51 protein-coding genes and 5 pseudogenes are annotated in these 55,083 nt (G+C 60.2%); 21 read left to right on the top strand and 35 right to left on the bottom strand.

What is annotated here, in order from left to right; all coding sequences use genetic code 11:
• Window positions 1–494 (top strand): transposase (locus tag NKH28_RS28925; protein WP_352980980.1); only part of this gene is annotated, 494 nt, incomplete at its 5' end.
• Between the two features lie 14 nt (window positions 495–508).
• Here NKH28_RS28925 and NKH28_RS28920 read toward each other — a convergent pair.
• From NKH28_RS28920 to NKH28_RS28880, 9 genes are all read right to left on the bottom strand, one after another.
• Entirely contained in the window at window positions 509–3,163 is a 2,655-nt protein-coding gene (locus NKH28_RS28920) for an ABC transporter permease (protein WP_352980979.1), read from the bottom strand.
• Window positions 3,160–3,837 (bottom strand): ABC transporter ATP-binding protein, encoded by a 678-nt coding sequence (locus NKH28_RS28915; RefSeq protein WP_352542759.1) that lies wholly within the window; start codon window positions 3,835–3,837, stop codon window positions 3,160–3,162. The genes NKH28_RS28920 and NKH28_RS28915 overlap by 4 nt, the downstream gene beginning before the upstream one ends.
• On the bottom strand, window positions 3,830–4,492 hold the full coding sequence (locus NKH28_RS28910) for an ABC transporter ATP-binding protein (protein ID WP_352923615.1): 663 nt from the start codon (window positions 4,490–4,492) through the stop codon (window positions 3,830–3,832). The genes NKH28_RS28915 and NKH28_RS28910 overlap by 8 nt, the downstream gene beginning before the upstream one ends.
• A 1-nt stretch (window position 4,493) precedes the next feature.
• Window positions 4,494–5,099: a hypothetical protein gene (locus NKH28_RS28905; protein ID WP_352980978.1), complete on the bottom strand. Its 606-nt coding sequence runs from the start codon at window positions 5,097–5,099 to the stop codon at window positions 4,494–4,496.
• Between the two features lie 106 nt (window positions 5,100–5,205).
• Entirely contained in the window at window positions 5,206–6,624 is a 1,419-nt protein-coding gene (locus NKH28_RS28900) for a sensor histidine kinase (RefSeq protein ID WP_352816320.1), read from the bottom strand.
• Window positions 6,625–6,665: 41 nt separating this feature from the next.
• On the bottom strand, window positions 6,666–7,343 hold the full coding sequence (locus NKH28_RS28895) for a winged helix-turn-helix domain-containing protein (protein ID WP_352542763.1): 678 nt from the start codon (window positions 7,341–7,343) through the stop codon (window positions 6,666–6,668).
• A gap of 119 nt (window positions 7,344–7,462) precedes the next feature.
• Complete coding sequence (locus NKH28_RS28890; RefSeq protein ID WP_352542764.1) at window positions 7,463–7,972, bottom strand: cytochrome b; 510 nt, start codon at window positions 7,970–7,972, stop codon at window positions 7,463–7,465.
• Window positions 7,973–8,083: 111 nt separating this feature from the next.
• Complete coding sequence (locus NKH28_RS28885) at window positions 8,084–8,878, bottom strand: COG4705 family protein (protein ID WP_352542765.1); 795 nt, start codon at window positions 8,876–8,878, stop codon at window positions 8,084–8,086.
• Between the two features lie 39 nt (window positions 8,879–8,917).
• Complete coding sequence (locus tag NKH28_RS28880) at window positions 8,918–9,175, bottom strand: hypothetical protein (protein WP_352542766.1); 258 nt, start codon at window positions 9,173–9,175, stop codon at window positions 8,918–8,920.
• 256 nt (window positions 9,176–9,431) lie between these two features.
• On the opposite strand from NKH28_RS28880, the gene NKH28_RS28875 reads away from it, so the two are divergent.
• From NKH28_RS28875 to NKH28_RS28865, 3 genes are all read left to right on the top strand, one after another.
• Window positions 9,432–10,064, top strand: a complete 633-nt coding sequence (locus NKH28_RS28875; protein WP_352980977.1) for a methyltransferase family protein — start codon at window positions 9,432–9,434, stop codon at window positions 10,062–10,064.
• Window positions 10,065–10,350: 286 nt separating this feature from the next.
• Entirely contained in the window at window positions 10,351–11,025 is a 675-nt protein-coding gene (locus NKH28_RS28870; RefSeq protein WP_352542768.1) for a response regulator, read from the top strand.
• Window positions 11,015–12,406: a sensor histidine kinase gene (locus tag NKH28_RS28865; protein WP_352542769.1), complete on the top strand. Its 1,392-nt coding sequence runs from the start codon at window positions 11,015–11,017 to the stop codon at window positions 12,404–12,406. Before NKH28_RS28870 ends, NKH28_RS28865 begins: the two co-directional genes overlap by 11 nt.
• Before the next feature lie 24 nt (window positions 12,407–12,430).
• Here the strand turns inward: NKH28_RS28865 and NKH28_RS28860 are convergent, their stop codons facing one another.
• From NKH28_RS28860 to NKH28_RS28835, 6 genes are all read right to left on the bottom strand, one after another.
• On the bottom strand, window positions 12,431–13,309 hold the full coding sequence (locus NKH28_RS28860; RefSeq protein ID WP_352980976.1) for an ABC transporter permease: 879 nt from the start codon (window positions 13,307–13,309) through the stop codon (window positions 12,431–12,433).
• Between the two features lie 11 nt (window positions 13,310–13,320).
• Window positions 13,321–14,130: an ABC transporter ATP-binding protein gene (locus tag NKH28_RS28855; protein WP_352542771.1), complete on the bottom strand. Its 810-nt coding sequence runs from the start codon at window positions 14,128–14,130 to the stop codon at window positions 13,321–13,323.
• A 97-nt stretch (window positions 14,131–14,227) separates the two neighbouring features.
• A complete protein-coding gene (locus tag NKH28_RS28850; RefSeq protein ID WP_352980975.1) occupies window positions 14,228–15,241 on the bottom strand; it encodes an ABC transporter substrate-binding protein in 1,014 nt (337 codons plus the stop codon).
• Window positions 15,242–15,368: 127 nt separating this feature from the next.
• Window positions 15,369–15,593: a hypothetical protein gene (locus NKH28_RS28845; RefSeq protein WP_352980974.1), complete on the bottom strand. Its 225-nt coding sequence runs from the start codon at window positions 15,591–15,593 to the stop codon at window positions 15,369–15,371.
• The gene (locus NKH28_RS28840) at window positions 15,590–16,345 is read right to left on the bottom strand and encodes a COG4280 domain-containing protein (protein WP_352542774.1); all 756 of its coding nucleotides are present in this window, start codon (window positions 16,343–16,345) and stop codon (window positions 15,590–15,592) included. Before NKH28_RS28840 ends, NKH28_RS28845 begins: the two co-directional genes overlap by 4 nt.
• Window positions 16,346–16,554: 209 nt before the next feature.
• The gene (locus NKH28_RS28835) at window positions 16,555–17,097 is read right to left on the bottom strand and encodes a phosphatase PAP2 family protein (RefSeq protein ID WP_352980973.1); all 543 of its coding nucleotides are present in this window, start codon (window positions 17,095–17,097) and stop codon (window positions 16,555–16,557) included.
• 41 nt (window positions 17,098–17,138) lie between these two features.
• Here NKH28_RS28835 and NKH28_RS28830 point away from each other — a divergent pair, with 41 nt between their 5' ends.
• Window positions 17,139–17,621, top strand: a complete 483-nt coding sequence (locus tag NKH28_RS28830; RefSeq protein WP_352980981.1) for a DUF2127 domain-containing protein — start codon at window positions 17,139–17,141, stop codon at window positions 17,619–17,621.
• Between the two features lie 343 nt (window positions 17,622–17,964).
• Here NKH28_RS28830 and NKH28_RS28825 read toward each other — a convergent pair whose 3' ends face one another.
• The 4 genes from NKH28_RS28825 to NKH28_RS28810 all read right to left on the bottom strand — a co-directional run bounded on the left by NKH28_RS28825 (window position 17,965) and on the right by NKH28_RS28810 (window position 19,615).
• Complete coding sequence (locus NKH28_RS28825; RefSeq protein WP_352980972.1) at window positions 17,965–18,207, bottom strand: DUF982 domain-containing protein; 243 nt, start codon at window positions 18,205–18,207, stop codon at window positions 17,965–17,967.
• An 88-nt stretch (window positions 18,208–18,295) separates the two neighbouring features.
• Window positions 18,296–18,538 carry a DUF982 domain-containing protein gene (locus tag NKH28_RS28820; RefSeq protein ID WP_352980971.1) on the bottom strand — a complete coding sequence of 81 codons (243 nt, stop codon included), beginning with the start codon at window positions 18,536–18,538 and terminating at the stop codon, window positions 18,296–18,298.
• Between the two features lie 93 nt (window positions 18,539–18,631).
• On the bottom strand, window positions 18,632–19,024 hold the full coding sequence (locus NKH28_RS28815) for a DUF982 domain-containing protein (RefSeq protein WP_352980970.1): 393 nt from the start codon (window positions 19,022–19,024) through the stop codon (window positions 18,632–18,634).
• A gap of 354 nt (window positions 19,025–19,378) precedes the next feature.
• The gene (locus tag NKH28_RS28810; RefSeq protein WP_352980969.1) at window positions 19,379–19,615 is read right to left on the bottom strand and encodes a hypothetical protein; all 237 of its coding nucleotides are present in this window, start codon (window positions 19,613–19,615) and stop codon (window positions 19,379–19,381) included.
• A 252-nt stretch (window positions 19,616–19,867) separates the two neighbouring features.
• Here NKH28_RS28810 and NKH28_RS28805 point away from each other — a divergent pair, with 252 nt between their 5' ends.
• The 5 genes from NKH28_RS28805 to NKH28_RS28785 are packed head-to-tail and all read left to right on the top strand — an operon-like array spanning window position 19,868 to window position 27,857.
• Window positions 19,868–20,863, top strand: a complete 996-nt coding sequence (locus NKH28_RS28805) for a glycosyltransferase family 2 protein (RefSeq protein WP_352980968.1) — start codon at window positions 19,868–19,870, stop codon at window positions 20,861–20,863.
• 2 nt (window positions 20,864–20,865) lie between these two features.
• Window positions 20,866–22,032: a glycosyltransferase family 2 protein gene (locus NKH28_RS28800; RefSeq protein WP_352542858.1), complete on the top strand. Its 1,167-nt coding sequence runs from the start codon at window positions 20,866–20,868 to the stop codon at window positions 22,030–22,032.
• 7 nt (window positions 22,033–22,039) lie between these two features.
• Window positions 22,040–25,057: a trifunctional glycosyltransferase/class I SAM-dependent methyltransferase/polysaccharide deacetylase gene (locus tag NKH28_RS28795; protein WP_352980967.1), complete on the top strand. Its 3,018-nt coding sequence runs from the start codon at window positions 22,040–22,042 to the stop codon at window positions 25,055–25,057.
• Window positions 25,054–26,043 carry a glycosyltransferase family 2 protein gene (locus NKH28_RS28790; RefSeq protein WP_352980966.1) on the top strand — a complete coding sequence of 330 codons (990 nt, stop codon included), beginning with the start codon at window positions 25,054–25,056 and terminating at the stop codon, window positions 26,041–26,043. Before NKH28_RS28795 ends, NKH28_RS28790 begins: the two co-directional genes overlap by 4 nt.
• Window positions 26,040–27,857, top strand: coding sequence for an ABC transporter ATP-binding protein (locus NKH28_RS28785; protein ID WP_352980965.1), 1,818 nt, complete (start codon window positions 26,040–26,042; stop codon window positions 27,855–27,857). The genes NKH28_RS28790 and NKH28_RS28785 overlap by 4 nt, the downstream gene beginning before the upstream one ends.
• A gap of 153 nt (window positions 27,858–28,010) precedes the next feature.
• Here the strand turns inward: NKH28_RS28785 and galE are convergent, their stop codons facing one another.
• The 10 genes and pseudogenes from galE to NKH28_RS28735 form a co-directional block, all read right to left on the bottom strand.
• Complete coding sequence (galE, locus tag NKH28_RS28780) at window positions 28,011–28,985, bottom strand: UDP-glucose 4-epimerase GalE (protein ID WP_352542848.1); 975 nt, start codon at window positions 28,983–28,985, stop codon at window positions 28,011–28,013.
• The gene (locus tag NKH28_RS28775; protein WP_352816292.1) at window positions 28,982–29,956 is read right to left on the bottom strand and encodes a UDP-glucuronic acid decarboxylase family protein; all 975 of its coding nucleotides are present in this window, start codon (window positions 29,954–29,956) and stop codon (window positions 28,982–28,984) included. Before NKH28_RS28775 ends, galE begins: the two co-directional genes overlap by 4 nt.
• A 438-nt stretch (window positions 29,957–30,394) precedes the next feature.
• A pseudogene (locus tag NKH28_RS28770) lies at window positions 30,395–30,898 on the bottom strand (ATP-dependent DNA ligase).
• A 316-nt stretch (window positions 30,899–31,214) separates the two neighbouring features.
• Window positions 31,215–31,553 (bottom strand): slr1659 superfamily regulator, encoded by a 339-nt coding sequence (locus tag NKH28_RS28765; RefSeq protein ID WP_352542257.1) that lies wholly within the window; start codon window positions 31,551–31,553, stop codon window positions 31,215–31,217.
• Window positions 31,554–31,571: 18 nt separating this feature from the next.
• Window positions 31,572–32,132 carry a slr1658 superfamily regulator gene (locus NKH28_RS28760; RefSeq protein ID WP_352542258.1) on the bottom strand — a complete coding sequence of 187 codons (561 nt, stop codon included), beginning with the start codon at window positions 32,130–32,132 and terminating at the stop codon, window positions 31,572–31,574.
• 2 nt (window positions 32,133–32,134) lie between these two features.
• Window positions 32,135–34,501 (bottom strand): SpoIIE family protein phosphatase, encoded by a 2,367-nt coding sequence (locus tag NKH28_RS28755; protein WP_352542259.1) that lies wholly within the window; start codon window positions 34,499–34,501, stop codon window positions 32,135–32,137.
• Entirely contained in the window at window positions 34,498–35,676 is a 1,179-nt protein-coding gene (locus NKH28_RS28750; RefSeq protein ID WP_352980964.1) for a methyltransferase domain-containing protein, read from the bottom strand. Before NKH28_RS28750 ends, NKH28_RS28755 begins: the two co-directional genes overlap by 4 nt.
• Complete coding sequence (locus NKH28_RS28745; protein ID WP_502906676.1) at window positions 35,673–36,194, bottom strand: ubiquinone biosynthesis methyltransferase UbiE; 522 nt, start codon at window positions 36,192–36,194, stop codon at window positions 35,673–35,675. Before NKH28_RS28745 ends, NKH28_RS28750 begins: the two co-directional genes overlap by 4 nt.
• Window positions 36,195–36,360: 166 nt before the next feature.
• On the bottom strand, window positions 36,361–38,007 hold the full coding sequence (locus tag NKH28_RS28740; protein ID WP_352816285.1) for a putative bifunctional diguanylate cyclase/phosphodiesterase: 1,647 nt from the start codon (window positions 38,005–38,007) through the stop codon (window positions 36,361–36,363).
• Between the two features lie 410 nt (window positions 38,008–38,417).
• A complete protein-coding gene (locus tag NKH28_RS28735) occupies window positions 38,418–39,560 on the bottom strand; it encodes a helix-turn-helix domain-containing protein (RefSeq protein ID WP_502904338.1) in 1,143 nt (380 codons plus the stop codon).
• A 33-nt stretch (window positions 39,561–39,593) separates the two neighbouring features.
• Here NKH28_RS28735 and NKH28_RS28730 point away from each other — a divergent pair, with 33 nt between their 5' ends.
• From NKH28_RS28730 to NKH28_RS28710, 6 genes and pseudogenes are all read left to right on the top strand, one after another.
• A complete protein-coding gene (locus NKH28_RS28730; RefSeq protein WP_352980962.1) occupies window positions 39,594–40,304 on the top strand; it encodes a hypothetical protein in 711 nt (236 codons plus the stop codon).
• A gap of 356 nt (window positions 40,305–40,660) precedes the next feature.
• Window positions 40,661–41,145, top strand: a pseudogene (locus NKH28_RS28725) (recombinase family protein).
• Entirely contained in the window at window positions 41,111–41,224 is a 114-nt protein-coding gene (locus NKH28_RS34550; RefSeq protein ID WP_502906675.1) for a helix-turn-helix domain-containing protein, read from the top strand. The pseudogene NKH28_RS28725 and the gene NKH28_RS34550 overlap by 35 nt, the downstream one beginning before the upstream one ends.
• Window positions 41,225–41,548: 324 nt before the next feature.
• Window positions 41,549–41,851, top strand: coding sequence for a LytS/YhcK type 5TM receptor domain-containing protein (locus tag NKH28_RS28720; RefSeq protein ID WP_352542265.1), 303 nt, complete (start codon window positions 41,549–41,551; stop codon window positions 41,849–41,851).
• 166 nt (window positions 41,852–42,017) lie between these two features.
• Window positions 42,018–42,365 (top strand): PIN domain-containing protein, encoded by a 348-nt coding sequence (locus NKH28_RS28715; RefSeq protein ID WP_352980961.1) that lies wholly within the window; start codon window positions 42,018–42,020, stop codon window positions 42,363–42,365.
• A gap of 195 nt (window positions 42,366–42,560) precedes the next feature.
• Window positions 42,561–43,466, top strand: a complete 906-nt coding sequence (locus tag NKH28_RS28710; protein ID WP_352542333.1) for a CBASS cGAMP-activated phospholipase — start codon at window positions 42,561–42,563, stop codon at window positions 43,464–43,466.
• Window positions 43,467–43,707: 241 nt separating this feature from the next.
• Here the strand turns inward: NKH28_RS28710 and NKH28_RS28705 are convergent, their stop codons facing one another.
• The 5 genes from NKH28_RS28705 to NKH28_RS28685 all read right to left on the bottom strand — a co-directional run bounded on the left by NKH28_RS28705 (window position 43,708) and on the right by NKH28_RS28685 (window position 48,339).
• Window positions 43,708–46,227 (bottom strand): caspase family protein, encoded by a 2,520-nt coding sequence (locus tag NKH28_RS28705; protein WP_352980960.1) that lies wholly within the window; start codon window positions 46,225–46,227, stop codon window positions 43,708–43,710.
• Window positions 46,224–46,361 carry a hypothetical protein gene (locus tag NKH28_RS28700; RefSeq protein ID WP_352980959.1) on the bottom strand — a complete coding sequence of 46 codons (138 nt, stop codon included), beginning with the start codon at window positions 46,359–46,361 and terminating at the stop codon, window positions 46,224–46,226. Before NKH28_RS28700 ends, NKH28_RS28705 begins: the two co-directional genes overlap by 4 nt.
• Before the next feature lie 488 nt (window positions 46,362–46,849).
• Window positions 46,850–47,263 carry a curlin gene (locus tag NKH28_RS28695; protein ID WP_352542268.1) on the bottom strand — a complete coding sequence of 138 codons (414 nt, stop codon included), beginning with the start codon at window positions 47,261–47,263 and terminating at the stop codon, window positions 46,850–46,852.
• A gap of 173 nt (window positions 47,264–47,436) precedes the next feature.
• Entirely contained in the window at window positions 47,437–47,838 is a 402-nt protein-coding gene (gene csgH / locus NKH28_RS28690; protein WP_352542269.1) for a curli-like amyloid fiber formation chaperone CsgH, read from the bottom strand.
• Between the two features lie 63 nt (window positions 47,839–47,901).
• Window positions 47,902–48,339 carry a curlin gene (locus NKH28_RS28685; RefSeq protein ID WP_352542270.1) on the bottom strand — a complete coding sequence of 146 codons (438 nt, stop codon included), beginning with the start codon at window positions 48,337–48,339 and terminating at the stop codon, window positions 47,902–47,904.
• A gap of 176 nt (window positions 48,340–48,515) precedes the next feature.
• On the opposite strand from NKH28_RS28685, the gene NKH28_RS28680 reads away from it, so the two are divergent.
• Together NKH28_RS28680 and NKH28_RS28675 are read left to right on the top strand one after the other, a co-directional pair.
• Window positions 48,516–48,713 carry a helix-turn-helix domain-containing protein gene (locus NKH28_RS28680; protein WP_352980958.1) on the top strand — a complete coding sequence of 66 codons (198 nt, stop codon included), beginning with the start codon at window positions 48,516–48,518 and terminating at the stop codon, window positions 48,711–48,713.
• A 165-nt stretch (window positions 48,714–48,878) separates the two neighbouring features.
• Window positions 48,879–49,256 (top strand): annotated as a pseudogene (locus tag NKH28_RS28675) (Tn3 family transposase); the annotation flags it as partial.
• A 336-nt stretch (window positions 49,257–49,592) separates the two neighbouring features.
• On the opposite strand, the pseudogene NKH28_RS28670 reads toward NKH28_RS28675, so the two are convergent.
• Window positions 49,593–51,586, bottom strand: a pseudogene (locus NKH28_RS28670) (AI-2E family transporter).
• Between the two features lie 212 nt (window positions 51,587–51,798).
• On the opposite strand from NKH28_RS28670, the gene NKH28_RS28665 reads away from it, so the two are divergent.
• The 3 genes and pseudogenes from NKH28_RS28665 (at window position 51,799) to NKH28_RS28655 (ending at window position 54,415) form a co-directional block, all read left to right on the top strand.
• The gene (locus NKH28_RS28665) at window positions 51,799–52,869 is read left to right on the top strand and encodes a sensor histidine kinase (RefSeq protein WP_352542273.1); all 1,071 of its coding nucleotides are present in this window, start codon (window positions 51,799–51,801) and stop codon (window positions 52,867–52,869) included.
• Window positions 52,870–53,404: 535 nt separating this feature from the next.
• Window positions 53,405–53,580, top strand: a pseudogene (locus tag NKH28_RS28660) (integrase core domain-containing protein); the annotation flags it as partial.
• 634 nt (window positions 53,581–54,214) lie between these two features.
• Entirely contained in the window at window positions 54,215–54,415 is a 201-nt protein-coding gene (locus tag NKH28_RS28655; RefSeq protein WP_023719429.1) for a CsbD family protein, read from the top strand.
• The last annotated feature ends 668 nt before the right edge of the window (window positions 54,416–55,083 follow it).

Below are 55,083 nucleotides of genomic sequence, written 5' to 3'. Positions count from 1 at the left end.
CCCTTCCCATCCTCAAGCGCCACAATGCCCAGCAGCTCAGGCAGATCGAACGTCAAATGGCTGCTGTCGAAAAGGAGATCACGGCGCTCATCCAGTCCGATCCCGATCTCTCCCGTCGCTTCGCTATCCTCGTCTCGATCCCGGGCGTCTCGGCAATCACCGCCTTCGCGCTTCTCATCGAAATGCCCGAACTCGGCACGCTCGGTCAGGGTCAGGCTGCTTCCCTCGCAGGCCTCGCTCCCGTCGCACGACAGTCCGGCAACTGGATCGGCCGCGCCTTCATCCGCGGCGGGCGAGCCAATGTCCGACAGGCACTCTACATGCCCGCCCTCGTCGCCATGCGCTTCAATCCCGATCTAAAGGCAAAATACCACCAGCTCACGGCCGACGGCAAAGCCTCAAAACTCGCCATCACAGCCATCATGCGAAAGCTCATCATCCTCGCAAACGCACTACTCAGGGACAATCGGACCTGGACACCATCTGTCCCTTGACCAACACGGATACTCTAGAAATCGCGCAGGTGCTCGGCGTCTCGTCCGGACGAAGGCCTGGCCGACAGGACGGCGGCGACGACCGAAGCGGCGACAAGGCCGAGCACGACCCCAAGATAACCCCAGGGGATCGACAGCGCCTCGGGCGGAGGGTCGAACACGCCAGTCAACAGCTTCACCAACATCCACGCCGTCAGGAACCCCGACAGCAGACCGAATGCGAAACCACCGACGAGGATGAGGAGGCCTTCGCCCCACAGGAAGGCCGCCAATTGCCGGGGCTTGGCGCCGATGGCGCTCAGTATGGCGAAGTTCCTGCGGCGCTCGATGAACCCCAATGCCAGCATCAGGCCGGCGGCGGCAGCCGCCATGACCACAGAAAACCCCAGTTCGATCGTGGTCAGCCCGCCGAGGTCGACCGCCGTCAGGCTCGAGCCGATGAGATGAGCGGCTTGTGCGATGTCGGCAACCTTCAGCGACGGATCGAAGGAAAGCACCGAAACGGCCTGTCGTGCCAGCGCTGACGGATCGGCCTTTGCCCGCATCAGGACGTATTCGGATGCATCCGACCCGGTCATGCGGCCCACGTAGGCGGCGTTGGCGACGAGGAAGGAGTCCTTCGGCGCGGTCGGAAACTCACGCACAACACCAATGAACCTGAAGGCGATGGGATGGTACTGGTGATCCTTTGCATCCATGAGCCGAAGATTGATCGTATCGCCTTGCTGGAGCTGGAAGTCTTGCACGGTCTCTTCCGACACCAGAACACCGTTGGGAGTCAGGGTGAGCTGGTCGAGCATGCTGGCCGCGCTGGCGCCGCTGAAATAGGCATCGGAAAGGCTCGTTGCGCGTTCGATGCGCATGGGGTCGATGCCATAGAGATCCTGCAGGTCGGCGCCGACATAGGCGAAACGGTGCTGCATGGGCTCTGCCGCTGCCGCCTCGGGCAGTGCGGCCAGCGCTGCCAGATGTGTCCCGGCCGGCCTGCCCGATGTGCCGAAGACGGTGACGTCGGAACCATTGGTCAATTCCGCGTCGATGCGCGCCTGTGCGTTGTAGGTGGTGTTGAAGATCGCGGTCGACGTGGCGAAGGAGATCGCCAGCGCGGTCATGGCGATGCCGACGGTCAGGCGTCCCGATTGCCGAGACAGCGCCGCCGATACGACGTTCGCGAGAGGCCCGGCGACTGGCGCGATGATCGCCCGAAGGCCCGCGCCGTTGCGCGCGATGATAGTGCCCGACAGCCGCACGGTCAGCAGCGCCATGCCCAGCCAGAACAGCGCCGGTGCGATGAACGCCTTGTAGTCCACCGAGGTTGCGGCGACGCCTTCGGGTGCCAGCACGATCTGGTATCCGGTGCTCGCCGACTGCCAGAAGAAGAGCCCGGCTGCCGCGAGCAAAAGCATGTCCAGCCATAGGCGCTGCCAGACCGGCGTCCCCGAGCGGCTGACGGCACGCCGCGCGGCACTGACAGTCGCCCAGCGCGCGTCACGCCAGGCAGGAAACAGAAAGGCGACGAAACCGACGAGCAGCCCGAACAAGGCGACAAGAAGCAGTGTCGGACCGCTCGTGCTCGCCGTTACATGCTGGCCCGAAGCGATGCGGCCGAAGAGCAACGCCGCGGCTATGCCAAGCGCGGTTCCGCCGACAGCGGCGATCGCGGCCTCGGCTGCCGACAGGGACAGGATTGTCCTTGTCGTGGCGCCGCGGACGCGCAGCAGCGCCTGCTCCATCCGCCGGCGCGCCGCACCGGACGATGTGACCGCAAAGGTGAGCGCAATGGCCAGCGCAATGCCGGGCAGCCCGAGAAACAGGAACAGCACGGAGGCGTAAAGTGCGTCCTCGCGGACTGCTCCGAGGCGGGAGCCGAGATTGTCGGCGACCAGAGCCTGACCCACGGTCCGCGCCTCGAGGTTGCGCTTTGCACTGGTGACGAATGTATAGGCCGTGACAGGATCGGTGGGCAGCGCCTCATGGGCGAGCCGAACATGCCATTGCAGCCTGGTGGTGTCGGGGCGCATTTTCTGCTGCGGGTCGAACAATTGCTGCCAGTCCTGCCGTGACAGCACAAGCACATTGTCAGGCGGCGCCTGCGGAGCAGCCTGGGGCGGCAGGCCTACCGCCTGGAACAGCGAATCGGCGTCGGGAAGGTCGATCACGCCGGCAACTTTCACTTCTGCCGGGGGCAGCCCGATTCGCTTGATCGACACCGTGTCGCCGGGGCCGACATGTAGGTTGGCCGCCGTCTGCTGGGCAATGAGAACACCGTCGGTCTTGCCGGAAAGCGGCCGGACTTCGGCCGGAAAGGCCCGGGAATAGCCGCTATCGAAGGCGATGACCTGTCCCGGTCCGGTGGTCTGCGTGGTGCCGCCGGTCTGGGCCTCGAAACCGGCGACATCCGCATAGCGGACCTGGTAAACGGCCTTGACCGGCGTGGCTTCGCTCACCGCCTTACCGATCAAGTCCGGATCGGCACCGGAAATCACCTGGACCTGCCAGTCGATCGGCACGGCCGATATGGCGCGAGCCGTCATAGAGGAGCTGGCGCTGGCGAGAAAAAGCGCCATCGCCGCGAGAAGCGCTACGCTGAGCGCGACGCCCGCCATCGAGCCGGCGATACGAACGAAACGACGGGCGAGTATGCCCCGAAACCAAAGCAAAAGCATCATGCTGTGACGTTCCACGGCCGACCGGTGACCAGCCGGCCGTGATCCATTGTCCAGCGCGTTGCCATGCGAGCCGCGACCGCTTCGTCATGCGTCGCCACGACCAGCGCCACGCCGGTGTCCTCCAGCCGGTCCAGCACGGCGTCGAAGAAGAATTGCGCCGTCCGGCTGTCGAGCTGCCCGGTTGGCTCGTCGGCAAGAACGAGTTTCGGTCCTGTGGCCAGCGCCCGGGCCATGGCAATGCGCTGCGACTGTCCGCCGGACAATTCCTCCGGCAGTTTGTCGCCAAGCTCGCCGAGGCCAAACGACTCCAGCAGTGCTGCCGCGGTTTCATCCGCGGCGCTTTCGCCGGCCAGCACCATTGGCAGGCCGACATTCTGAGCCGCCGTAAGGGCGGGAAACAGGCTGGGCGACTGGAACACGAATCCGACCTGACGCGGCCGCAGTTCCTCGAACGGGCCGAGCCCGGGCCATTCAATGGTGCCGGTCGTCGGTCTGTCCAGCCCGCCAAGAATATGCAGCAGCGTTGTCTTGCCGCTGCCGGAAGGCCCGACCAAGGCAATGCGCGCGCCCGCCGCGATCTCGCAGTCGACATCGCGCAAAACGGTGATCCGGCCGGCGTTCCCATCATGAAAGTCGCGGCCAAGACCTTTGCCGACAACTAGCGTCCTACTCACCCTCGATCCTCCCGTCTCTCAGACGGATGATCCGGTCGGCTCTTTGCGCCAGCGCTTTGCTGTGGGTTGCGAGCAGCGTCACCAGTCCGGCTTCGCGTCTGGCCTCGAACTGCTCGATCAGCCCTGATTCAGTGTCGCGGTCGACCTCCGCGGTCGGCTCATCGGCAACCAGAATGGGGGGATCCGCGGCCAGCGCCACGGCAAGGCCGGCGCGCGCCGTCTCGCCGCCCGAAAGCTCGGTTGGAAATGCATTTCCGCGATGCGACAGGCCGACGCTTTCCAGCAGGGCGCCAATTCGTTTCTCGTCCTGCTTTCCCGCCAGCAGCATCTGCAAACGGATGTTCTGCTCGACGCTCAGGTGGCCAAACAGGTTGCCGGACTGTAGGAGGATGCCGAAATTGGCGATGCGAATGCGCGTGCGCTCGGCCTCCGATCGTCGGGTCAGGCGCAGGCCGGCCACCTCGACATGACCACCATCCGGCTCGTCCAGCCCGGTTACGCAGGCCAGCAAGGTGGACTTGCCGCTGCCGGACGGCCCGGTCAGGGCGACGATCTCACCGGGCGACATCTGAAAACTTACACCGCGCAGTGCAGCCGTCTCGTCGTCGCCGATGTGATAGAACCGATAGAGTTCGTGCGCGTCCAGCGCGTGCATCTCACTTCCACCGCAACGAGTTGGACATCAACTGCCACTGGTCGACATTGTCGGCGCCCTTTGGCGCATAGAGTTCGAGCGTGACGAGCTTGCCGTCCTTGAAATAGAGGTAGCGCTCATTTTCCAGGCGGACCTGCCTGTTGGTCACCGCGTTCGGTTCGGAGTTGGACGTGTAGACGATGCGGATTGCCGGCCCCGCCGGCAGCTTGACCTGCTTGACCGCCGTAACCCGGACTGCTCGACCGGTGGATTGCAGCTTCGGAACATAGTCCGCCTTGACGCTGTCGACGGTTGGCGCGGCGTCCGCCTTCGCCACGGAGACAACGACGCCGTCGAGCTTGTCGACGAAGCTGGCGCCGTCGGCATGATCCGAGCGCGCCCAGCCCTCCGGCACCTTCATGGTGAAACCTTGCGGCGAGGCATAGTCGATGAAGACCTGCGTATCGGGAATGTCCCCAGGAGGGTTCTTTTCCGCGGGGACGACCTTCTCGGCCGCTAACGCCGGCAGATTTGCGAAACCTGGAATGAGCGCGCCGGCAGCGCCCAGACATGCCGCGACAGTAAGCATCGGCAGGATCCGGCTGATTTTTCGATGAGCGGACATCATTTGAGCGGCCTTTCGAGTTGGCACGGCGGATGCGCTCACTATCGCGCATCAAGCTTACAGGCATGTCGCCTGGTTCATACGGATTGGTAAGCTTGGAGGGCAGTGGCTAGCCAGCCGATGATTTAGCAGCGGGGAAACTGACCACCACCGCGAGGCCTGGATGACGGTCCTCCAGGGCAATGGATGCGCCGTGCAGATCGGCTATGGCGCGCACCAGGCTAAGCCCAAGGCCGCTGCCGGGCGTCGAGCGGCTGTTGTCGAGCCGGTAGAGCCGTTGGAACACTTTTTCACGCTCCTCAATAGGAATCCCCGGGCCGTCGTCGCCGACTTTCGCAACAATGCGGTCGTCCTGCCGGGTCACCGACAATTCGATGACGGTGCCTGCCGGGCAATGCCGCAAGGCGTTCTCCACCAGATTGGCGAACATCTGCGTCAACAATTCCCAATCGCCTTGGATCTGACATTGTGCGCCTTGAAAGATCTTTGCCGTCAGCGACTTTCCGTCATCCTCGGCAACGTCCGCATAGATTTCGGCAATGCTCTCAACGACGCCATTGACGTCCAGATCGATGAAGCGCGCCTTGCGTGCTCCAGCCTCGATCTGGGCGATGCGCAGCAAGGCATCGAACGTCTCATTGATCTGGAGCCCTTCCGCCCGGGCGTCCGCCAAATCATCGGAAACCGCTTCGCCCAAAGCGGTCTTGTCGGCGGCGGCTTCCAAAATCATCTGCAGGCGGTTCAGCGGCGTCTTCAAATCATGCGCGATGTTGGCGCTGACCTGCTTCATGCCTTCGACCAGCGCCGACAGCCGGTCGAGCGCAGCGTTGACCTGTGCGGAAACCCCGTCAATATCGTCGCCGTTGCCAACCAGGGGAATGCGGGCGTCAAGCCGCCCATGCGACACGTCGACCATAGTGGCGGCGATACCGTCGAGGCGGCGCTGGACACGCGAGGCCAGCAAGGCGCCGCCGGCCACCGCCAGACCGGTGATGATGAGGGTTCCCCAGCCGAAGCTCATCAGCACAATGCTTTCCAGCTCTTCGGTCTCGGAAAGGCTGAAAGCGACCGTCAGACTGTTTCCGCCAACCGAACCGGACCAGGCCCTATAGACGGTGTCGGCTGGCACGCCGGGCATGGTGGCCTCAAACATCGAGAAGCCGTCGGGAAGGTCCGCCGCGGTAAAGTTGCCGGCAAGATGATTGCCGGCCGGACCGGTCAGCGAGAACAGCTGCTCTTTCTTGGTTGAGAGCGCCGCGTGGCTGTCGACCGTGGCAACCAGATCCTCCAGGTCGCTTTCGGCATAAGTTACCGCCACCACGGAATAGGTCTCTTTGATGGATTCGTCGAGCCGCTGGGCAAGGTCGGCGCTCATCAGCTGATAGACGATGGCGCCCGACAGGATAAAGGCAAGCACGAACAGGAAGCCGAAGGTCAATGCAAGCCGGAAAGGCGTGCTGCGCAGCAGGCTGGGGCCCGATCCATCCCGGTAGAAACGGGATGGGACTCTATCTTCTTGTTTGGCCATGATCTTTTCCAACAACCGGGCCCACTTTTTGGGATCATGGTCTAGATAGGCGCATGCAGACTGTAGCCGGTGTTGCGGACCGTATGGATAAGCTGGGTTTCGAACGGCTTGTCGATCTTGGTCCTCAGCCGGCTGATATGGGTTTCGACGACGCTCGTCTTGGGATCGAAATGGAAATCCCAGACGCGTTCCAGCAGCATGGTCCGGGTGATGACGCGGCCTTCGCCACGCATCAGCACTTCGAGCAGGCTGAATTCCCGCGGCTGCAGGTCGATCACATGCCCCTGCCTGGTGACGCGGCGCATGATCAGATCCATTTCGAGATCGGCGACCCGCAATGCGGTCTTCTGCTCCTGCGCCGGCGGCCGGCGGCCAAGGGCGTTGATGCGGGCGAGCAGCTCGGAAAAGGCGAAAGGCTTGACGAGATAGTCGTCGCCGCCGGCCTCCAGTCCTTCGACCCGGTCATCGACGCCACCGACCGAGGTCAAAAAGATCGCCGGCGTTCGCACCCCGGCGGCACGCACCGCCTTGATCATCGACAGGCCGTCCAGGCCGGGGATCATCCGATCCGCTATGATCACGTCATAGGCGTCGCGTGTCGCGGCAAACAGCGCGTCATGCCCGTTGCGCAGCAGATCGCAGACATGCCCGGCTTCGCTCAGTCCCTTGACGACGTAGTCGGCCGTCCGTGGGTCATCCTCAACAAGGAGAAGTCGCATCTCTGTTCCGGTCTGTTGCCGAGGCTTTGTCAGTGCGGCATGCTAGCACCGGCGGCGGTCCGTTCCTAGAATATCCGCCAGCGCCTGGTGGCTCGTCGTCGTTGCACATGCCCACAGTGTCATCCGACCGGATCGCGCGCAGGAACAAGCATCCTGCGCAGCACGGCGTCTTTCAGAATAAAATGATGGAAGAGTGCCGCACTGGCATGAATGCAGATCAGGACGATGAACACCGGCTTTGCCCAGGCATGGATATCGCCCATCCAGCCCCAGAGATGAAAGGCCAGAAGCCCGGAAACAGGAACAGCGACGAGAAAGCCGTAGAACAGTGCATGCGTTGCGCGTGAGGCGAAAGCCATCCATTTCGGCATTGTCGATTGCGGCTTGGGCGCACCGACAAAGAGGCGGACGGCCAGTCGCACGAACACCAGCAACAGGATCGCCAGGCCGACCCAGTAATGGGCGGACCCCATGGTCTGCTCGTAGGTTGACAGTCGGCGTCCTGCCGCTGCCGCATCGACGTAGGTTGTCATGTTTTCCCCGAACAGGAGCTGGAACAGGACAAGCGCCGCTATCGTCCAATGCAGGCTAATTTGGAGGCCGCTATAACCGGATTTCTTGGAGTTCATTCTTCTGTCCATGAGGTGAGCGCGATAGCTGCCCATAGCAACCCACGGCAGGGATCCGTGACGTTTTGGCGCGTTCTCGTCGCGTCAGGCGGGTGTGCAGATGCTTGATTCCTACTCCGATTCAAGCAGGATTTTGTCGGCCTCGTCGGTGTCCTTCTTCAGGCTCATGTAGAGAACCAGGGCGATGATGCAGCCAAGGAAGAGGATGCTGGTCAAGGTGGTGCCAAAGCCTAGGCCGCCATATTCGACCGGCTGCGAGAGCAGGTCGCCGAATGAAGCGCCCAGCGGCCGCGTCAGGATGTAGGCGAGCCAGAAGGCAAGGATGCCGTCCAGTTTGAGAACATAATGGGCAAAGGCGATCAGCGCGATGACGCCGCCAAACAACAGGCCGGTGGTGAGGTAGCCCATGTCGAACTTTTCGGCGACCAGATCGCCTGCCGCGGTGCCCAGCGAGAAGGTGAACAGTATCGCCAACCAGTAGAAGATCTCACGCCTGGTGGTGAAGATCGTGTGGATGGACAGGGTCCTCTCGCTGGCGTACCAGACCGCGAATGTTGCGGCGAGCGCGATGCTGAATGCAATCGTCGTCGTTTCAAGCCGCACCCCGAAATTGTCGACGAGATTGTCGGTGATCAGCGTGCCGACAACGCTGATCAGCACGACCGCCAGCCAGTAGGCCCATGGCACATAACGTTTCTGCGCGAATTGAAGGATGAGCGCGACAATCAGGATGCCGGTCATGATCAGCGACGTAACGGTGAGCCCGAGGCCGAGATTGACGGCGAGATAGTCGGCCGCCGTCTCGCCCATGGTCACCGCCAAGAGCTTGATCAGCCAGAAATCGACGGTGACATCGGGAACCCGGTTAAGAGCAGGCGCGACCCATCGGGCGGCTGGCGAGAGCATGGCTGTATCCCTGTCGTTGATGGAGAAGGTAGGGTCGACTTACTTGCCCAGGATTTTCATGGCCTGAGCGAAGAAGTCGTCGGCGCGCTTGTCGTCGTCGGCGTTGCAGCGCTCGATTCCCTTGGTCTCCAGCTCGGAAACCTTGGTCTTGTCCGTATCGCTGAGTTTCGCCGTTGCTTCTGCTGCCCTCAGATCCTTGAGCGAGGTTTCGCAAGGGGTCGTGGCTGCGGATGCTGATAAAATCGGGTTGGCGATGGCAACTGTACCGAGCGCGAGGGCGAGAACCAGTCTGTTCATGTGATATCTTCCCTATTTGGGGCCGGGGTTCCGGCAGTGTCGATCAAGCTCTGGCCAGTCGACCGGCAGCAGCGACTACCGGGCAGCAGCGACCATAGGGAGGCGAGTTCGCCGGCATCTGTCCGGTGGTTTACTTTTTTGTAAGAATTCGAGAAAACCCGTCGATTGCCTCGCCATCAGGCGGCGGAAAGAGTAGCTGGTTACGCGCAACGACACTTCGGCCCACCCATAGACTTGCCAGAGCCGCGGGAAACCAATGACCTACGCCTCCCTCAAACCTTCACCAAAGGCATTCGACCAGCACAAGCGCTTCATCGTTCTCCAGGTAGCGGCCGTCCTGGCCATAGCGCTGCTGCTGTTTGTCAAGCCGTTCCTGAGCGAAGGGTCGAGCGGACACGAGTTCGTCGAACTGCTGGGCGGCCTCCTCATCCTCATTTGTGTCGGTGGCCGTCTGTGGAGCATTCTCTATGTCGGCGGCAAAAAGAACGAAGAGTTGATTTCCGCCGGGCCATTTTCGATGACCCAGAACCCGCTCTACTTCTTCTCAACGATCGGCGCGGTGGGCATTGGGCTGATATATGGATCCGTCGTGGTGGCCGTGGCACTTGGCCTAGCCAGTTTCGTCGTTTTTCGGGTGACGGCGCGCAAGGAAGCTGAATTCCTGCTGGGAAAGTTTGGCCCCGCTTATCTGGCGTATGCGGAGCGAACGCCGCGCTTCTGGCCGAACCCGCTGTTGTTTGCCGACCAGGCCGAACGACAGTTCTCAACGCATGCCTTGAAGCGAACATTCTATGACGGGCTTTATTTCCTCGCCCTTTTTCCGGTGATCGAAACGGTCGAGCATTTTAGGAATGGCGGCTTCCTGCCGACACTGTTCACCCTCTATTGATCAATGCATAAATCTGCTGCCATTCGCCCACGCTCGTCGCTATCAACTGGGACAGTAGCGACCGTTTTCGCTAAAGACATAAGAGCATCGACTGATTTTCGGCACTTGGCGCAATACAGACCGGGAATTTGCGATATCGGATGGTCATTTACCGGAAGGGCACTAGCGGGACGGCGGCCAACGGAAAACCCATCTCCCAACATTGGCCAAAACATTTTCGCCGGACCCCTTTGTAGACGCACTCTTTCGCGATGTGGCTGTCGGCCGTTGAGACGGATTGCATTGAATGCGTATTTTACTTGCTGAAGACAATCGCGAATTGTCGACATGGCTTGCCCGCCTGCTGCGGCGCGATCATTACGTGATCGACTGCGTCTATCGCGGCGACGATGCCGACCTCGCACTCGCCAGTCAGGACTATGCGCTGGTCATCCTCGATCTGGCCTTGCCGCATCTTGATGGCATCGAGATCTTGCGGCGGCTGCGAAGTCGCGGCAGCACAACGCCCGTCATCATTCTCACCGCCAACGATGCCGTATCGAGCCGGGTGCGTGGCCTCGACAGTGGCGCCGACGACTATCTGGTCAAACCGTTCAACGTCGATGAATTCGAGGCGCGCGTCCGCGCGCAGCTGCGGCGTGGTCGGGCAAACTTCGACCCGATGGTGCGGTTCGGCACGCTCGCCTTCGACACGCAGGCACGTGCCTTCACCCTCGGCGAAAGCCCGCTTCACTTGACCGCTCGCGAACATGCCGTGCTTGAAACGCTGATCATGCGCGCCGGTCGGCCGGTCCAGAAGACTATGCTCGCCGAGAGTATCTTCGGCTTCGACGACGAGACAAATCCGAACGCCCTGGAAATCTGCGTTCACCGCGTCAGGAAGAAGCTGGAGGGCAGCGGCATGGCGATCACCACTCTTCGCGGTCTCGGCTACGCCTTGCGAATCGACGATGGCCACTAGAAGCCTCCAGCGTGAACTGCTCGCCTGGCTCGTCGTGCCACTGACGGCCGTCGTCTCGTTCAACGTGTGGACGACCTACAAGAATGCGGAGGAAACCGCCAATCTGATCACCGATCGAACCCTTCTGGCATCGGCTCGGGTAATCGCGGAAAACATTCGCGAAAACGACGGCGTGCTGGAAGCGCCGATCCCGCCGGCTGCGCTGGAAATGTTCGCATCCGATCAGCCCGACCGCGTCGTCTACCGCGTGACGACACCACGTGGCCAAGTCATTGCCGGCTATCCCGATGTCATCGCACCGCCTGGCCAACCCGCCGATCTCAATCCGGTCTATTTCGAAACGACGTTTCGCGACCAGCCTGTCCATGCGGTTGCCATTGCCCAGCCCATGGTCAGCAAGCAGAACCCGGGCAATGCAATGGTGGCGGTCGGTCAGACGTTGAGGGGGCACGACAAGCTGATGACCGGCCTATGGCTCAAGGCGCTGCGCGACCAGGTGCTGCTCGTCGCGGCTGCCGGCCTGCTCGGCGTTTTCGGGCTGCGCCGTGGCTTGGCGCCGATCCTGCGCCTTCGCAACGATGTGATGGAGCGCGATCCGGCGGAACTGAAGCCTTTCGCCGCCGACACTGTCCAGAGCGAATTGCGCCCGCTTGTCGAAGCGCTGAACGAGGCCTTCAACCGCATCCAGCGCCAGATGGCCACGCAGAGGCGCTTCGTCGCCAACGCCGCGCACCAGTTGCGGACGCCGCTGGCGCTGTTGAAGACGCAGGTCAGCGTCGGCCTGCGCGAACGCGATATCGGCACCAAGGATGAAATTCTGGCCGCGGTCGACATGTCTGTCGATGGCATGGCGCGGCTGTCGAACCAGCTTCTTTCACTTGCCCGCGCCGAGCAGGGTAGCTCTTCGCTGATGAAATCCAGCGTCGATTTCAGCGCCGTGGCCAGGGATGCTCTCGAGGGGTTGGCGCAGGCAGCGCTGTCGCGCAACATCGACCTCGGATTCGAGTCCGAGGGAGATGATCTCATCGTGTGGGGACATCCGACCTTGCTTCGCGAACTTGTCGTCAACGTGGTCGACAACGCCCTGCGCTACACCCCACAAGGCGGCTCGGTCACCGCAAGGATCGGCCGCGATGCGAGCTGGATCGTGCTGCAGGTGGAAGATACGGGACCGGGCATTGCCGAAGGCGACAAGGAAAAGGTGTTCGAGCGCTTTTATAGAGGGTCCGAACCGGACAGCGAAGGCACCGGCTTGGGTCTCGCCATCGTGCGCGAGATTGTCTCGTCGCATGACGGCGAGATCGCGCTCGCCAACCGCAAGCCGCTGCCCGGATTGAGCGCCCAAGCCAAGCTGCCCGCCTACCAGGCAGCCCAAGCCTGATTCAGCTTCCCGACTTGGTTCAGGTCATTGCGTCTCGTGCAGGGGCTGCGGACGCCATTTCGCCAGCCGGTCCTCGACCATCGTCATCAGATATTCCGCACCGAGCGCCACCACCATGACGATGACGATCGCGGCATACATGCCGGCCGCGTCAAAGGAGCCCTTGGCGATGTTGATAAGCAGGCCGATGCCGTAGCGCGAGCCGACGAACTCGCCGACGATGGCGCCGATTATGGCAAAGCCGAAGCTGACATGCAGGCTGGCGAAGATCCAGCTCATCGCCGACGGCACGATCACCGAGCGTGTCAATTGCCAGTCGGAAGCGCCAAGGATACGGGCGTTGGCGATCATCGCCCGGTCGGCTTCGCGCACGCCCTGGAAGGCGTTATGAAAGACCACGAAGAAAACCATGACGAAGGCGAGCGCCACTTTCGAGGCCAGCCCCAGGCCCAGGATCATGATGAAGATCGGCGCCAATACCACGCGAGGAATGGAATTGATCACCTTGATGTAGATGGAAAAGATATCCGCGGCCATGCGGTTGCGGCCAAGAGCGACGCCGATGATGATGCCGGTAACCGAACCGGTCACGAAGCCGATTGTGGCTTCCTCAATGGTGACATAAAGATGGTACCAGAGCGGTCCTTCCGACGTTCCTTCCGTCGTCCATTCGTAGAGCCTGGCCGCGATCGTGCTCGGCATCGCGTAGAAGAACGGATCGATCCAGGCGAGGCGGCCGGCGATTTCCCACAAGGACAGGAAGATGACGAGGATGGCAATCCGCCAGAAGATTACCGTGCGGCGGCGGTGCTTCGCCGCCTTTGCGGCGGCGGCTTCGATTTCGGCGTCAGAGGTTCCTGGCCTGAAGCTTCCGGCGCTGACGTCGATGGCAGCATCAGTCATAATGTTCTCCTTCAGGCCGCGGCCCGCGCATAGCTGGTCTCGACCTCTTCCTTGAGATCGGCCCAGATTGTGCGCGAATAATTGATGAAGCTCTGCTCGTAACGGATATCGGCGACGACGCGCGGTCGCGGCAGATCGATGGTGTAGACCGACTTCACTGTCGCCGGACCAGCAGTCAGCACATAGACCTTGTCGGCCAGGGCGATCGCCTCCTCCAGATCGTGGGTGACGAAGACCACCGAGGCCTTGGCCTGCGACCACAGCCGCAGCAGCTCTTCATGCATGAGCACGCGTGTCTGCACGTCGAGTGCGGAGAACGGCTCGTCCATGAGCAGAATCTCGGGGCCGTTGATGAAGGTCTGGGCGAGCGCCACGCGCTTGCGCATGCCGCCCGAAAGCTGGTGCGGATAATGCTGCTCGAACCGTGACAGGCCGACGCGCGCCAGCCAGTCGCGCGCCGCGGCCATGGCCGTCGACCTCGGCCTGCCGCGAAACAGCGGGCCCGCCATGACGTTCTCGATCACCGTGCGCCAGGGAAACAGGGCGTCGCTCTGGAAAACGAAGCCGATGCGTGGGTCTATTCCCTTGACTGGGCCGCCCATGACGCGAACCTCGCCGGCGCTTGGGGCTGCCAGACCGGTGATCAGGTTGAGGCTGGTCGACTTTCCGCAGCCGGTCGGGCCGACGACGGCGACGAATTCGCCACGCTCGACCGTCATGGTGAAGTCGCGCAACGCGGTCAGCGATTTGCCGGTGGGGGAGAGGAAGCGGCGGCTGACATTGATCAGCTCGATCGCCGGAACGGTTTTTTCGGCAGCCATGATAAAGATACTCCAAGGCCCAGCGGTCGCCGCGCGGGAGATCGCCGGACGCAGAAACAGGATGGATCCGGCGCGAGGCTCGCGCCGGCGATGTCGGCTATTTCACGTTCTTGACGAACTCGGTGGTGTAGGTCTTCGACAGGTCGATCTGCTTGCCCTGCAGGTCCTTCTTGAAGGCCGAGAGCACGGTTAGCACCGTTTCCGGGCCGCCTTCCGGCATGACGCCGTCGGCGGTGAACATTGCTTTGCCGGCGTCCAGCGCCTTCACATAGCCTTCCTTGTCGCCGACATAGTAGTCCTTCGGCATCTTTTCGGCGATCTCGGCGCCGCTATGGGTGTTGATGAACTTCAGTGTCTTGACGAAGGCATTGGCCAGCTTCTGCACCGTCTCCTTGTGGGCGTCGACCCAGTCCGTTTGCATGTAGAGGGAAGCAGCCGGATAGGTGCCGCCGAGCGCGGCTTTGGTAGCTTCCATCGTACGCATGTCGACAAGAATGGAAGCTTCGCCGGTCTTCAGAAGCCGGGTGATCGTCGGTTCGGTCGTCATGCCGGCCTGAATCTTGTCCTGCTGCATAGCGGCGATGAAGGTGTTGCCGGCGCCGACCGGAACCGAAGTGAATTCACCGAGCTTCAAGCCGTTCTTGACGGCAAGATATTCCGTCAGGAAGTTTGTCGAGGAGCCGAGGCCAGTCACGCCAAGGCTCATTCCCTTGAAGTCGGCGGGCGATTTGATCTCAGGATGCTTTGTGGAAACGAGTTCGACTTCTCCGGGCGCCTGGCTGAACTGGACAACGGATTCGACGAATTTGCCCTTCGCCTGCAGATCGATGCTGTGGTCGTAGAAACCGACCACCGCCTGCACGGCCCCGGCCAGCATCTCGTTCTCGGCATCGACGCCGGCCGGCTCGTTCAGCAATTCGACATCGAGACCTTCGTCCTTGAAGTAGCCGAGCGCTTCCGCCAGCTTGGCGGGCAGATAGATCTGCTTCTCGTAGCCGCCCACCATGATGGAGATCTTATCGTCGGCGCGAGCCGATGGCGCGGACAGGGCTATGGTGGCGACGAGTGCAATTGTAGCGGCTGAATCAAGCAGTGTTCGCTTAAGCAACATGGCCTCTTCCCTTGTTCGTTTCCCGCGTCCCTCTCTTCTCCCATCGCTTTTGCGACATTGCGAGGACGCGGGGCATAGTTATGGCATCAACCTTTCATCAACCTGTCAAACGGGAACGCGAACGGCTTCAAGGTTTGGACTTCTGCCGCACCTGTGCAGCGCGGCGAACGCTGTGCAACAGGATGGCGAGGCAACCAATCAGCAACAGGGCAGCGCCGAGCAGCGGGGGCAGCGCCAGCAGCTTTACAGCCGCCGCGATGACTGCCACCAGAACCAGCGCCAGCAGCGCCAGACTGCCGTCATCGACGAACATGCCAAAGCATTCCTTGGCTGCGAGCCGAATGACGTTCATCGGGCGAGCTCTCCGGTGAGTGTGGGGTAGGTGCTGCGCAGCCAGCGCACCATGGCAAACGACGCCAGCGCGACGATAGCGAAAATGGCGAGCAAAGCGAGATCGGCGCCCGGCCAGTCGGCGCCAATCCCTTCGCCGGTCCAGAAGATGCCGAAGCTGGTCAGCATCAGCCCGACGACGAATTTGAGCGCATTCTCCGGCACCCGCGCCAGCGGCCGGTGGACCGCCAGGCCGATAAGCATCACCAGGAAGAACGCCGCCAGCGCGCCGAGGCCGGCGTAAAGCGTGTGCCCGTGTGCTGCTCCGACGGCAATGACGATGAACACCACCTCGACGCCCTCGAGGAGCACTGCCTTGAACGACGCCAGTCCAGCGAGGTAGTCGGCGCGGCGGTCGTTTGCCTGCTGGTGCAAGGCAGCGGTTTCCCTGGAGAACGCCGCCGCCTCGTCATGTATGGCGATGACGCCAACAGCGCGCAGAATGGCTTTTCGCAGCCAGCGCATGCCGAACAGGATCAGCAGCACCCCGACGACGAACTGCAGCGTGCTGATTGGTACGAGTGCCAACACTGGGCCGAACGCCAGCACCAGGGCCGTCAGCACCGCCAGCGCCAGTGCGGCGCCGGTGAGCGCCGGGCGCCAGCTGCGCGTCAGCCCGACAGCAAGCACGATGGTGAAGGCCTCGACGACCTCGACGAAGGACGCCAGGAATGCCGCCGTGACCGTCGAAAGGATGGGTGTCAGTGTCTGCATGGAGGTTTCTGTCTCGTTTGACCCAATGCTCATCGCAACCTCTAACATCCGGGATGTTGCGACGACCGTTTGAATCCGCCCATCGCGCCGCGATCAACTCGTGAATTCGCCGACCTCAACTAAGGCATGACAGGATCATCGTCAGCCCGCCGCCGCCTTGGACCTCGACGTTTTGATAGCTGCTCGTCTCATTGTTGGCACATAAGGAGCTAGAGAATTCTTGTCGCCAGCTTGTCCAGCCGGGAGTTCTCACGATAGGCCAATCGCACCATAACGGCACCTAAGACGCCCGTCACTGCGCCGCCGATTACGTCGGTCAGGTAGTGCGTCCCAATGTAAATTCTCGACCAACAAATCAGAAATGCCAGCAGGGACAGCACTAACGTCCGGCGCGGCAGAGCTTGCATCGCAAAGGCCGCAACGATTGCGATGGCTGCGGTCGCGTGATCGGATGGGAATGACCAGTCGGCGCTTGGCGCAATCAACAGGTGGGTCACACCGGCATCGTAGGGGCGGATGCGATGCACGAAAAGAAGAATGAACTGATTGATCGCCAGACCGAGCAGGAACGCCAAGCCGGCGGACAAGGCAGCATGGCGCACATGGTAGCGGTCGGCCTTTGCCCACCATTGCAGGGCAACAGCCAGCACCATCAGCGGAACGCCGATTTGTGAGACGGCGATCATTGCCTTATCAAGAAAAGGGCTGATCCCGGCTGCCGCGTTGATCCAGTGGGTTAGGGCTGCATCCATCGTTTCTCGTTTCCGCTGTTGTCGATCGCAAGGTGAATTTTGTGAAAGCAGTAGACGAACGCCGCATCCATCAGATTTTCGAGCTCAGCATCTGGCTTAAAGGGGCGCATGCCCTGATCGAATGCCTGGGCGGGATCCTGCTTTATGTAGTCACCACCGACACCATTGCCTCCTGGGTCAATACATTCACCCAAGAGGAATTGATCGAAGATCCGAACGATTTCATAGCTGGCTATCTGTCGCAGATGGCAAGCCACTTTTCCGTCGCCAGCAAGGAGTTTTATGCCTTCTACCTACTTAGCCACGGCCTGATAAAACTGCTGCTCGTTGTCGGGCTTTTGAGAGGCAAGCTGTGGTCGTATCCGGCATCGCTTGCGGCGCTGGGCGCATTTATGATCTACCAAGTCTACCGCTACTCCTACACCCATTCGTTCGGCCTGCTTGTCCTGACCGTCTTCGATGCTGTCGTCATGGTGCTGATCTGGCATGAATGGAAGGTCGTGCGGCAGCACAAGCCGGCATAACAGCGAAGTTTCTCGTCGCTCAGTTGGGAACACATCAACCTCACCGGCATCTACACTTGGGATTGAACACCACATGCCCGAAGGCTCCAGAACGCTTCGCCTGCCAGCACCAATCCGACGGGCGGCGTGATGTTCATATTTACGTCCCTCCTCCGGTGTCGCCCGGTCCTCGACGGCGTCGATGCATAGTTGCACAGCCTCCCGCCACTTAGGCCCCATCTTGGTCCACTTCATGAGTTCCTCGGCGGCACCCTCGACATTGTTGCACCCGTAGGTGCCCCAGGTCGGTCGGTTTTAGCGTACACCGGAGGGGAGAACCAACGGGTTGCCATGACACCTTCTCCTACGGGGAAAGATACATCTTGGCTTCCTTAGCGGCAGCCTCGAAGGCCTTTCGTACCACCTGAGGGTCAATCGGATCGCCCTCCAGATCTGACAGGCAGAGGGTCACCGCCTTTTGCCAGCGAGGTCCTCTCCGAGTCCACGTCTTGAGCTGCTCAAGGGCTGCCTTGGCATTGTTGCAGCCACGCCTGTCGCCGGTTTCAGTCTTCACGAACACCGGAGGGACGAACCAATGGGTTGCCATTGAGGGATAATTAGAGGGGGTGAGAATGTTTGGAAGGATGTCTGAGCTGGTGATCGACTTTGGCTCGCGCGAAGAGCCACACGACCTGCTAATCAGGAAAAAGCATACCCTCCTCCTCGGCAGCCTGCTCGAACGCGTGGCGGGCCTGCATTGGGGACACCTTACCGCTCAAGGCATCCACACAGACGCGCACCGCCTCTTGCCACCTAGGGCCACGCTTGGTCCACAAGACGAGTTCCTCAGCCGCAGCCTGAACGTGGTGGACCGCGTAGCGGAAGCCTTTATGTTCCGTCTTAACGTACACAGGGGGTGAGAACCAGAGGATTGCCATGGGTGGAATTTAGCGAACGACTTCTTCTGCGGCCAGCCTCCGGTCGGGGAGCATTTGGTGGAATTCCTGAGCGGATGTCGAAGTAATTCGCGGTCAGCCACCAGCCCTAATCAGCTTCCCCTCCTCCTCGGCAGCAGCCAGGAATGCCTTGCGGGCCTCCTCAGGTTCCATCTCGTCGGCAATAACAGTCACGCAAACGCGCACCGCGAGGTTCCAGTGAGGGCCACGGTTGGTCCACTTCAGGAGTTCATTAGCTGCTGCCACTGCGTTGTTGACGTGGTGTGTCAGGCCGGGACCTTCAGTCTTGACGGGAACCGGAGGGGAGAACCAATAGGTTACCATGGGGTCACTCTTTGCCGACCGATGAAGTCCCCTAAGCAAGTTTTGCTCATCCGACAGCGTTCGTTCTGATGATAAAGTGAGCAGCTTTCGAAGGAAACTGCGGGCAGCTTCTGACCTCTGCATTGTTCTCTCGACTTCAACCATGATTGTAGCGACCCAACTTCTGTATTTTGTCGGGAACTAATAAGATATCAACCGACGATTTCGTGTGGAATGGTGGGCTCAGGAACGTTGGTAGGAATTTCTGAGCGGGGGATCGGATAACTGGCTAGCGCGAGGACCCCCGTGCCCGCTTCGTTTCCTGCACGGTGCGCGCCCGGCGCGGTGCGGAGCGTGCATCAAATTGTTCCTGAAGGCGCGACGGTGAAGCGGCATTCGGAACGACGCACGATAGCCGCCGTAACCGCCTTCCCGAGCAGTCCCTCGCCTCGGCGGTTTACGTCCGATCCACGCCGTCTGCGAGGGCCGGAATGGCGAGGTCATCGAAGCGGCGCCATCCTACAGCGAGTTCAGCGCGGTCTGAAGGTCAGGCCGCAGCGCGGCGGCTCGATACCGGCCATAGCCGACGTTCACGAGCAGCCCGTCCTCGCACATCCGGGAGAGATGGCATCGTGGGATGGCGATGTCGGTGAGATCGCGTCCGCACCTCGCCGCGCCCTTGCGCCAGAGCAACGGCGCGATCCCGGAGTGACGGCGGCCGCCCGCCTGCAAGGCGTAGCGCTTCTGCGCGGTCACGATCAGGTTTTCGCATTTGATGCCGCTGTGGCGCGTCTCGGCGTAGGGCTACGGCGAATTCGTATTTGTCAAGATGCGATGGATGTCGCGTCTTTCGGCGACATGATTTTGTCGCGGTCGCAGGCTTTAGTCAGGCGAATAGGAACGCCCGAGCTGATTTTGCCGCGAATTCGCCCCGATCTTGAAGAGGAGTACTGACACGTATGGTCGCTAGCCGTTTTTGCCAACCCTAAGGAGAAAACGAAGTCGCCGATGATCCAGGACAAACCCACGGTAGGCGTCGTGGTCCCGATGTTTAATGCCGAGCGAACCATTGGTTCTACCCTGATTAGCATCTGCCGTCAGAATTACCAGGCATTGGACATTATCGTGGTAGACGACGGATCGACGGACGAGTCCGCATCAATCGTGGCCTCATATGCCAAGAAGGATCACCGTATACGCCTCATAGCAAATTCGAATGGCGGCGTTGCGAACGCTCGCAACAGCGGTGCGGCTTCCACCAGCGCGGAGTTTCTGGCGTTTGTCGACGCCGACGATCTTTGGGCCCCTTCCAAGATCGCACTACAGTTGCGCGCCTTGCAGGAAGGTGGCTCTTCGGCGGGCTTGGCCTATTGTTGGTTCGCGCATATCGACCAGGATGGTCGAGTATTCTCGCTGCGCCATCGGCCCGACGCCGAAGGTCATGTACTCCAGCGCCTGTGCAGACAAAATTTTGTCGGTAACGGCAGTTCGATGCTCGTACGTCGCTCCGCATTCGAGCGAGCGGGACAGTTCGATCCGTCCTTGCGGGCCAGGAACGCACAAGGCTGCGAGGATCTTCTAATGTGCCTCAACATTGCGGAAACTTATGAGTTCCGGCTCGTCCCTCAGCACCTTGTCGGCTACCGAATGACGAACCTCAACATGTCAAGCGATGTCATGCAGATGCTTCGCTCGTGTGAAATTGTCCTTGCCGAATTTCGTGAAAAGTATCCGTCATTCGGGCGCGATTTCGATGCCCACTTGGTCGACATGATCCATTGGCTTGCCACAAGAGCTTTCATTGAGGGACGGTTTTTCGCGGCCGGCGAGCTGCTGAGGAGGCTTTTTGTGACGGAGCCGGGCGTTGCGATCTCCCGCCTGCCCAATATGCTGGAAGAATATTGCAGGGCCCGACTGGTTCCTCGATGGCTCAAGATGCGCGTGAGACGAATGCGAAACGACAAGAGCGAATTTCGGCCTCTCTATAGCGAATTGAGCTGGTGAAGATGTCCGACATGCCGAGTCGGCGCGCAAATTTGTTGAGCGCAGAACTGTACAAGCTGTTTGGCCCGGATGGCTGCGCAGGTATCCGCCACGTGGATTTGGATACCCAAGTCAGTCCCGAGGATTGCGATTCTGGAATGATCGTGTTGTGGCGCGGCGGGCTTCCGGTCGGGCATTTGCTCAGAGGGAGCGACGGTGAGTGCCGCACTATGCCGATCACGGCCGCTGCAGGTCCAACGCTTACTCCACCGGTTCTGCCGAGCGCCAGCGTGGTCATATGCACACGCGACAGGCCGAAAGAATTGCGGCGCTGCCTCTCCTCGCTTCCCCAGCAAAGTGTCCCGCCGGCAGAGATCATCGTTGTCGATAACGCATCGACAGGTAGCGAAACGCGCGAGGTAGCACTCGCTGCCGGCGCAATCTACGTCCGCGAGGATCGACCTGGTCTGGACATCGCTCGCAACCGGGGCGCCCAGCGTGCATCCGCGGAAATCGTCGCCTACACTGACGATGACGTCCTGCTTCACCCGCAGTGGCTTGAGCAGCTGATCACGGCGTTCGACAGGCCTTCGACCGGCGCGGTGACAGGCCTTGTACTGCCAGCAGAACTTGCCACCGAAGCACAGCGCTATTTCGAGACGTTCTGGAGCTTCGGGCAAGGCTACAGGCCGCAATTGTTCCGCGCGGCCGACTTTGCCTCTAGCAGGCACGAAGTGTTCCCGGCATGGAAAATCGGTGCCGGTGCAAGCATGGCCTTCCGGCGCGACGTGTTTGACCGCGCGGGGCTGTTTGACGAGCGCCTTGACGTCGGCCAGGCTGGATGTTCGGGCGACTCTGAATATTGGTATCGGCTGCTTGCCAATGGATATGACTGCCGTTACCAGCCAACCTCCGTCGCATTCCATTTCCACAGGCGGACTATGGAAGGCCTGGCCAAGCAAATCTATTTCTACATGCGCGGTCACTCGGCCGCGTTGCTCGTCCAGCATGAGCGGACTGGCGTGAAGGCGAATTTGAAACAGGCTTTCAAATGGAAGCCACTCTGGTACCTCGGCAGGGTCCGCAGAAGGCTGCTTGGATGCAGGAGCGCTGAGGATCGATTCATTTGGCATGAAATCGCCGGCTATGCTTCAGGAATCCTGTTCTACCTCCGAACCAAGCGCGTGTAAGGACGACGTGGCGGACAATCCCTCGGTTTCAATCGTGGTGCCTGCGCGGAACGCGGAGCTGACACTGGCACAAGCACTCGATTGTCTCATCAATCAAGACATTACTGATTGGGAGGCGATCATCGTCGACGATGACTCGAATGATCGTACTGCCGCAATCATCGCCAGTTTTGTTGGGCGCGAGGCTCGATTTCGCACGGTGAACTCCTCTGCCCATAGCGCCGCCGGCGCGCGCAATCAGGGGATCTCGTCAGCGCGCGGACGCTGGCTAATGTTCCTGGATGCCGACGATTGGGTAGACGCCAGCTTCCTTGCCAAAATGCTGGCCGCATTGAAAAACGCTCCCGATGCAGTGGCCGCTTATTGCGGTTCTCGGCGCGTGATGCCCGATGGCGCACTCACCCCGTCGAGCATCGCCCCCGAGGTTGCGATCCAACCCTTCGAGACATTCGCGCGCCGGTGCGCCATCCGTACTCACGCGCTGCTGATCGACCGGGCGACGATCGTCGAGTTAGGCGGCTTCGATGTGTCGCTGGCCACCTGTGAGGACTGGGATTTGTGGCAGCGCGTCGCACGTCTCGGGAACCGTTGGGTGATGGTCGACGAGCCGCTCGCCTTCTATCGGGCCAGCCCCAATTCGCTCACCCGAAATTCGACGCAGATGATATCAGATGCGGAGATCGTGATTGCCCGCGGCTTTTCTGCCGACCCCAGAGTCAAACACCCAGCGTCTGCACACGCCAAGGGAGCGAACCCGTTGGACGGCCGCGCCGCTTGCGAAGCACTCGCGTGGTTCGCCTTGTGGAACGCTGCGTCGGATTGCGGCAGCGGCGGCGGCTCGATCCCCTCGCGGATCCTGCGCGCGCTCCCGGCCAGATACGAATGGGCGCCTGAGATCGCTAAGGTGGTCTTCGACGGCCTGATCGTAGGAAGTCTATCGACGCCGCAGCAATTGGCCGCCAGATGGGACAGGTTCGGTGGCCCCCTCACCGACTTGGTGATTGAACTCAGCAATCTCTGGAGCGACCCTGCCGCCGGCCGCCGCGTACAATATCATCTTGACCAAATGCTCCTCGACTTCGATGATCTTGCCGTACCGCGCAGGCTGGCGCGAACGCTGGGGATACGCGTCGATGTTCGGCATCCGGGCTCGACCGAACTTCCGGAGGGGATCGATCAATTTTATGTCTACCTAATGATGGAAGGGCAGATCGAAGCTCTCGTGCAGTTCGGTGTACTCGGGAGAGTGACAAGGCGTCATTGGATTGAATTGATCCTGGCTTTCGTGCCCCCTGAGCGGCTTCTAGGCAATCTCTCCGGCCATAGCCGCATGGCGTCCCGCTTCTGGAAGCGTGTCGCGCGGCTTGCGAGGCGATCGCCTGTAGATGCACCGCAAAAGGGCGCCGGTGCCGACAAGTCAAACATGTCTGCAGCCGAGGCATTGTTGTCCATGGCGCGACGCCGGTCTGATCAGGACAGCCATTTCGGCAAACTTGCGGGATTGGCCGCGGAAGCGCAGGCGCTGGTTCGGTCGAGCGCCGAAACTAAAGAGCCTTTTGCAGCGCCGCGCCGTGCACGGGCCGCGGATGGGCGCGACAATGACCGCACATCTTTCTGGAATCGCCATTTTGCGATCGAGGATCCCTGGAACTACGGTTCGCCCTATGAGCAGGAAAAATATGAGCGGCAGCTCGAAATTCTGCCTGCCGGTCCCATCGGACGGGCGCTTGAGCTGGCCTGCGCGGAGGGCCATTTCACGCGGCAGCTGGCGCCGCGCGTGGGCCATTTGATCGCGACCGATATCTCCGCTATTGCCATCGAGCGGGCGCGCGCGCGCTGCAGACACCAGTTGAATATCGAATTCAGGGTACTGGATTTTCTTGCGGATGCACTGCCAGACGGGATGGATTTGATCATCTGCTCGGAAGTGCTCTATTTCCTGGACAATCTCGACGAGTTGCGGCGCGTCGCCTCAAAGATCATCGAGGCGTTGGCGCCTGGCGGCAGTTTCATCAGCGCGCACGCCTTCGTGCTTCGTGACAATATGGAACGGACAGGCTTCGATTGGGACCACAAGTTCGGCGCGCAACTAATTTCGGAGACGCTGGCCGCGACCGAAGGCCTCGTCCTTGAGCGATCGATCCAGACCGAGCTCTACCGCATAGACCGCTTCCGCCGCCTGTCACCAGGCGACGTGGCGACGGAACCGACGATAGATCATGTGCCAATCCGCGCACCCGTCGAAATCGGAGTCGCACGAAACATCGTCTGGGGCGGGGCACGGGCGCTGCGCGGTGAGGTTGCGCGTAGCGAGCGGCGGCAGCGCATTCCCGTTCTCATGTACCACGGCGTCTCCGATGAAGGTCCGGCCGCACTCGCCCGTTTTCGGCTCGCGCCCGCCGCATTCGCCAGCCAAATGGCATGGCTGCGCGCCAATGGCTTTCACGCGATCATGTCAGAGCAGCTCGAATGGTTCATTGCCAACCGTCACCCTTTCGTGGGCCGTCCGGTGCTCATCACCTTCGATGACGGCTTGCAGAACTTTGCCGACCATGCCTGGCCAATCCTGCGGGCCAACGACCTGACGGCCGAAGTCTTCCTGGTAACGGACTTCGTGGGTGAACGTGCACAATGGGATGCCGACAGCGGTCCCCCGGCACCACTCATGGACGCCGAGACCGTGCGACGCCTTGCCGGCGAAGGTGCCTTCTTTGGGAGCCATCTGGCGACGCATCGCGCCATCGATGGCCTTTCGAGCTCCGAGCTGGCCGCTGAGTTGCTGCGCTCGCGTATGTTCGTCGAGCGGTGGACCGGGAGGCCAACGACGGCATTCGCGGCGCCTTTCTCCGTCACGGACCGACGGCTGGGCAGGCTGGCCAAGGAATGCGGCTATCGAATCGGCTTCGGCGGCAGACACGGGCCGGCGGACCTCGATTGCGATCCAATCGACCTTCCACGCATCGAGGTGCGTGGGGACCGTTCGCTCGATGACTTTGTCGCCATGGTAGAGGCGGTGCTCGAATGAACGGCAAACTCGTCAGCGTCATTATCCCCGCTCACAATGCGCAAGATACAATCGACGAGACGCTCCGCAGCGTTCGGTCCCAGTCTCACCGCGCGCTCGAGATTATTGTCGTCGACGACGGCTCGCGCGACCAGACTGTCACCATCGCCCGACACCACATGGAGGTCGACCCTCGCGTGCGGCTGATCCGGCAGGCTAACGCCGGCGTGGCCGCCGCCCGCAATACGGGTTGGCAAGCGGCGCAATCCGATCTGATCGCATTCGTCGATGCCGACGATCTCTGGGCGCCGACCAAGATTGAGCGGCAATTGGCCGCGTTCGATCGGGCAGGCGAGAAAGTGGGGCTCGTCTACTGCTGGTATCGAGTCATCGATGCTCAGAGTGCGGTAACGGATGATCAGCATCGGCCAAACTGGCGGGGCGATGTGCTTGAGCGCCTTTTCCACGGCAATTTCGTTGGCAATGGCAGCGCAGCCTTGGTACACCGGCAGGCCCTGATAGACGCCGACGGTTTCGAGGGTGGGCTGCGCGAGGCCGGCGCGCAGGGTTGTGAAGATATCCTCTTCTATTGTCGCGTTGCCGAAACCTACCACTTCGAAGTCGTCGAAGAGCCGCTGGTGGGATATCGCTATCTACCGGGAAATATGTCGAGCAACATGACCCGCATGCTGCGGTCCTGGATGCTGGTGGTGGACGAGATGCTTGGCCGCCACCCGGATGCGGCAACTACGCTGCGTGAAGGCCTGCATTTCTATTCGGCATGGCTCCTGGAGCGGACGTTGCGCCTGAGGCACCCCCGCTATGTGCTGCCGATCCTGTCATTGCTGCTTCGCCGTCATCCCGCGATCGCCATGCGGATAATCGCCGTGGATTTGCCCCTGATCATAGCGCATTTGGCCAAGCGCGCTGCGACGAAACTGCTGCGCGGTCGCATGCCTGTCCGCCCACGCGTTACCGTGCGCTTCCCGATCGGGGAACTGAAATGAGCAAAGGGAAAGGAGCCATACGCCGCGGTGCGGTCCGTGCTTCGTTGCGCGATCTTTCGCATTTGCTTCGCATCGTTGGCAAGCCGCGCTGGGCGACGCCCGCTCTGCTCGCTGTTGGCTTTCTGTCATCCTTGGCCGAGACGCTCGGCATCACCCTGATCTTGCTGTTCCTCTATTTGGTGTCCAGCCGAATCACGGATGCTGGAAATGGCCTTCAGGGCCGAGCGCTGGGCCTGGCAGTCGCCTGGCTCGGTAGTCCTACCCGGCTCGCCTTCGCGATCCTCCTACTCATCTTCGCTCGTGGAGCGCTGGCGCTGCTGTATTCGTTGATAAGCTCCAGCATCGGCGAACGGATCAGCGAGCGCGTGCGCAACCTCGTCCACGAACAATATCTCACGGTCGCGTTCGGATCCATCCAACAGCACGAGCAATCGCAACTCATGGAGGTGCTCGGGACCGAATCGTGGCTGGTGGCGCAAGCGTATGGCGCAGTGACCCGACTCATCATCAACAGCTGCTCTATTTTCGTGTTCGCCGTCTTTCTCTTCACGATCTCCTGGAAGATCCTGGTGATCGCAGCCCTTGGCTCAATCGCGATCTCGGCGATCTTGCGCATCTTTTCGCGACCCGCGCGGGACCTGGGACATCGGGTGAAGAAAATCCATCAATCGCTCGGCGAGCATATGCTCATGACACTCCAGGCGTTGCGCACCATCCGCGCCTACGGACAGGAGGCGCTACACCAGCGTCGCTTCGTGCAATCGTCGGCGGCCGCGCGCGACGCATCGCTGTCCCTGATTCGCCTTTCGTCCTGGATCGGCCCAGCGACCGAGATCGGCTATCTGGGAATGTTGGGCTCCATCGTCCTGGTCTCCGGGTGGTGGCATATCAGCTTCGAGGTAACGCTGGCCGCTGTGGCCCTCCTCTATCGGCTGCAGCCGCATACGCAGGAGTTCGAGAGCAACCTGCTGTTTCTGGCGCAGATGCAGCCGCAACTGCGCTCGGTGTTGGAGATGGTCCAGTCCGAGGACAAGGAATATCCATCGCAAGGCACCATCGCACTCGGGAATTTGAACGCGAGTATCGTTTTCGAGCACGTGAGCTTTTGCTATGATCAAAATGCGCCGGTGCTCACGGACCTGTCGTTCGATATACCAGCCGGAGAAACCACGGCGCTGATCGGCGCAAGTGGCGCTGGCAAGACGACGATCGTGAACCTCCTCTTACGGCTGTACGAACCGACCTCTGGCGACATCAAGATTGACGGCACCCGGCTGCAGGACATCAGGCGGGACGACTGGCTGTCCAAGATCGCCGTAACGGGTCAGGACGTCGACCTCGTCGAGGGCACGGTGGCAGACAACATCCGCATGGCCAAAGCCGACGCGTCCCAAGAAGAGATCATTGTGGCTGCCCGCAGTGCCGGCGTCGCGTCATTCGTCGAAGACCTCCCCGATCGCTACGATACCTGGATCGGGCAGGAGGGGCTGCGATTTTCCGGCGGCCAGCGACAGCGCATTGGCCTGGCACGAGCTGTATTGCGCAATCCGGACTTCCTGATCCTGGATGAGGCCATGAACGCACTCGATACCGCGCTCGAGGATCAAGTACGGCGTGCGATTGACAGGCAGCTTGGCAAAAGGACAATTTTGCTGATCACGCACCGCATAGAAACGGCGCGTGATGCAGGCAACGTCATTTGGATAGAGAACGGCAGAGTCAACAGCCAAGGACCTGCCTCCGTCGTTGTTCCTCAATACCAAGGTCGCCAGCACGAAATCGTATGTGCCTCTGACGCTGAGGACAAAGGATGATGGCCCTGCTCTATTTTTCTTCAGTTGCCCTCAACGCTGACGCGCGTCCAAACCCGGAGCCTCTCCATCGACTCCGTCCGGCGCCGACAGTGAATCGAGAGCTGGTCGGCCGGTCTTTGCTGCTCTCTCGGCCACGGCAGCGTGGCGGACCTGTCATAATCGGCTACGGTACCAGGCCAGCGCCGTCTCGACGATCCTGTCTATTCCGGATTGCTCAGGCACCCAGCCAAGTTCCCGCTGCGCCTTGTCGGCCGCGGCCACAAGCGCTGGCGGGTCACCTGCCCTGCGCGGACCGTAAACCGCAGGAAGGCGCGATCCCGATGCCCGGCTGACCGCATCCACCAGCTCCTTCACCGTCGTTCCAGCTCCAGTCCCGAGATTGTAGACGTGGACACCCTTGTCGCGCAGCAGCTTCTCCCCTGCCAGGACGTGAGCACGTGCGAGATCGGTGACATGGACATAGTCCCGCACCGCGGTTCCATCGCGGGTATCGAAGTCGATGCCATTGATGGTAAAAATCCGGTCCCGCCTGACAGCCGCCTCAATAGCGAGGGGTATGACGTGTGTTTCCGGTTCATGCCGCTCGCCGACCTCGCCGTCGGGATCGCATCCGGCCGCGTTGAAATACCGGAGCACGACCGCGTCGAGGCCATGGGCATAGGAGAGATTATCCACCATCCGTTCTATGATAAATTTCGACCATCCATAGGGATTGATGGGCGACTGCGGATGCGTTTCGTCAATCGGAGAGCGAACCGGAACTCCATACGATGCGCATGTGCTGGAAAAGATCAGCTTGCCCACGCCGACCTTCAACATCTCCTCGAGTAACACCAGCGACCCGAAACTGTTGTTTCGGTAGTAGAGTCCGGGATTTTCGACTGACTCGCCCACATAGGCGTAGGCGGCGAAATGCGCCACCACATCAGGCCGATATTGTCGTAGAGCCGCCGACACGGCCTCGGCGTCGGAAATGTCGCCTTCGACAATCGGTCCCCATTTAACCGCGTCGCGCCAACCGCGCGAGAGATTATCATACGTGATCACCGACCAACCCGATTCGGCGAATGCCTTGCAACAGTGTGATCCGATATAGCCGGCCCCGCCGGTGACCAAGACGGTCTTCATTCGGCAGCGGCCGGCCGTACATAGCCCGACGAAACCAGGCCTTCAAAATAGGCAATGGTCTTGACAAGGCCGTCCCGCAATGCGGTTCTTGGCTCCCAATTGAGTTCGCGCAAGGCGCTCCCGATATCGGGCTGTCGCTGTCTAGGGTCGTCAACGGGCAAAGTCAAAAAACTGATCGACGACCGGCTTCCAGTAAGTTCGATCACCAGATTGGCGAGTTCTAGCATCGTGAATTCGACCGGATTGCCGAGATTGATCGGACCAGTAAGATCGTCAGCCGTCTGCATCATGCGAACCAGACCGTCGATGAGGTCGTCGACATAGCAAAATGAACGTGTCTGCTGGCCAGTGCCGTACACCGTGATCGGTTCGTTCAGCAGGGCTTGGACGATGAAGTTGGAAATGACGCGGCCGTCGTCCGGACGCATCCTAGGGCCATATGTGTTGAAGATGCGCGCTATCTTGATCCGCAGACCGTGCTGTCGCCGATAGTCGAAAAAGAGGGTTTCAGCACATCGTTTGCCCTCGTCGTAACAAGAACGGGGTCCTATTGGGTTTACCCTGCCCCAATAATCCTCGGTCTGCGGGTGAACGTCAGGGTCACCGTAAACTTCGGACGTCGACGCCTGAAGGATCTTCGCGCGAACCCGTTTGGCGAGCCCTAGCATGTTGATCGCCCCGTGGACGCTGGTCTTGGTCGTCTGAACCGGATCGAACTGGTAGTGAACGGGGCTCGCAGGACAGGCAAGATTGTAGATCTCATCAACTTCAACGTAGAGTGGAAACGTCACGTCATGGCGAATGATTTCGAAGGAATGATTGTCGAGCAAATTGGAGACGTTTCTTCGGCTTCCGGTGAAGAAATTATCGACACAGGCAACTTCGTGACCTTCACCAAGCAGTCGCTCGCACAAGAACGATCCCAAAAAGCCCGCGCCTCCAGTCACCAGGATCCGCTTTGCCTGTGGCATTTTCGGGTCTCCAAGACAAATTAGCCAAGCTCACAATCTCGCTTCACCGTAGCCCGATCTACCGGGGTCTGCTTTCAATTTGCGTTACCAACAAGACATTTTTGTCGAAACGCGACCCGTTCCCGATGTCCGCGGCGGAAGAAGGCTGGGTTCGATTCAGATTAGCGGTCGTGGGTCAGTTTGAAATTCCGAGCCGCTTTCCCATCGTTGTTGCCCTTGGGATCGTGTGCGGTCTGCCCGCCGGGCGCGATCATCAGCCTGCCTGTGGCATATTAAGAGCCGCACCTACAGGTCGGACACATGGCGCACCAGCCAGCAACTGCAGAGCGCTCAAATAGAACCCTTGCCAACGGAGAGCCGTCCATACACGGCCCAATTTTGAGCCTCAGGGCGGTGGTGACTGGAACGCGCAGCATGTCGGTCGGCCGACTTGACCGCCTACGCTCTCGAGCCCACCTTCTCGATGGCCCGAAAGATCGCTAGCGCACTGCTCTCGAAATGCTCGCTGTACTGGATCTTGCCGGGGCCGTGCTCAACGAGCTGCCACAGCGCCTGCTTGCGCTGCAGCAGGGGCAAGGAGGTTAGATTGCGACCGTCGAGATGGAGGATATCGAACGCGACGAACACCAGCCGGCTCGGTTCGAGCCAGATCGCAGCTTCCTGCGCAGGTCAATGGGGAGCGCCCTGCTCGCCTGGAACAATGACCTCGCCGTCGATAATGGCAGCCCGGCATGGCAGTTCGGCCGCCAGCGCGATGGGCCAGTATTTCGTGGCCCAGTCACGGCCGTTCTTGCTGTATAGACGCACGCCGCCTTTATCGATGATGATCTGCGTTCGGTAGCCGTCAAGGTTGACCTCCTGAAGCCATCCCTCATCTTCGGGCGGCTCCGTGACCCGAGTCGGGATCTGCGGCGGAATGAACTCCAGCTGGCCGCCGTTCACCTTGGCACGCTTACTCAATGACGCCACCTTTGATCGCGCGGCGGCTGATCGGCACAGACAGCCCGACATCCCCCCAACTTGGACGCCTGCCGCCTGTGCCGAGCCCCCGCCGAGCCATTGCGAGCATCTGCGCACGAGGCCGGATTGTCGTTAGCTTGGCATCCAAATACTTATCCTGGTGTACATATTCGCTGTAGGCGCCGCGCTCCTGCACCTTCTCACTATCGGTGCGGAGCTCCCGCATCGTCCCGGCTGACCTATACTATCTCGGGTTGCCGCAAGCCCACGCAGTCCCTTGGCAAATTTCGGGACCTGGTCAGTCCATCAAAAGCACCACAGCGGGATGCAGCTTCTTCAGATTCGGCAATGATTTCGACTGCCAGGGTATGTCGGGCGTTCCACGCACGACGAGTCGAACATCGGGATGCTTGCGCACCTCGATGGTAAATTTCGCCAGCAGGTTGATGCCGGAAGAGTTGAGAAAGTGAAGGTCCTTCAGATTGAGCGTAATGGAAGCGGGTTTCGAGGCAAGAACACTGGTCGCCAAAGCCGTGATAGGCGCACCGGCCTCGGAACTGGCAAGCCGCATTGCACCGTCGAAGAAAATTTCGCTTCCTTCAGTCCACACACGATAGTCGTCTGTCTTGATTTCCATAGCCTGGCTTCGTTTCTTCTAGTTGTGAATTTGCGAGATCGGAATGGAGGCATATGTCTCCACGCAGATCCGATCGCTTTCGTCGGCGGCGCTGAATATCCAAGCCAGGCGTGCGCCGTAGTCACTCATCAACGTCAGCAATCCAAGTCCGGAGCCTCCTACGTCGGGGTTGGCGGCATTGGCTTCAATTCGCTGTATCAGCAGGTCCATGGGGTCGCCAACCGTGATGTCCGCCAGGAGACTTTGGAACTCAGACGCATCTTCACCATCGACGTCATTCGACACTTTCAGCTTGAAGCACTCCGAATCCATCGACGCCTCGATCAAGATCTCACCCGGTGCGCGAAACTTGACGGCATTTTCGATGAGTTCGTTGACCAGATATCCAATGCTGTGCCGCACTTCCATGTAGTCATTGCGGGACGACCGGAAGCGCAATGCGAAAAGATCGGCGATGAAGTCCGAGGTCGTGGCACAATGACGCCAACTCAAGTCGAGAGGTCCGTCGAACAGCCGCACGCGACTGACGCTCTCCTTCATCCCGATTGCAACGTCAGGGGTCCCGAACAGCGTTGTCATGGCTATGTGTGCCTTATGATCACGAGGGTGATGTCGTCGTGGATCTTCTGGATCCCGATATGGGCCATGAGATCCTCGATGATCCCGGTTTTGATTTCCTCGGCGCTCCCGCCTTGACGTCTTCGTGCGCTCTGGCAGAGGCGCTCGAACCCGAACAGCCTTCTGTCTTGGTCTTCCGCCTCGGTCACACCGTCAGTGTGCAGCACGATCACGTCGCCACTGCCGAACAGGATGTCGCGCGTGGCAATGAACTTCGAGATGTCATTCTCCAGGCCAACCGGCAGACCCAGATCCATCGTATCGATGCGTTCGACGTCCCCGTCCGCACGCACGACGAGAACGTCCTCATGCTGGCCGGATAGCGTTACCCGCTCATCCTCGAAGTCAAGGAAGGCCAGCGAGAGATGCTTTCCGGTGTTCGTCCGCTCGATGTTCTTGTAGATCGCTCTGTTCAGCCGATCCAGAAACTGGTGCGGATCCGCCTCGCTGGTCTCCTGCAGCGCGCGTGCAACAGATTGGACCATCAGCATCAGCACGCCGCTCTCGAGACCATGACCGGTCACGTCGCCGATGCCGATCTTGACCCGTGACCCGTTCTGCAGGACGTCATAATAGTCACCGCCGACCTCGTCGGCCGGCCGCATATAGGCCGCGATCTCCAGCCCCGGAATCGCTTCGAGTTCGAATTGTTTCGGCAGGACCATCATCTGTATCTGCCTGGCGACCGCGAGTTCGGCGCCAAGGCGGACGTTCTCGTCCTGCAGCTTTTCGTTGAGTGCGGAAATCTCCTGATTGGCGTCCCCGAGTTCCCTGGTTCGTTCGTCGACGAGTTGCTCGAGGTTTTCCGTGTGAAAGCTGATCTGCTCGGCCATCCGGTTGAAAGCGATTCCTGCCGCTCCAACCTCGTCGCGCGTCGGAATGTTCACGCGGACTGAATAATCTTTGGACTGGAGCCGCTGGGCGGCGCTGGCAAGTGCCCTGAGGCCCGCGGTGATCCGTTTCGAAATTCCGAGCACGGCCGCAAAAACAATCAGAAGCGAAACGGCGATCGCCGCGATCTGAAACAGCAGGATACGATTGGTTGCGCGAGAAATACTCTCCTGCGCGGCGAACAGGGATGCATAGATCTCCCGTTCGGGAACGACGATCCCGACCGACATCGTTTCGGACTTGATCGGTCCCGAACTCCACAAGTTGGTCGGCTTCAATCTCTTGAGGACAACAATATAGGGAACGTGTTCGCCCTTATTGTCGAGCATGATATGCTGAATGACACCGTCATTGTTCTTGTCTAGAGGTAGTGACGCGATAGCCGGCTGCGTACTTCCCCGCAGAGACCTTTCCAAGCCGGTGACGCCCTGCGTGCCCGCATCGCTCGATGAAGTCAGGCCGATGATCGCCTGGCCCGACGGATTGATCGCCACCACGTTGCCAGTCGACATCGTGAGGAAGCCGAATCCGGTTTCAGCGATCTTCACCCTTTCGACGACTTTCGCGAGCTGATCGAGAGTGATATCTGCTCCCGTCGTACCGGCGATACCGGTGCGATCGCGCGTCCAAAGCGGGTGGAAAAAGCTGACGATCAACTTTCCCGTGATTGCATCGGTGTAAGGCGCCGTCTGGGTAATATCGTCAGGGACCGGACGTGAGGCGGGATCCCTGGCCCATTGCTGCCATGAACCATAGATTCCCGGAAAGAAGAACTCCCAGAATTCCGCCTTGTTGTGACCTGGATAGAGTCGGTCGAAGGTCTGTGCCTGATCCGTATACGGTACCGTCCGGAAGATCGGCCGTTCCTTTGGACCAATATAGTACATCTGCAGTTTGGACGACCCGCTGGCCATGAGAGTCGGCGCGACGAGATCGATCAGAGTACTGTCTTCTATTTCCTGCCGAACGCTGGGCAGCGGACTGTGGTCGGCGCCCAGCAGGTAGCCCCAGACGCTTACCACGGAAGGCGCGCCCGGCAGATTCTGCGCCCAATCGCCCTGCGCGTTGTAGACAACCTTCACGGAGCCGGGCGCCTCATGCGAAAGCGTGGCGCCGACCTGTTGCTGCCTCCTCGGATCGTCGATCTGGGCCTGCAGCACGCCAGCGAGCGCCTTGACGTCCCCGTGAACCCGATCGAGCAGCAGGTCAACGCTCAACGCTGTCGACTCGGCATAGGAACGAATGTATTCCTGGTTTGCGTTCGTCAGGCCCTCACCGACTTCCGAGGTGGCGTCGCGCGACAGCTTTTGAACGTTCCAAAGCGCCAGACCACCGCTCAGCAGGAGGTCGAACAGTACGGCGCCGCCAACGACCAATACGAATTTCGCTCGAAAGGAGCGCAGGCCGAAGCGCGGTGTAGGCTCGTTATCGGCTTTCATTGTGGCCGTCGCCCCGATGCGACCCAGATCGGCCAACCCGCATAACCCTTGGGGTGTAGTGCAGCGAAAATGTGATCCTGGAAGCCCTGCCGGAACCGTGCGACGAACTCCGGTCCGTCACCGCGTCTGCTCGCCATCTCCCCGGCATAGACATCCGCCCAGGCCGCAATGACGTCGGCGAAGTCCTGCGGATCGCCGTCCAGGTTAGTGACCATGAAGGTCTCCACAAGGATGTCTTCGAATCCGGCTTCCACCAGGTATCGCCGACTCTTGGGCCCAAACTCGACGTCCATCTCGAAATGCCCGAACAGCTTCGCCACCTCGTCGTAGGTCCAGCGAATGCTTTCGGCGCGCGGCTCGCCGAGGCAATGCGAATTCTTCTCGTTGGTGATATAGACCCGACCGCCTGGCTTGCATATGCGGTAGAGCTCCTTGAGGATGAGTTCAGGTCGATTGAAGATTTGAAGCGAATGTCGGCAAGTGACCAAGTCGAACTGCGCTTCGTCGAGCAGCATCTCCGACGCATCGCCATAGGTGTACTCGATGCCCCGGATATCGAACTCCCGCATCACTTGTCGAGCATAGTTCAGGCTTGACATGGAGTGGTCGAGGGCGACGATCCGCGATGGCTCGAACTCCTTCTGCGCGAGCACGGCGAAATCACCGATCCCGCAACAGATGTCGGCCATGACGATGCCGGGCCGCATGCCGTGTCGCGGCAAGATTGCGCGCTCGTGGCGCCAAGTCATCTTTGTCTGAGTGCGCAGGATCGGTACGAACCCTCCTTCCTCAAGGAAGCCCTGCCCCGGATAGAATTCGGTGTCATACTCCTTGACCGTTATGTTCGGTTCTATTCCGCTCAGGCGACCGAATTTTCGCGAGGTCCATCCGACGACGCTTGATGTGATGACCACGAATTTGAGATCGGGTCGAGCGCGACAAGCGTCGATGATGATCCTCGATAAGGTGTGAAACGCAGCGTTGTTCATCTGCGTCAGGCGCCTGACATTGACGTAGAGAACGCCGCGCACACGGCCAATCGCATCGCGAAGCAATGCTATCGCGGGCCCAAGCTCATCGATCGCCTGAGGCCGGACCACTCCCGATATGGAGAACTCCTGGTTGTTCGCGTCGTATTGCGCCTTGAAGCGCGGGAGAAGGTCGTAAGGGTTCAATTTTGAAAGCCCTCGAGCGGAAGATCCACGACAAGCTTGATTGCATCGCCGTCGGCCTCCTCGGTCCAGAGTGTCGCGTTGTAGTCGACAGCCAGTTCCAGGAGTACGACCTCGCGGCTAGGCGCGAGATCCCCAGACAAGGAATTGAGGTATCGTTCTCTGGCCTCTATTCCAGCAACTTGCGATACGGCTTCTTCGTAGAATTGGCGCTCCTCCGGCACACAAGGAATTGTCAACTCGATCCTATCCGTCGCGCCATGGCGAGACACCCTGCATGCCAGTTCGCCTTCGGCATGGCGCGTACGAAAGGCGACTTCCAGCAATTCGTTGAAGGCAGAGGAAAAGAGATTTGCATGATGGACCGAGTCTGACCTGTTTTGACTGATCATCCGGGCCATGTATGTCGAGACATAATCGCAATGTTTCCAAGCGGAGACAAAAGCTTTGATCTCCAAGTCGATCTGGATCATCGGCTCAAAAGTCGGCTCGCCAGTCAGATCATGATGAACGGGTCCCATCGGCATCTCACTTGTTCCATCAGTATTGAGGCCTCGCGGGCCTCCGCGAAGAAAAATTTCACCGCGCCCTTGATGAGTCAGTCTCGCACCCACTCGAAGCTATGCACGGTATCTGCCTCGATCGTTCTACAAAACTCGACTTCACCGTTAACAAAGGTGCAAGGCGCTAGAGCGCTCGATTTGCCTCCCTCGCTCGTACCACCCTCAGCGGGGACCGCTTGATGAAATCGCTGATGGCCTCGGCTCCAAGCGGCTTTCCCAGGAAGTTGCCTTGCAGGCAATCGCAATTCTCCTTGATCAGCCACCGTGCCTGTGCCGACGTCTCCACCCCCTCGGCAGTGACATTTATTCCCAGGCCGTGCGCCAGATTCATGATCGATCGCACGATCGTTTGGCTTTTGAGATCGGTCTCCAAGTCCGCAATAAAGTACTGATCGATCTTCAAAGTATCGAAGGGGAAATTCTTAAGGTAGCTTAATGATGAATAGTATGTCCCAAAATCGTCGAGCGAAATTCGTATTCCCAAGACGTTCAGAGTATTTAAGGTGTCGATATTATCGATCGTCTTCTCAAGAAGAACCTGCTCGGTTATCTCGAGTTCAAGTCGGTCAGCCCGGATTCCAACTGAGTCGATGATTTGAGCAACCGTATCCGTTAGCGAACCGCTAAGGAACTGAGCCGGCGACACGTTCACTGCGACCGTCAGCGAGGAAGGCCACGTCAATGCCTGGCGACAGGCTTCCTCGAGCACCCATCGTCCAATCTCGTCCATCAGACCGTCCGCCTCGGCGATCGGTATGAACACGCTGGGTGGAATGATTCCGACCTCGGGGTGCCGCCACCGCAGTAACGCTTCGAATCCGATCACCGACGCGGGAGGTCGAATGAGCGGCTGATACTCAAGATAAAGCTCGCCGCGCTCCAGCGCGGTTCGAAGGCTGCGCCTCAGATTCTCGCGTTGCTCGAGCAAGAGCAGCATCGAACGGTTGAACGTTCGAGCGCAACCGCGTCCATCCGTCTTGGCTGCGTAAAGAGCAATGTCGGCGGCTTTCATCAACTGCTCGCCGTCGGTCCCGTGCTCCGGCCCGAAAGCAATTCCGATACTCGAGCCGACGAAGACGGGAATGCCGTTGATGACAAACGGTTCCTTGAACGCATCGACAAGCGATCCAGCGAGGCGCTCGGCTTCCGCGGGCTGATCCTTTCCCAATTGGATGACAGCGAACTCATCGCCGGCATACCGATACGCAGATTCGCCGTCCTGCAGCGCGTCGCGGATTCGACCTGCCGCGAGTTGAAGAAGCGTATCGCCTGCTCCATGACCGAGCGTGTCGTTGACCGCTTTAAAATCGTCGAGGTCGATTTGCAGCAGGGCGGCTTTCGGCTTTGGTCCGCCGATGGCCGCCAGTGCTTGCTGCAGCCGTTCACCGAATCGCCGCCGATTCTGCAGTCCGGTCAGCACGTCGTGCGTTGCCTGATGGAGCAGAACTACATGCTCCTGCTCTTCCGCCGCGCTCCGCCCGCCGCGTTCCCTTGATTCGATGATTCCCACACCATTTGCAGTGGGGAAGACGAAAACGGACCGGGGCGCTTCGCCTGATGATGACGGCAAGTCGATGCTTGCCGGAGAGCCGCCCTGGAACACACGAAGGAAATCGTCGCGATACCTCGCATTGAGAAAGCTCGGGTAGATCTCCCATACGGCGGCGCCCAGCGCCACCGCGCCTCCGTACACGCCCTTGAGCCTGGTTGCGTAGTGCGTCAGGCGGAAGTCGCGGTCATAGATTGACAAAAGTTCGGTCGTGTTCGCCAAAAGGTCAGCGAGTATCCCATCGCCGGCACGTGGAGCATCGCTCGAGGAAGGCCCCTCACTCTCCGTGCCGACGCCTGATGCCTGTGGGCGCAAGAGCCACCTCCATAGGCGGTGCAAATTCGCGCCCCCAATCTAGGAATAGCATAACTGTCAACCTTAGCAAACTTTCCACTCGCAGTCTTAACAAGTGCCGCATGCAGCGCAGTTGCAATGTATGCTCCGTCGTGACTGGCGACAAATTATCGGTAACGTCGAACAGTCACAGTTCGTTAATAAATCGCGAATTGGCGGGAATCAGCTATGTGATTGATGGCGCGGTGGACGCGACACGAAGATATTGTGCGGCGTGGTCTTCCCCGCCCCGGCAAGCCTGTTTTGGGCCCGCCCCATCAGCATCGCCGATCCTGTACTCAGCTTCCGAGCGCTTTGAGCCAACCTTCAAAGGAAGAGGCTTTCTCCTGTCCGGCAAGCGAAACAGAGTTGGCGGGGCGCGGCAACACCACAGTGCTGCGGCCTTCGCGGGGGCTGTAACCGAATTCCTTGCTGAATGCCCGGCTGAAATTAGCCGCTGAACTAAACCCGAAGGCTTCAGCAATTTCAACAATGCGCCGGCTGTCCGCCGGATCGCTTAGCGCAACATGGGCTGCCAGAAGGCGGCGACTTTGTATGTAATGGAGAACACCACCGCTTGGTTCGAACAACTGATAGAGACGAGAGCGCGAGACGCCGAGCGCCCGGCACATCGAATCCGGTGTCAAATGAGCCGCATCCAGATTGTGGTGGACGTATCGACGCGCTCGCTCCATTAGCGCGACACCCGTCAATTGTTCGACGGCCGCAGCCTGTTCCGCCGGAGGCCCGAGGCAGGCAATAATCATGCTGCGTGTTGCGTGCACGATGCGGGGCAGATCGTCAGCCGTGAGGCTGCGCAGTCTTGCTTCTATGCCATTGACGTAGTCGAGCAAGAGGTTGGCAAAGTTGCCGGACAGAATTGAATTGTTCTTGGCGTCCAGGGTTGCCGCCGCATCGGCGAACAAATCGCGCGGCAAATAGAGAAAGAGACTTTCGGAGTCCGTTGTCCTCCCGCGAAACGGGTAGCCAAGCGATCTGATCTCCAATTTGCCCGGCTGGTTCTCCGCTACGCGGCGATCGACCTCCGTCCACGACCGGCCAGTACGTGGAAAGGCGATATACCAGTGATCGATCGAGCTGGACCGAAGCTTCGCGGCAGAACGCATATAACTATGTGCCGGTGCGCGCTGTTGAACGATCAGCATGCCACCGAGATTCCAAGCCGTGTGGTCCGCGGGAAAGCCATCGTTCAGCGATTTGTCATCCGGCAACCTGACCTCTATCAGCGGCGCCATATGCGCCTGCCAAGCGGCTAATTGATCCTTTGGCGCTAGTTCGAGCGTTGAAAAGGACAGAGGTTCAGACACCGACGCGAGCGACGAAGCGTCCTCATTGTGGGACTGACCTTCGCGTGGCCAACGACGCCGATCGAGGTCCCGCGGCTGCCTCGCAGGGGCCTCGTCTCTCCTCTTAGTGTCCATCGCGTGGTGCCATATCCGAATCGGCTATGCCCCATGCCCCTCTCAATCATGGGATGTACTTCAGGATCTGGCAAGGCTGGTGAACTCGAGTCGACTGAAACGGCAATCAAGCTGGTTTACGGAAGAAATGCATTCCGAGATAAGTTTCTGGATGGGAAGCTAACGACACTCTTCAACTTGGTACGTATAGAATCGGTCGTCGTGAAATTAGTTGAGGAGTCCACCGAAATGACCGCAAAGCTCGACAGCGAAGCTCGTCGCAGGACAATTCTTGATCAATACAGTAAATTTGGTTGCATGCGAACTCCGAAAGAGGCGGCGGAATTCCGGCAAGGATTTCATGTCCCAGAACAAAGCTGGACGTCTAGAGCTCGCGAGTGTGCGCTGATTTTAGGATTATTGAAAGTACCAGTCAGCGAGTCACCTCATTTCAACAAACGCCCCAGCGGTTCATCAGCAAAAAGAGGCCCGCCGCAACCACGGGCAGCGGGCCCTGAAAGGTTCGCACAGATGCTGCGTCCGCGTTTCGCTCGCACCTGCCTCAGCCATATTGATCTGGCTATTTGTGAAAGCGTGTTTGATCAGGTTTGCGCAGATGATCTCATCGACCCTTTAAGCCGGGACGCCGAGGCCTTAGCGGTGGCAATTGTCGCAGTCTTCCGAAACATTACTACCAACGAGCGCGAACTGCTGGAGGACGTTAGGTCTTTTCGTCCCTCAAAGGGCTCAGAGACGGCCCACTAGCTTGGCGGCGTTGGGAGGCGAATTGTTAGCCCTACTTTGGCATAGCCGGATTCGCATCTGTATTGGCCATTGACGCCCGCCAAAGTGTAGCCACAGCGCTTGTGAAGGGGATGGAAATGGGTTTAGCCCAAGACTTGTCTGATGTTGCCCTCACATTCGATTGTCCGGATTGCTCGCATCCGGCGGTAAGGAAGGGCTCTGCGCTAAGAACGATCGCGCACTTCAGATGCAACGGGTGCAACGCCAAGGTGCGGATCACTTATCCGCAGAAGGTAGCGATCTTTGAAAAGCACAAATTAGCCGCCCAAGGGGCAGTGCGATAAACCCCCAACGCTGCGGGCGTGATACCTCTTGGCATGTCCTTGGGCGGTGGCCCGGCATGTTCCCGGAAGCGCTTCCACAGCCGCTCCCGCATCTCGCCCGGCCAGAGCATGCGGCTTGAGCAAGCCGGCGCCATCAAGGTCTTCTCCGACGTCAATTCCGGCAGGAGCATGGACCGGCCGGGCTTGGCCGAGCTACTAGATTATGCCCGCGCTGGCGACACCCTGGCCGTCGTGCGGCTCGACCGGCTCGGACGCTCGCTGGCGGAGCTGCTGGAAACGGTGAAGATGCTGCGGGGGCGACAGATCGACCTTCTCAGCCTTGAGGAGAAGATCGATACGTCCTCGGCGCCGGCGAGTTGATCTTCCACGTGTTCGGCGCCATCGCTCATTTCGAACGACGGCTGATCTCGGAATGCACGAAAGACGGGGTGGCTGCTGCACGGGCGAAAGGGAAACGACCTGGGCGACAACCGCTCGACCTGAATCAAGCTGATCAAGGCCGAGGTATCGCCGGCTGAAGCTGCGCGGCAATTGGGTCTCGGCCGATCGACCGTTTATCGGGAAATGAGACGACTGGGCATCAGTCGGCCAGCGTAGCGAGCATTTCCAACGCTCGCAAACTCTCGCGCTGGGGAACTTCAAGGGCAAATAGTGACCGAAGTCGACCTTCGCCGTCTCGGTCTTTATGGCTTCATAACTGCTCATTCTGGCCATTCGCATTGCCGGCCGCAACATCGAGCGGGCGCGACAGCAGTGGGTCCCTATGGCGCATGGACCATAGCTGCCGGTGGCGAAACCATCTTCCTTCCCTACCTGTCGGGTGGAGTTCCGTCAACGGGAGTGCGAGATCCTTAATAAATCGTTGACGCAATGGCACCTACGGTGCTGCCAGACCTTGCTCAGATGTCACGGACTACCGGGATGATGTCAGTCATCAACATGATCGAAAGCGCAGCGGTAGTCATTCTCGCCGTGCTTTTCCTCGCCTTTCTGGGTGACCGTCTCGAGCGTTCCTTCTGGGCAAAGAGCATCGTCTTCGGGATCGTGTTCGGCGCGACCGGACTGATCAGCATGGCATCGCCGGTCGAATTCGCCCCCGGGTATTTTGCTGATGGGCGCAACGTCGTGATGGCGTTCTCTGGTGATTGCAAGGGCTGGGCGCGTCGACAATTTGCCTCAGGCGGCGTTTGTCCTATCGTCGGATACCATACTCTCGTTGATTGACTCAGTTCGCGATGGAACAGAACGCAAAACTGCACGGCGAAGGCCCGCGAGTGCATTGCTTGCACAGCTAAAGCCGCTCGATGCAAGCGTTGTGAAGATGCGTCTTGAGCCTCGGTCTCAAGAGGAGACTGTTGGCGGACGCGGACGTGTATTTTAGTCGTCGTTCATGTCGCGCTATTTGATGAGCTCCCAGTGCATCTTTGACGTGATCAAGAGGCGTAACCTCACCGCTGAACTTTGGTTAGAATCCGCAGACTCGCGCGTCATCTATGCAGACGATATCTGCATCAGTGCAGTGACGCCCATGACCATCAGATGGCAACTTGAACAAGCGCTCACGGCGGCACGGGCAAAGCCCGAAGCCGCCGTGCATCCCGTGCCGGTGATCAGAGACTTCATCGACCAGGCAAGCAGGCTGTTCGAAGATTTCGCGCGCGATGACCGGATCATTGCGATGGACCATCGGATCGCCGCACGCTGGGGGGATTTGCTTGACATGAGGATCACATATTGACACCCCGACGGTCGGCCATTCGATGTGCCTAGCGCGACAAAGGTTGAGATCGCAACAGCGTTGGTTGGGAGGGGAGATTTCCCATTTGTCTACGTGGACTACCATCAGGATGGGCACGCAGAAATCCCGGGGCTCACGGTAGAAAATCCTGAAGACTTTGTTCGCAAGTGAAATGGCGCAGTCCGCTCCCAATAGATTTCAGATCTTGGCACTGAGCGGTGGGGGCTACGAGGGCTCTTCGGCGCCGAGTTTCTCGCCGCATGCGAGTCAAAGTTCAACGTTCGGTGCAATAACCGCTTCGACATCATTTCTGGAACCTCTATCGGCGCGCTTCTTGCTGCCGGCCTTTCAGCATCCGTTCCAGCGACGACATTGGCGGCAATAATGAAAGACTACGGACCGTCGGTCTTCGCTCGTGGTATCGCCACTGGGGTCAAACGGCTTGTGGTCGCGGCACTCTATAGTCCGGTTCCAATCCTTGAGGCTATTCGTAAGACGCTCGGCAAGCCCGTTGCCGAAACGCTACTCAGCGACTACGAACCTCCGCTCATCATCACGGCCATCAACTACTCCACAGGCGAAACGAGTATCTTCCGTTCCAAAGGCATTGCGGGGAAAGCGGCCAGCGCAGTGAGCATCGAAGATGCCATACTCGCAAGCGCGGCGGCGCCGACTTTTTTTCCGACGAAGAAGATTGGCCCTAGCGAGTACATTGACGGTGGTCTCGTAGCGAACGCACCAGATATCATCGCACTTCTCGACGCTTTGAACTTCTGTCACGCGCGGATGGAGGAGGTCTACCAGCTTTCGATCGGCACCGCGTCACGTCGGCAAGGTTCCGCAGTGCATGATAAATCTCGAGCTCCCGGATCTTTTTCATGGATAGCGCGCCGTGGTCTTATCCAAACAATAATGGCAGCCCAAGAACATTTGGTGCTGTCTCAGATGAGCAGCCTCCTTCGAAATCGATTTCTACGCATTGACGAAGAACCTGCGCAAAACCAGGTCGAAGCCATTAAATCACTGGATCTTGCATCTCCGGCAGCAACAGAAACGCTTCAGCTATTGGCGTCACATCGATCGATCGCAGTAACGGCATAGGAACTGAAGCCGAATATTCGCTCCGTAACTTATGCCAGTCGCGCCAACTTCGGCCTGAATCGCTTTTCCAGGGCGAAGGCTGTCATCAGAAGGCTTTCATCAAGAGAATACAGAAATGCACCAGGTGCCCGGCGACCCGGCGCTCATCGGGTGAGCGTGACGCGAACAGAACCTTGTCCGTATTTCCTGTCCATCTAGAGCCCCACCGATCCACTGCGGCGCCCCGATTGCTTCCGCGCTCCTATTTGCTGCAGGCCGGCTCGCCCGGATGCCCGCAGGACGGCTTCTTGCCTGGCGGCTGCTTCGGCAGTCGTCGCTCTTGCATCTGGGGCTTGGGCTGGACATGGAATTCCGGCTTCGGCTGGGCATGAAACTCCGGCTTCTGCGGCAGGCCTCGCTCTTGCATTTGGGGCTTTGGCGGCGCGTGAAACTCAGACTTCTGCGGCTTGGAGAAAACCTGCAGGTTCGACTTTTCCTGCAGCTTGAGCTGGCGCTGCGGATCCTCGTTCGGCTTGTTGACTTTGAAGTTCCGCTGGACGTTGACTTCCGCGCCGGCGGAACCTCCACCGCCGTTCTGCGGCTTGCTAAACTTCCTGTTCCCGTCGCCCGGCGCCAGATCACTCGGTCCGACAACGGCCTGGCCTGCGGACAGGTCCTTGCGCGTCAGCTTTTTCGGCTTGCCGCCACCCTGGTCGGAAAAGTCAGGTGGATTGTTCTCCTTGAATTTTTCCTGCGCGCTCTGGCCCAGCCGGGCTGGCGCACCGTTGACGGTCGGCAGCTTGCGAAACTTCTTGTTCCCGTTGCCCGGCGCCAGATCACTCGGTCCGACAACGGCCTGGCCTGCAGACAGATCCGTGCGGGTCAGCTTCTTCGGCTTGCCGCCACCCTGGTCGGAGAGGACAGCTGGGTTGTTCTTCTTGAACTTTTCCTGCGCGCTCAGGCTCTGCCCGGCCGGTGCACCGTTGACGGTCGGCAGCTTGCGGAACTTGCCGTTCTTGCCCAGCCCATTGTCGGCTCCGTTCTGCTGACCATTCCCCTGTCCGGTAACGCCAGCGCCGGCATTTCCCGTAGACTGCTGGCTGCCACCCAAGATCCCTCGCTCGCTAAGCAGCTTCTTGGACCTGTTGTTGGGTAAATTCTGCCCGTTGAGCACCGGCGGTTTGCCGTTGACGAGCGGCAGCGCCCTGCCATTCGCTCCCGGCAAAGCATGATCCATTGAGAGCGTCTTCGATAGCGGCTTTGCGCCTCCAGGCTGCTTGCCTTGCGCAGCCCCCTGGCCGAGCTTGCCCAGGGCGGCAGGGTTCCGGTTGGAGAGTGCAGCCTTCTTCTGCAGCAGCGGCGGCAGCGCCACTTTTGCCGTTAGCGCGGCCGCTCCTAGACCCTCGGCAGCGCCTAGCTTTTGGGCGGTAGTAAGGCCGCCCGGCGCGTTACCATTGGCCTGCCCAGCCTCACCGTTGGTCTCGTTGTTGATCGTCCTGTTGTTGATGATGGTGGTGTTGTGGATGTTGTTGAAGACGATGTTATCGCGCGGTGGCACAATGTTGCGCGGCGGGTTGACCCATACCGGCACCGGCACGAAGACGGGCACCGGCAACACGAAAATATCGACTGCCGGCCGTGGTGGCGCCAACACAATGAAGTCCGGCGGAGGCGGCGGCAGGAAGATCACTGCGACAGGCGGCGGCGGCTCGAAATGGAAATCGGGATCGCCGAAATAGAGTACGGGCCGATCGACATAGATGATTTCCTCCTCCGGTGGCGGCACATCGTAGGCGTAGACGGTGAAATCCTCCGGCGGCTCCAGCGCTGCATCGAAATGCTCCAGCCGCCGGCGGGCATCCCAGGCGTGCGGACCGTGCGGATAGCGATTGAGGTACGACCAGTAGGCTTCCGGCGTATCCTGGAGCCAGGTTTCGCGCCAAGTGATCGCTTCGCGCCGCGCAGCGATGATGGCACGCACGCGCTTGGCCATTGGATCGTGTGGGAAAGCGCCGACGAAATCCTCGTAACCGCGGAGCGTGTCGTGGTCGAGGGCCGCAACATAGGCGTCGTGGGCGTCGAAGTCGCGGATCTCCCTGGTCCGGTTGGCCCGAGACTCAGCCTCCGAGACCTTGGGCGCGGGCGCATCCGGAGCGCGGTCGAAGAAGACGAAGGGCGCCGTGATCTTTGAGGCGTTCCACGGAACTTCCGCGCCCTGGGTCACCCCGTTGACGCGAAGGCGCGTGCGATCGAAAACATCGTCAAGCGGCAGACCGCCTTCGCGCATCATCTCGGCCAGCGCCTGGGCGTAGGCGCCGTACGGTCCCTTGCCCTCTGGCGCGACGGTTCCCGGAGCGGCATTGAATGCGATAAGCATGTTCGGATCGGGATCGACCAGCGCGAGGCCGCCGGCCAGCGGCTGTTTCATCTGCGGGAATGCATTCGGCCGCGCCGCATCTAGCACGACGATGTTGACCTTGGTCGGCAGTCCGGCCAGCGACTTCGAGACATCTGAGAGCCGCATTCCCTGAAGCGGGACGTCGGTTGGATTGGCGATCTGGGCATCGATTGGCAAGAAATAGTTCTCGCCTTCAAACTGCACGCCACGGCCGGCGAGATAGACGAAGACGACCGCATCGGAACCGGCGGCGGAAACCTTGCCGAGGAAATCGCGCAGCGCGCCACGCAGCGATTCCTGGTCGACATCGCGGGCGCCGACCACATCGAACCCCGCCGCCTGTAAGGTCTGTGCGATCAGGCCGGCATCATTGGCCGGCGTCACGTGCCCGAAGGATAGGCGGCATTGCCGATGACGAAAGCGAGGCGTTTTTCACCCTGGGCGTGAGCCCCCGTCGCCGAAGCGGCCACGAAAACGACGAGGAGGAAGAGGCAGAGGAATTTCTGGAGCGTCAGCATGACAATCCGCCATCCGTACAAACAATAACGCTGCAGAGACAGAAATCTTCCGCAGACGTTGCAAAACAGAATCTCGCGCCGCTTTGCGGCACAATTTCGTCTAAAAAAAGCGGTTCAGATCGGCGGTATCCAGCAATTGAAAGCGAGACTTCTATCTCGCCGTGCATGAAACAGTCAAAATGGAACTATGAAGGTTCATGGGATTCGGCTCAAGCGTCATAAGACCGCGCGAGCGCGCCACGTGGCGTTGTCAGTCGGCGCTCCGGGACTGGATACCTAAAGCGCGATGAATGCCCGCCCTCGCGTTCTAGACCTCACATGGTCGTTCACGGAAAAGAGCGGGAAGCAGCTGGCAGGCCTTCGGATCGCACCTACTCCGCGCGCGCCCATTGGTGCGACCGCCAGCACATTGGAAACTGCCGCCAGGCAAGCGAGCCGCTGGGCGACGCGCAACGATTCTCTGGGCCCGAGTCTCGATCGGTCGGCCGCTACCAGCCATAGCTGAAAGTAGCGCCACCACTGCCATTGCCGTTCTGCGCGACATTGGCGTCGGTGTTTCGGCCAAACTGGAAGATACCGTAGGCGTTCTCATTGCCGTTCTGCTGCAGCGTGGCGGAATGGCCATTGCCCTCCTGCTGGATGATGCCCAGATTGCCGCGACCGTTTTGTCCGATGCCAGCTGCGTTTCGCTGTCCGGACTGACGAATGCTGGCACCATGCAGGCCGCGATACAACGAATAGAAGCGCAGTCCAGTCGCCAGAGCGCGGGCGTCGCGGGCGTTGCCGGGGGCAAATGTCGCCGAAACCCAGCCGCCCGCGTAAGCCGGTGCGGACAACGCCGCCTGGCCGATGCTGCCGGCAACGAGAACGGCGGCAAGAGTTTTGAACATATTGCGGGTCATCTTTGGTCTCCATTTTCCGGCTGCCCAGCCTATGGCCAACCTTCTCATTTGGTGGCTGAACCCTCCCGGAATCCTTCGTTCAGCTGTCGTTCAGTCATTTTTTCTCCCGGCCTGACGCACATAGAAAAAGGGCGCCGATTGCCGACGCCCTTTTCGTAAATCTGGCGATGCGATCAGGTCGCGCCGCCGAGCCGCTCGGCACAGCTGATGCTCTTGCCATCGACCGTGAGCTCGAGCCTAGCATCATAGACGGCGCCCTTCGCGTCAAGGGTGACGGCGCCGAGCGTAGCTGGCTTGCCGGGCGCTGCGCTGAAGGCGCCGTCCTGCTCGATATTGGTGCCGCCGGTGCGAGCGGCACTTTCAACATGGAACGAGTAGGTGCCGCTCACGCTTTTGTCGGCATAGGCGAGCGCCTCCAACGAGACCATGTCGACTTCCGGCGTAGCGCGGATCTCGCAGCGCACCGGCCCGAGGGACTGATCGGCGGTGGCCATGGCCGCCAGCGCGCCGGCCGGGATCAGAACCAGGGCGAGCGCGGCCATGACGCGGCGGGGATGCTTCACGATGTGTGGCATATTCGTCTCCTTGGCGTTCGTGGGCCGCGGCCGCGGACTACGGGCCGCCCGGCATTGCCGTGTTTATGGGCAGGCCTGGACGAAAGCGGCGACATTGCCACTGCCACCCTGGCTGACATCGGCGTCGCAGCCGTGGCCCACCTGCACGCCGGCAGCAATGTTGCCGTTGCCGTCCTGGGTTAAGATGGTGGTGTGGTTCGAGCCGAACTGGGCGATGCCGGCCACGTTGCGGTTGCCATTTTGATAGGTGGCGCCGTGGTTGCCGATCCCCTGCTGGCCAATGGCCGAAAGGTTGTGGCGGCCGCGCTGCTGGCCGATCACCTTGTTGAAGCGGCCGTTCTGGTAAACCCGGATACGGTTCTTGAAGCCGTTCTGGGCGCCGCCAGCCGAATTAGACCAGCCATACTGCTCGATGCTCACGTCGTTGGCCATGGCTGGGGCAGCGACGACAATGCCGACAAGAGCGGCGAGCGCGGTTGCGATGAAAGAATTGCGGATCATGAGGGCGTCTCCTTTGGCGGACGGGACCGCGAGTTGAACGGCTTCGTTTTAGGAGATGCCGTTCGAACCGATGCTGAAGGCGGCGTTCAGCCGTGGTTCAGGAGGAGAAGCGGGAGGCCGCCTACGTCCCTGCCCCTCATAATTGGGCTGATCGCCACTTCAGGCTGAAGAGGGCGGTGGCCGAAAAGCAACGCCACCTCTTCGATCGAAAAGCCAATTTTGAGCATAACGTTCGACATCCGCAGCTTCGTTACGCCATTGCGGCGGCGGACCACGGCAGCTTCTGCCGCGCCGCGCGGGCGCTCGACAATTGGCGCTACTTGCTCGTTCCGATGCACGCTACTGCAACATTTCCTTCGCCGCCGGCATTGTAGGAGCGCTGCACTTTGCTCGTAATTCGTATCTCGTAATTCGTATAAAGACCCGAGATTCGCGGGTCTCTATGCTGGACTCCTCGGCCAGTCTGCGGCTGGCGTACTCCTTCCGGTTTAATTGCTTGATTGCTAATGTCCCGCTAGCCTTCAAATCCAAGTGTGTGACCGGTGCGACGTCCGCGCTGCCAAGCCGGCCTCAAGGGCGAAGGTGCGCATTAACTGAAGTGCGCCGTCTTCTTCCACGAGCGCGGCGAAATCCCGCGACCGATCATTCGAAAGCCAAGCGTTCCGCGCCTCCGGCCTCAACCTCGTCGTTAGCGCGATCGTGCATTGGGATCCGGTCTATATCGAACGGGCCGTCACTCACTTGGGCAAAATGCATCGCGAGGTTCCGGATCACCTGCTGAAGCGCGTCTCGCCGCTGAGCTGGGAACACATCAATGTGACCGGCATCTACACATCTACAGTTGGTATGCAGATCATCAGATGCCAGAAGGCTTCCGGCCGCTCAGATTTCCGGCTCGGTTCCGCCACGCCGCATGAAGTTCATGCTCCGTTCGACCTTATCGTGTCGCTGGGAACAATTCTTGTTCCGACCCTAGAAAAGCCTGCCGCTCGTATTTGTGCGTGCTGATCGGACGGCGACATAGTGCGCCGTTGCGCACAGAGGGCCGTGCCCGTCCATCGGCGGGCTGGGCCTGCTATCGTACTGTCCTTGACGAGTTCGAACTGGATGGCCAGATGCTTGCCGTCATTGGCTGTGCGGTCGGTTCTTCGTTCGCCGTACTGGTGTTGAGCAGCTGTCTGCCTGACCGCTGGCCATCGCTGGGATCAATAACCCGCGCGCCAGGAGTGCCCCGCGGTGTCGTCGCCGCGGCCTCAGCTTGCAACCGCAAGCGGCGCTTTCTTCGTGACGGACGGCTGCCGGCGCAAGCGACGCTTGGCTGCGAGCTTGAGCGCTACCGGCGGCTCGCTTGACAGCGCGCCGCGCACTGCATCGACGATGCTATGGGCAACGAAATCGGCATTGATGTCGCCGGCCAGTGCTGCCGCCGCTGTCGTCGTTGCCGGCCTCCGACCAGAACGCGATGCCAACCCTGAGCGCCGGCCTGGCGCGCTTCAGCCGGCGCACCAGGAAGCGGGCGTGCTTGACGGAATCGGGGTTGAGGAAGCCGACAACGACGGTATCGACAGCGGCAAGATCGAGCCGGCGAATGCTCGCCGGGTCCATATCGGCGAAGCCCGCCGTCGACACCGTCGCGCCTTGAACTTCGAGCACCTGCGCCAGCATGGCAGCGGCGGCATCATCAAGCTCGCCGCGCCCGCCGCAACACAGCACTGACATGCCGACGCCGTTAGGCAGTTCGATCTCGTCCTCGGCTTCCTTGCCCTCCCCGGCTGTTTCCTTTCCCACATCCGTCTTGCCATACTCGGCGAAAGCCGGCTCATCCTCTTCGACCGCTTCTTCGTGTGCGCTGTCGTCGAGATTTGCCACCAGCGTCAGCGCGCTGGCTGCCATCTGCCGTCTCTGCTGGTCGTCCATGACGCCGCGGACACGATCCTGCTCGCCGAGCAACAAAGCGGGAATGACGATCTTGTCGTAGAACTCGACCAGATATTTCTCAAGCATCTCTTCGGCGTGGTCGGTGGCTTCGTCCGGATCGCCGGCCAGGAGCCGCTGGTAAAGCCGGGCATGCGGTTCGAGCACTGGCTGGTTGCCGAACAGCACGTCGAGGAATTCGAACTGCGGCACGTGCCTGCCGAGCACAACCAGACAGACGGAGGGGCGTCGACAGGACCAGGCCGAGCGGGCCCCACAGCCAAGTCCAGAAGATCGCCGCAACGATGATGGCCAATGGCGAGAGTCCCGTGCGCGCGCCATAAAGCCAGGGTTCGATGACATTTCCGGTGAGCAACTCCATCACCATGAAGAGGGCGGCGGTCCACAGCACTAGCGACCAACCGGGCGCCACCGCCAGCGCCAGGAACAGTGGTACGAGCGCCCCGATGACCGGGCCGATATATGGAACGAAGCGCAGCGCCAGCGCCGGCAGGCCCCACAGCAGCGCATTGGGGATGCCCAGAATCCAGAGCCCGATAGCGATCGGTATGGCATAGACGATATTGAGGACCAGCTGCATCAGCAGATACTGGCCGACGCGCTTGCCGGCATCCTGCAGCGCCTGGGTGGTGCGGTGCAGATCACCATAGCCGACTAGGCGGATGAAACGATCGCGCAGATCCTCGCGCTCCAGCAGCATGAAGATGACGACAACGACGATCAGAACCGCCGAGGCCAGCGGGCTGATCAACGGACCCATGAGGTTCTGCAGGATCTCGAGTGGCCGTTCTCTCGCGACGATCTCGACCGGCACGGGCTCGGGCCTCGGCGCGTCGGCGGCGGGCGGTGACGGTTCCTGCAGATCGATCTCCTGCCCGACGCGCTGGATCACCTGACTCAATCTGGCAATGATCCCTCCTCCTGCCCCGGTTTCCTTGAGCGAGCGGATCTTGGTCAGGATATTTGTCTGGTAGGCCGGGATGTTCTGCGCCAGTTCGCTGACCTGCGACGCGGCAATGAAGGAGAACAGAGCGAGTGCCGCGAATGCACCGAGCACACTGACGATGACGGCAGGAAGGCGGGGAATGCCGACGCGCTTCAGAGCCGACACCACGGGCGCGAGCGCGAAGGTCAAAAGCAGCGCAATAGCGATCGGCAGGAACACTTCGCGCCCGAAATACAGCGCCGCAACCGCCGTCACGATGGTAGCGACGGTGGGCAATGAAGTGCGCGGACGGGCATTGGGGGCGAACGGAATGCCCACCAGCCCGGGCTCTGATGGGTAAATTCCGTTTAGACGATTTGCCGCCACTGAATACCTCGCCCTGCCAGCCGCCATGATATCGGGCATATTTAGCTGGCGTGCAACATCAGTGGGTCTACGCGCGCTTGCCGGATTCAGCGAACAGTCCGGCTCGCACGTTGTCGTGCTGCGCCGGTTAGATTCAATCCGCGACACGAGCCGTCAAGTGTGTAACAAGGGCCGAAGAGGAGGCGAAGGCGCCTCCAGATCGGCCTTGAGCCTTGTTCCACCCAATTGCGAATATCGAGGACGCGCAGACGCTGTCGCAGGCCATCGTCAACACGATCGCCGAACCGTTCCTCGTCCTCGACGAAAAGTTTCATGTGCTGGCGGCCAGCCGCTCTTTCTATCAGACCTTCAAGGTCGACCCCGAGGAGACACACGGCGCCCTTCTCTATGCGCTAGGCGACGGCCAGTGGGACATTCCGGCACTGCGCCTGCTCCTAGAGACGATCATCCCTGAGAAGACCGCCATGGACGGCTTCGAGGTCGAGTATGATTTCCCCAACATCGGCAAACGCACGATGCTGCTCAACGCGCGAAAGGTACTTTACGACCACAATTCGGCCGTCACCATCCTTCTCGCCTTCAACGACATAACGGCGCGGCGTGTCATCGAGCGGGAGAAGGAAGAGCTTCTCGGCCGCACCGAAGACCTGTTGCGGCAAAAGGATGTGCTACTACGTGAGATGGAGCATCGGGTTGCCAACAGCCTGCAGATTATCGCCAGCATCCTGTTGCTGAAGGCCCGTTCGGTCACCTCCGAGGAAACCCGCCAGCATCTGAAAGATGCCCACCAGCGGGTCATGTCGGTGGCTGAAGTGCAGCGCCATCTCCACACCTCAGCAGGCATCGACGAAATCGACGTCGGCTCCTATCTGCCGAAGCTGTGCAGCAGTCTGGCCTCGTCGATGATCGGGGATGCACAGCCGATCGCCGTCAAAGTCACCGCGGAAGCCGGCAGGATCGACTCGCAGAAGGCGGTCAGCTTCGGGCTGATCGTCACCGAACTTATCCTCAACGCGATCAAATATGCGTTCCCCCGGGAGAAGACCGCAGCCCTGATCCAGGTGTCTTACGAGACCAATGGCAGCGACTGGAAACTGACGGTCTCCGACAATGGCACCGGCAAGCCAGCCGGCCGCGCACCAAATAGCGGCTTGGGAACAGCCATCGTGGAGGCACTGGTGAAGCAGCTCGAGGCCCGGGTGGATGTTATCAGCGACGCCAACGGCACGAGCGTATCGGTGTCCAGGGCAACGTTCACGTCGCGCATACCGCGGGCGGCGTAGCCCTTCCCACAACTCTCAGACCCAAAAAACAGCAAACCCGAACATCGTATTCTGCGTCAACGGCGTGGGCGACGTGCCTCTGGGGCTGGGACCAGGCCGATTGCGAAGTCTGGTTCGGCGAGCCACGCGGAGGTACGGCGAGCAAATACTATTCTCGAGACTACCTGCTTTGCTTGCTCGCCCCCGCCAATGGCAGCGAGTTCACCTCGAACGCCATCCTCTCCTGGGCGGATCAGAACCGCGTCGAATGCCATTACAACGCGGTGTATGTCCATGCCGATAATACGCACGGCTCCCTCCATCGTTGGTCACGAACAGGGAGCGAGCGGGCAACACGACAAATACGGATCCGCGCTCGCAGCGCATCCGGGCGAGTCGTAGGGGCGGCCAGATAATGTGCTCGAACTCGCAGTTCATCTGCATACGACGGCCTGCCCGCACTAGCGTGCTCCCGGTGCCCCGTGGCCCGGATGCGCCAAGCTTACCGAACCTGACGTACCGAACAAACGATGGCACCAAGAACATCATGCCGGATAATGGCTTCATCGAGAGCTTCAACGGCCGACCGCGCGATGAACTGCTCAACGAGACGCTGTTTACTTCGCTGGCTCAGGCACGCGTCGCCATCGCCCTGTGGCGCGCCGACTACACAACACCGCGCGGCCGCATTCCCAAATCGCCTGGCAGACACCGGCCGAGTTCGCCACTACCTTCAATCTGCGACGGTCGCTCGCGCGTGCGCGAACTCGATCCCTTGCCGCCGGGGGCGCGCGAGCCGCTGTCCGAATGGATCGACGATTGTGCCAATGCGCTGGTCGAGGCGATCATCGCCATCACCTCCGTCATCGACATCGAGGCGATCGTCCTCGACAGCATCCTGCCGCGGCCGATTCATCTCGAGCTGCTGGCAAAGGTGCAGACCCAGTTCAACAGGATCAGCGCCATCGGCATCGTGGCGCCGGAAATCGTCTCGGGACAATTCGGCCCCGAGGCTTCGCCGATCGGCGCGGCGATGCTGCCGTTCTCGGCACTGTTGGCGCCCGACAGCGGCGTGCTGATGATCGGCAAGGACAGAACAATGCTGCTGGGCAGCCTGTCGAGGCTTGCCAGCCAAGGCCAACTAGCAAGAAGCTCAGCGCCTTCAACGGCATAAGATAGTGCCGCGAAAGAGCATCAAGCTCCGGGCATCATCAACATCAGCTCACAGTCAGGCACGGGCACGGCGGGCTTTTTGCGCCGGCACCGGAACTTTTAGCGGCTGCTAATCTTCATTCGTCACCGACATTGCAATGCCGATCGGTCCGCGCTCCGCTTCAGTGCGGGCCCAGGAAGCAAGGAGGAACATATGAACTGGGATCAAATCAAGGGAAAATGGACGCAGTTCAAAGGCAAGGCGAAAGAGCAGTGGGGTGACCTCACCGACGATGATCTTGATCGGATCGAGGGCAACCGGGACCAGCTCTTGGGGCGTATCCAGGAGCGATATGGCATCGCCAAGGAAGAGGCAGAGCGCCAGGTTGATAACTGGTCCAGAAGCATCAGCTGAGCCTTTGGATGCAATGCCGTTTGCTGCCCACCACCGGGGTGAAACTCTGCGTCGCCCGTGCCGACTGGTGCGGTGGGCTCTTTCGACAGCGAGGCCCGCGAGGATGCTTTAGCCATATCTGATGTTCTACTTGCGTGGCGGGCTTCGCCTCGGCGTGCCCAGCCCGTAGGCGAAGGAGCGTAATCATGAACAACATTATCTGGCTGGTCGGCGCGATCGTGATCGTAATCGCCATTTTGAGCTTTTTGGGTCTGCGATAGCATCAGAGCCCTCTCTTCAAGCCGGCGACCGTCCCCGCTCGGCATGGCCTCAGCACGCCCAAGCTGGTCAGACTTAGGTCCCAAGCGAGACGCTCTGGGATTGGACCGAAGCCCCGGCTGAGGAACGTAGCCGGCTGGCTCACGTTGTGGTGAGCTTTTGGCGCGACGAAGATGCGTCCGGGCGGAAGAGTTCAAGCCAGGGAGGAGAGGCCCGACGCTCCTAACAGGCGTCGGGGCTGGGCGTAAATGCAAACAATCAGCAGACTGTTCAATTCCCATGCCCAGGCAGCACGTGCTGTGGCCAGGCTTCAGGCTGCCGGGATTCGTCGCCGGCAAATCAGCGTGGTCGGATCTTACAACGACAATGATGAACCGATCAGCGTTGCTGGATATTACGACGATGAGATG

The sequence above is a fragment of the Mesorhizobium sp. M1227 genome (assembly GCF_040318315.1).
Taxonomy (GTDB): Bacteria; Pseudomonadota; Alphaproteobacteria; order Rhizobiales; family Rhizobiaceae; genus Mesorhizobium.
This window is presented reverse-complemented; position numbering and strand designations above follow the sequence as displayed.

Coding starts and splice junctions, on each gene's coding strand:
- NKH28_RS28920 (WP_352980979.1), bottom strand. CDS start 3,163: ATGATGCTTTTGCTTTGGTTTCGGGGCATACTCGCCCGTCGTTTCGTT.
- NKH28_RS28910 (WP_352923615.1), bottom strand. CDS start 4,492: ATGCACGCGCTGGACGCGCACGAACTCTATCGGTTCTATCACATCGGC.
- NKH28_RS28905 (WP_352980978.1), bottom strand. CDS start 5,099: ATGATGTCCGCTCATCGAAAAATCAGCCGGATCCTGCCGATGCTTACT.
- NKH28_RS28900 (WP_352816320.1), bottom strand. CDS start 6,624: ATGGCCAAACAAGAAGATAGAGTCCCATCCCGTTTCTACCGGGATGGA.
- NKH28_RS28895 (WP_352542763.1), bottom strand. CDS start 7,343: ATGCGACTTCTCCTTGTTGAGGATGACCCACGGACGGCCGACTACGTC.
- NKH28_RS28890 (WP_352542764.1), bottom strand. CDS start 7,972: ATGAACTCCAAGAAATCCGGTTATAGCGGCCTCCAAATTAGCCTGCAT.
- NKH28_RS28885 (WP_352542765.1), bottom strand. CDS start 8,878: ATGCTCTCGCCAGCCGCCCGATGGGTCGCGCCTGCTCTTAACCGGGTT.
- NKH28_RS28880 (WP_352542766.1), bottom strand. CDS start 9,175: ATGAACAGACTGGTTCTCGCCCTCGCGCTCGGTACAGTTGCCATCGCC.
- NKH28_RS28875 (WP_352980977.1), top strand. CDS start 9,432: ATGACCTACGCCTCCCTCAAACCTTCACCAAAGGCATTCGACCAGCAC.
- NKH28_RS28870 (WP_352542768.1), top strand. CDS start 10,351: ATGCGTATTTTACTTGCTGAAGACAATCGCGAATTGTCGACATGGCTT.
- NKH28_RS28865 (WP_352542769.1), top strand. CDS start 11,015: ATGGCCACTAGAAGCCTCCAGCGTGAACTGCTCGCCTGGCTCGTCGTG.
- NKH28_RS28860 (WP_352980976.1), bottom strand. CDS start 13,309: ATGACTGATGCTGCCATCGACGTCAGCGCCGGAAGCTTCAGGCCAGGA.
- NKH28_RS28855 (WP_352542771.1), bottom strand. CDS start 14,130: ATGGCTGCCGAAAAAACCGTTCCGGCGATCGAGCTGATCAATGTCAGC.
- NKH28_RS28850 (WP_352980975.1), bottom strand. CDS start 15,241: ATGTTGCTTAAGCGAACACTGCTTGATTCAGCCGCTACAATTGCACTC.
- NKH28_RS28845 (WP_352980974.1), bottom strand. CDS start 15,593: ATGAACGTCATTCGGCTCGCAGCCAAGGAATGCTTTGGCATGTTCGTC.
- NKH28_RS28840 (WP_352542774.1), bottom strand. CDS start 16,345: ATGCAGACACTGACACCCATCCTTTCGACGGTCACGGCGGCATTCCTG.
- NKH28_RS28835 (WP_352980973.1), bottom strand. CDS start 17,097: ATGGATGCAGCCCTAACCCACTGGATCAACGCGGCAGCCGGGATCAGC.
- NKH28_RS28825 (WP_352980972.1), bottom strand. CDS start 18,207: ATGGCAACCCATTGGTTCGTCCCTCCGGTGTTCGTGAAGACTGAAACC.
- NKH28_RS28820 (WP_352980971.1), bottom strand. CDS start 18,538: ATGGCAATCCTCTGGTTCTCACCCCCTGTGTACGTTAAGACGGAACAT.
- NKH28_RS28815 (WP_352980970.1), bottom strand. CDS start 19,024: ATGGTTGAAGTCGAGAGAACAATGCAGAGGTCAGAAGCTGCCCGCAGT.
- NKH28_RS28805 (WP_352980968.1), top strand. CDS start 19,868: ATGATCCAGGACAAACCCACGGTAGGCGTCGTGGTCCCGATGTTTAAT.
- NKH28_RS28800 (WP_352542858.1), top strand. CDS start 20,866: ATGTCCGACATGCCGAGTCGGCGCGCAAATTTGTTGAGCGCAGAACTG.
- NKH28_RS28790 (WP_352980966.1), top strand. CDS start 25,054: ATGAACGGCAAACTCGTCAGCGTCATTATCCCCGCTCACAATGCGCAA.
- NKH28_RS28785 (WP_352980965.1), top strand. CDS start 26,040: ATGAGCAAAGGGAAAGGAGCCATACGCCGCGGTGCGGTCCGTGCTTCG.
- galE (WP_352542848.1), bottom strand. CDS start 28,985: ATGAAGACCGTCTTGGTCACCGGCGGGGCCGGCTATATCGGATCACAC.
- NKH28_RS28775 (WP_352816292.1), bottom strand. CDS start 29,956: ATGCCACAGGCAAAGCGGATCCTGGTGACTGGAGGCGCGGGCTTTTTG.
- NKH28_RS28765 (WP_352542257.1), bottom strand. CDS start 31,553: ATGGAAATCAAGACAGACGACTATCGTGTGTGGACTGAAGGAAGCGAA.
- NKH28_RS28760 (WP_352542258.1), bottom strand. CDS start 32,132: ATGACAACGCTGTTCGGGACCCCTGACGTTGCAATCGGGATGAAGGAG.
- NKH28_RS28755 (WP_352542259.1), bottom strand. CDS start 34,501: ATGAAAGCCGATAACGAGCCTACACCGCGCTTCGGCCTGCGCTCCTTT.
- NKH28_RS28745 (WP_502906676.1), bottom strand. CDS start 36,194: ATGGGACCCGTTCATCATGATCTGACTGGCGAGCCGACTTTTGAGCCG.
- NKH28_RS28735 (WP_502904338.1), bottom strand. CDS start 39,560: ATGGACACTAAGAGGAGAGACGAGGCCCCTGCGAGGCAGCCGCGGGAC.
- NKH28_RS28730 (WP_352980962.1), top strand. CDS start 39,594: ATGCCCCTCTCAATCATGGGATGTACTTCAGGATCTGGCAAGGCTGGT.
- NKH28_RS28720 (WP_352542265.1), top strand. CDS start 41,549: ATGATGTCAGTCATCAACATGATCGAAAGCGCAGCGGTAGTCATTCTC.
- NKH28_RS28715 (WP_352980961.1), top strand. CDS start 42,018: ATGTCGCGCTATTTGATGAGCTCCCAGTGCATCTTTGACGTGATCAAG.
- NKH28_RS28700 (WP_352980959.1), bottom strand. CDS start 46,361: ATGCTGACGCTCCAGAAATTCCTCTGCCTCTTCCTCCTCGTCGTTTTC.
- NKH28_RS28695 (WP_352542268.1), bottom strand. CDS start 47,263: ATGACCCGCAATATGTTCAAAACTCTTGCCGCCGTTCTCGTTGCCGGC.
- csgH (WP_352542269.1), bottom strand. CDS start 47,838: ATGCCACACATCGTGAAGCATCCCCGCCGCGTCATGGCCGCGCTCGCC.
- NKH28_RS28685 (WP_352542270.1), bottom strand. CDS start 48,339: ATGATCCGCAATTCTTTCATCGCAACCGCGCTCGCCGCTCTTGTCGGC.
- NKH28_RS28655 (WP_023719429.1), top strand. CDS start 54,215: ATGAACTGGGATCAAATCAAGGGAAAATGGACGCAGTTCAAAGGCAAG.